Raw genomic sequence first — 57,671 nt, forward strand, 5'->3', positions numbered from 1 at the left:
CCACACATCCGTTCACGCACATCAGCCCGGGCGGCTAAAATACCTCCAGCCCAAATATCTAACAATTCCCAGCGCGAAGCCGACCATACTGTAAAGATAATACAAAAAATAGAGCGCCAGTGCCTTGACGGCAAATCGCGCACCACGCGCGCCAAGAAAAAAGCGAGATAGATCAACGTTTAATATTAAGAAGGCACCCATCAGAAAAGGAATCACGGCCAAGAACCATATGGATAAAGGTGCCAGAACGAGGCAAAAAACCACTAAAAGAGAACATGCAGCGCTTATCTTATATCTTGGCTTTAGGTTAAGGTCATCGGCCATCCTACCGTGACGCAGCATTAGCATCGTCCACGGCACTGCCCGGTCAAATAGATCCGACTTGACCAAGCTCAAAAAAGAGTAGTTCTTCAGGTGTTTGACAACTAAACTTTTGTTCAGCCGTATCCTGCATCCTATCGCCTTGAGTTTGTACCCGAGCTGTATGTCTTCCATCATTCTGCAGCGTGGGTCGAATCCCGCAACCCCTATAAAAGCGGTCTTCCGTATGGCGCCAAAGCCGCTCCAAAATGTCCCGGCGTCCTCTCGGCCGTGTTGATGGATGAAATGATGGAACAGGTTCTTGTATTGCGAGCAGAAATTGACGCATGCAGGATCATTATCGTAAGATCCGAATACTGCAGCCAGATCCGGTTCCTCGGCAAAGACCTTGACGGTCTTTTCCAGTGTATCTGCATAGATTTGAACATCCGCATCCGTAAATACCAGGATATCTCCCTCAGCAGCCTCTGCTCCCCGGTTTCTTGCAGTTGCAGCACCCTGCCGGCGGTCCAAACGTATGACTCTTACTCCTATTGATTCTGCCAGATCCGCACTGTGATCGCTTGATTCGTCATCCACAACAATGCACTCAAAATCCTTATATGAGGAAGCAAATATGCTCCGGAGGCACTGCGGGAGTGTCCGGCATCCATTTCGGACAGGGATGATAACGGAAGCTCTAATCCGGCTCATCTCATTCAATACCATTTCACCAGCCAGAGTTGCACAACCTCAACCTTGGCATAAGGCATCTAATAAGACCTTCCCAGCGCTCAAGAACAAAACCCAACATAATCCACCAGGCTCACTCATCGCTTCGATCCCGCTTCCAATATTCGGAATACAAAAACACCCGCCAAGGCACCACAAAAATGTGCCATCTCCGTTCCAACCATAACAGGAAGCGTGACCAACACCTCCAACATACTCTTTGTCCCATACAGCCGCTCATCTCTGAGAAGACCAAGGACAACAAGCGCGAAGCAAATAAGCGCCCCGTACCCGAACACCGCATTAATCGCGAGGCCCGGCAGCAACAGTAGACACAAAAGCATAAGAAAGTGTCTCTTTAACATCGGTGACATTCCCTGCCTCTTGCGATACCAGATCGAGCTGTAGCCTCTCAAATATTTCTGTCTCAGCAACCCTAACAAAATCGCACGGTGCTTGTGATGAACCTTCGCCTTGGGGTTGTACCAGATACGAAATCCACCCTTTATCAGGTCGTCGCAAAGCATTGCTTCTTCGTATCCATACTTGATTTCCTGATTGAACCGATGCAACCGAAGCACGCGCGCGTCAAAGGACATGTTGCAGCCCTGGATATACGAAACGTAGCCCTCCGATGAGGCCACATAATTGTGTCCTCGTTCAGACCGCTCCCAGATATTATTGCAGCATTCATCCCCAATATAGCCGCCGACGGCGGCTACATCCTTATCACAGTATCCCTTAACCAGCTCAGATAACCAGTCTGGATCAGCGGTGCAATCCGCATCTGTGAAAGCAATTATGTCGCCCTTTGCTAACCCAATGCCTACATTCCTGGAAGCAGCCACTCCCAGATTCGCCGCATTGGACGCCACCGTCATCAGGCCCCTCATCCGGTCCTGAAATGTCTGCAAAACACCAATGCTATCGTCTGTAGAACCATCATTTACAACGATAACCTCCTTATTGTCATAGGATTGATTCTCTAAGGATTCAAGGCATTCTCTCAATTGCTCACCCATGTTATAGCAACACACAACCACGGAAACAAACTTTCCCATTACCAAACCCTGATCCTATGAATACGGCAACTCCTGGGCCTTTAAAAAGCAGATCCCAGATTTGCTCGGCTATTCTTGTCCTCTATCGCACGGACCATTTGTGAAAATCATAATATATTTTTTCGCCAGCTCTCACCTTCAAAAAGTAGATTCTTACAAGGCCTGAAGCGGACATTCTCGACCCAAGAGGTACGGCATCGCTAACGTAAAAACCCGCAATTTCGTCTTCCCACACTACAAGCGTGTCGACATAATCGGGCAACGGTATCGGCTCCAAAATAAAATCTGTAGGCATCCAATACGTCCGCGGAGTAGTGTCGTGATGACTCGTGAAATAAACATTTTGAGCCTCAATAGGAATTATGGACCTACTGAATATCAGAGGAAACGGGCAACATATCAAATAATCAGGCAGATAGTAGCCGGCCTGGGTGTTGACCCGGCAAGCCAGAATCATTGCCTTCTGAGGTGACCTTACCTCATGCGTCAACTTGATATGTTCCGCCAATTGTTGGTCCCCACTTTTGATAGCGTCATAGGACACAGCGGTATCAGCGAAAATGAAAAGCCAAACATTAACCGCGAGAATTAAAATCACAGAAGAGGCCACCAAAATATTTTTGTTCAACAGAAACGGAAACCCCTTCAAGGACCTTGATCTCCCATTCCCCATGAGCAATCCAGCAGCACAGTCCACATCCGCAGCCAGCGCCTTTAGTGACTCTGACAGGAATACAAATAAGGGCGGCAAAATCACGATCACCTGACCCGGATTATAAAGAGTCACTCCGAGGTAAAATAACGTCGCCGGCACGACCCAAATAAGCATCAACTGCAGCCTGGCATCCGAAATAATAAATGGTAGGCGAAAAAACCGGCCACAGTAGTAGGTCATGGGAACAATCCCCACAGTCAGGCTGTAGACCATAAAGCCAGCCAAAATGGTTCCCCGAATTTTGATTTGAGACAAATAAGGCAACGGATCCACAACCACTCTGCTGAATTGCCCGTACAGGGCGCCAAGATAACCTTCTAAGCCACCGGAAAGTAGAATTATCGGAAAAAACCATGTGCAACAGCATAGCGCGAACACACAAACAGCGAGCAATACAGATTTACGCGGTGACTTTCTCAAAGCGAATATCCAAAGAGGCAATAGAACCATAATTGCGCTCTGGCGCACTCCCGTTGCCAGGCCGAGAAACACAGCCGACAAATATATCCACTTGCGGTTTTTGAGGACGATCTGATAACATGAATATGCAAACATGACGCCGAAGAATGCATCAAGGACATATGTAAAGGGCATTTCTCCATTGTACCAAACGAGGGGGGAACTCAAAAATAGGGCCGCACTCAAGATTGCATTTGAACGTCCGAACATGTTCAGCGCCAAATAATATAACCCCACCACGGTCATGACACTCGCGATTATACTCACCGCCACCAGACTCGCGCCTTCCTCATGCACGAACAAATTCACAAGCTTGGCAGCGGCGACATAAAGAATATATCCTGGGGCGTGGGGACGCATTTGGCTGACGTCATAGTGCGTCATGGCTAAAGCGAAGCGCGTTGAATCGCTGTTAAATAGCAGCCTGCTGGCAAATGGCAGCCGCGTCACTAAGCAGAGCAAGCCCAGGCAAAGTGCCAACATGAGGTCCTTGTTGACCTTGATTCCCAAATCACCTCTCACTGTGTATTTATGCGTCTGACATCAGCGTTGAAAATCCCAGCGCAAGACCTCATTGTCGCCCCATTATGCTGCTAGAGGTAGCCCAATAACAGCTTGATCTGGCCACTCAGGGATCTGAGGTCGCCCCGCAACAATCTGCTCCCAACATAAGTCGGCCTCAGATAGAATTCCAAATAGGCATGCCGGATGACTTTCTTCAACTTTATCAAATCTTCCCCCTGCAGGAATGCTTCCGGAAACATGGCTTTGCCAAAAACGTCCGAATCCTCCTGCAGCACCTGATCGTACAGGACCGTCGCCGGATAGGGCGTAGCGATATGAAAAAGGGCGTAAGTCGGGTTAAGCTTTTTGGCAAAGTTGATTGTTTCCTCCATTTCCCCGGCATCGGAGTTGGGAAAGCCCAGCATGAAAAAACACGCAGAGTCGATGTCTGCTTGGTGCACCAGATGCATCCCCTCTTCGATTTGCCTGATCGTGATCTTTTTATTGACTCTTGCCAGCAACCCGTCGCCTCCAGCCTCTACACCAAAGTGAATCAGGCGGCAGCCTGCCTGTTTCATTTTCCTCAATAAGTGCTCGTCCACAAGATCCAGTCGGGTCTGGCAAGTCCAGCAAAAGTCGTATCGTTTCCTGCTCAGGTAATCACAAAGATCCAGAACCTGGTCACGAAAAACCGTAAATTCGAGATCCATGAAATAGGCTCTTTTTATTCCGAAGCTAGCAATAGCATATTCCACTTCTTCGATAAGTTTTTCCAACTTCTTTCTGCGGACGCCGAGACCATACATTTTCAACAGGCAAAACCTGCACTTGGAAGCGCATCCTCTGGATCCCTCGAATAGTGTAAAATTGTACCCTAGGACCTCATAATGATATCTATTCATCGGCAGCAAGTGAAATGCAGGCTTGGGCAGGTTGTTTAAATCGACCGGCCGCTGCTCTTCTGTAAGAATGACCTTTCCGGCCTCGCGAAAAGCCAGTCCCTTGATTTCTGAAAGAGGCCGTCCCTCACAGAGCTCAGCCACAGTAATTTCCGGTTCGCCGCGAATGACCGCCTTTGCCCTGGTCAGTTCCAAAATCTCGGCCGGCTTTACCGTTCCATGCACCCCAATCACATAGATTTCATCAGAGACGCGATTAATTTGACAAACCGCGTTTAAGAAAGGCTCAATATCCAAACAGGGGCATTGCCACCTGTCCAGGCTGGAGGAGGATACAAAAACTTTGTCGAAGCCGCTAACGAGATCGGCCACTTTTTCAGGAGCCAGCGCCATGGCATTGGCGTCGACAATCCTTACCTCATGACCCTGCCCTTCGAGGACCGCACCAGTATTTGCCAACTCAAGTGGCGGCCACACCCGGTTGTAGATCTTGCCCTTTCGGCTCACGAGCCGTCTTTGATAGGGATTAACAAGGGCGATCTTCACGCCGGCCTCGCCTTCTCTTTACACATGCTTTCACGTGCAGCGCATCTTCCCGCCAGCCTTGCACAAGCGTGAGCCATACTCAAACACCCTTTACCTGCTCTGGGACCCAGCACCGTTGACAAACTCATTATAATCTCTGAAAATAAAAGATAGATGTTTCACGATCTCGAATATCGGAGCACGGCATTTCAACGTTATCCAGAACGCCTCCCACACCACACGTCGCGATATTTTTGATGTCCCGTGCCGCCTTTCCTTGAAAATAATCGGAATCTCTATGACCCTGAACCCGCGCTCAAAAGCTAAGTAAGTCATTTCGATCTGAAATGCATATCCATCCGATCTAATGCAGCCCAGATCAATGGCTTCAAGCACCGACCTGCGGTAGCATCGAAATCCTGCAGTGAAGTCCCAAACCGGCCTTACCATAATATAAGAGACATAAATATTCGCCAATTTGCTTAGCAGAAGTCTGCGGAACCTCCACCCCTCTATTCTGATCCCATTTTTATATCGACTTCCGATAACCAGATCAGCCTGATCCGCGCTCATAATAAAGTCCTGAAGATATGCAGGGTCGTGAGATAAATCAGCGTCCATCTCGAATATGAGATCCGCGCCGTTAGCAAGAGCATATCTGAATCCCTCTACGTACGCTGTTCCCAAACCGGCTTTTCGCGGCCTGTGAATCGTGTGGACCCGAACATCGTCCTGCGCCAGAGTATCGGCAATTTTGCCCGTACCATCCGGTGAGTTGTCATCCACAATAACGATATTGAATGAAGGCTGAAGTGCGTGTATTTGCGACACGACTAGCTTAAGATTCTGAGCTTCATTATACGTTGGAATCACGGCGAAAACCTTCACTTTGCTGCTCCAATCCGATCGAAGTTAAATCCCCTGGTCTCCAAGATAATACTTCCTGAAAAGTTTGATCCGCCTCGACACCTTTTAATTCCTTCCAACCTGCTGTCCAACAAAAACCAGTTTACCTCCGCCTCAGTTTGAGCCTCTTTGGGCAAATCACAGCTCATCAGCATTTGACCAAGCTTTATCGGGCTGCCTCCCAAATCTCCATCTGAGGGTACATTCGCCGCATCTCCGTCAACCTCGCATATCCCAATGCCGATAAATCAATTCCAAGCTTCTTTAATGAGGGAGTCCCAGGATATTGCTTCAGGCTAATGACCACAAAGCGCGGTGCGTTTTTTTCGAAACTATCCTGAAGATCCTGCTTGAATCTCGGCAGGCACGTAAACCATGGAAGAATATAGTAAAATCTCCCAGGGGGAAGGCGATCCGAATCAAAATACAATCTACCGCCCATCCACCCCCAAACCAAAATTCGATCGCGCTTGTCAGTCAATGCGGCCAAATTCTTTCCCAAAATCGGAAGGTCATGCAAATAGCGGGCATATTCCTGATCGAACCATGCCGGAGCACCGTACGAGCGCAGCGGCCAGCGCTGCGCAAAACCGGGATAGATCTTGTCTACAAGCAGAGGTACATAATAACTTCCAACATCACCCAAAACCAGGATACTCCACAGCAGTATCATCGCCACAGCCCCCCTGGCGACTTTGCGACTGCCTGACTCCTTCACAAGGCGAAGGAATCCCTCAATACACAAGACCAGACCAATTACGAGAAACGGGATCGAAGGCACGACATGCCACGATTCCCATCGCGGAAAGATGGAAAAAGCAGCACATATGCCCAGCGCAAGTACAACATAGTGTTTCCACACTAACAGATGCCGCTTCGCCTTGGATAAAACGACAACAAATAATAGAAGAATAATAGGCGCGGCAATCGTTATGAGACGCACTATCTCACCCATCGGCGGACGCTTTCCTCCGCCTTCAATATAACGAGTGGATAAATTGTACTGTATAATCCAGTAAAAGGCCTCACCCAATCTTCCCACAAACGAATACCACAGAGCAGCCGAGGCAATCGGCAAAAGCACACCAGCAGAAAATGCAAAACATTTGGCAAATCGCGATCCCAGCCCCTTCGGTTTGGTATAGATAGCAATCATGAGCGCGATTGCTACAATTCCGGCGAGTTGCTTGGTCAAAAAACCCATTCCAAGGCAGAGCCCGGCAGCAAAAAACCATTTCCATGAATCACATTTCAGGATGATCAGGAAACCAGCGAGGTAAAAAAGGGGAAGGAACGTATCAAACCAAAAGTTTGTACCGCCATAAAATGGCCAGAGTATGCCAAAGAGAACGATGGAAACCACTCCTGCCCTCTTCCCGGAAAGCAAGTACGCAGAATAGCAGGTCATGATTGCAGTAGCAGAGGAAACCGACAATAAAAGCACTTTTCTGACGAGAAGAGATGTTCCAAACAGGTAGTATATTCTAGCCAGTGATTCCGTCAAAAGCGGGGCATGATGCGTGGCGATATCCTGATAGGTTTTGAAGCCCTTTAAAATTAAGAATGGCTCCAGCACCAGCTCATCCCAATCGTGGAAATATCCGGCGGCATAGAGCCAGGCAATGTACATGATAACCGCAATGTTTCCGCAGATAAGCAAGCTCCGAGCCGAACTTCCCGGATCGTCGCCAACGCCGTTCACGCCAGAAACCGACGAAATTCTTATTTTATCCCCCGTATCGTCCATTCCACCTTCATGACCGAAAATCGTAGCCAATCGTGTCCTGACATAGCCTGCGTCGTCCGATCAACGTTAAAGAGTTGCGCGACCAAAAAGGAAATAAACTCTGCCGGCCAGCAAATCGTGACCATCAAAAATTTCTGCCCTGCGGTGTCTCGGCTGTGTTTCTGTTTCGAACTGTGTGAAATACAACTGCTGCAGGAAGAAAGAGCAAGGTAGCCAAAGAGGCGATCACGCCAATTCGATATGAGACAGGCCTGTAAACAAACCGCACCGAGTGACCTCCCGCCTCTAAAAATACCGACCGGAACAGGTAGTCGGCGCGATAGATTTTTGTCTCCTTGCCATCGACAAATGCTTCCCAGCCAGGATAGTATATCTCGCTTAGAAAGAGAACCCCGCTGCGATTCAACCTCAGGTCCAGCACGATCTCTTCCTCCAGGTAAGTCCGAAAGGACACTTTGCTATCGTCCTGGGCAGGCGAAACATTTTCCAATTTTATCTGAGGCTGTTCCTCCACAAAGACAACCTCCTCCGCATTAAAAGCCGGGTCCCTCATCGCCTGCAAAATGCTCTTTCTGTCGCTTTTGACCACCGCCCTGTGCATGACAAATGCCCTGGGCAAGGCAGAACGGTTCTCATAGAGGTTAACCTTCACCGTGTCTTTCCTGTCAGGATCCCACGTCTTTGCCGCAGGAATACGATCAGTACAAACAAGCTTAAAACCAGGTCCCTGAAGCGCCGTGGCTGTCAGGATATACTTCGTATTCAGCAGATTTACAGCTACAGAAGAACAATTTGAGAACCGCAGAATGGTGAACTCTTGAACGGGCTCCCGATTCTGAAATGCAGCAACAAAATCGGCATAATCTTTCAGAATCTCGAGTGACCCGTAACCGTTGATGCTGGAGATCCTGTTGAGCTTCAAAACCGCATCCTGTTCAGGATAGTCCAACATAGGCAGGACACGAAATGGCAGTTTCTCCTTACTGAGAAAGTCGACCGCCTTTCCCTTTCCGGTAAACGGCGTCAAATCATAGGTTTTCAGAAACCTCGCAGCATAGATCCAGAGATCGCCAAATATAAACAGCGGCATCGCAATCGCCAGTACGTAATTTCTCCATACGGTCCGCTTGCGAACACTCAGGGGCAGAATCGCAAGCACAGCCATCAGCCCGATCAAGCCAACATCATGAGTTAGTGTATCCCGGTATTTTTCGAAATATTTTACTATCGTACCGGCCGCTCCAAGGCTGTTGTCGCCAACAGCAAGATCGTACTGCGGCGAGCGGGCCTGTACTGCGATAACCGATGAGGAAGATATACCGGCCGCCATGGCAATGCCCAGGCAGCAAGTTCCGACACCTAATAATAAAAGCTTCGTCCGCTTTATGGCCCTTTCAGTCAACTTCCAAACCTGGTTCCTTACATGAAACACGCCGAAGCCCACCAGAACAGAAGCAGCAAAAGAATAAACATACAGCAGCAGAATCGGATTTCTAAAGGTGTCGAACCCGGGGAAACATCGGTAAAATAAAGCATAAATTGGAGTATATCTTCCCATCGCAAGGACCAGCGCAAACAAAGTCAAGATCCAGAAAAACAGAACGTATCTGTTTCTAATCATAAAAAATGAGATCGCCACCATGAACAATCCAAAACCGCCCACATATCCGATCGCAACGGGAAACGGAAAACTGCCGGCGCCAAAAACCGCTGAACTTCGGGGAAGTAAAAAGGTCACTAAATAGGACGGCGCCATGGACCATCGTGTGAACGCAGCATAATTCTGTTCGACGGCGCCGCGGACGGAATACCGAGCAAGCTCAGCCGCAGGAACCAGCTGCACGGCGCACAAGGCGCATCCGACGACAGCGATTGCAATAAAGGTTACAATCGCACAAAAGGCAATTTGCCGTTCTCCTCGGATCAAATAAAATATGAAAAGATAAATCGAAAACAGAAACAGCGACACAAGACCATAGTAAGGACATTGTGGGTGCCCGGCGAAGAGCTGCACACCAAAAACGAAGCCTCCGAGCAGACCGTAGACAATTTTCCTTTTACGTAAACCCCACAGGAAAAACAAAAATATCAGGGGCGTCCAGCACATGGAACTGAGCACGGTCTCGTGTCCCCACCACAGCTCATCGATAAAAAATCCGCTGAACATAAAGGCAACAGCGCACGCGGAAGCGCTGACCTTATCCATGGCCATCTCGCGAGCCAGGAGATACATGAAAAGTCCGGCCAGAAAAACGTGCAGAACAAGACTGAAATTCATGGCGAGATGTGCAGGAAGAAGAAACAGGATAAAATTGACTGGATAAAAGATGCGGCAGCGCAAGCTGGCAAGGTAGGGAAATCCAGAAAAAGTATAAGGATTCCAGAGTGGAACTGACAAAGATTGCAGATGTTCAGCATCGAAGACGCGGTACGGATATATAAGACGGAGGTGATCTTCGACATTTCCGATTGTTATAAACCCCAATGTGACCAGTTTGTGCAAAACTGTCAGCGTTAGCACCAATAGAATCAGAGGTGGAAGAAGCCAATGCCTGGCGAATCCAGCTAGAGTCGAATTTGATTTCATTATTAAGGTTGTTTTAAAAATATTTGCACGTCTAACCTGAATTTTTCATGATGCAGAAGCGCACGCCCATGAAAGCAACAAAATTGGACGCGGATAAACGCGGGCAGGAGCTTTTGCCACGCCGCAGGCGCAAGCGCTTCGCGCTGGCCCTGCACGCCGAACATGATCGAACGGTCGGCGTCGATCAGCGTTTTTCCGCGTCCAAAACTGCCTTTTGGTCGCACCTTCATGAATAATTCGGTCTGCCCTCACACTATCTTGCGCAGCTGCAATCCCCATCGTACAAGGTTCATCCAGCTAAGATTCATATTGCTCTTCATTGCCGGAGCGCTGCTCAGGTCGAAAATGAGCTTGAAGATCCTGTTCGGAGGCAATTTAACAAGCAATTTGATCAGAGGCAAAAGAAAGGGATACTTGATGGCCAGGCTCGCAAACCTGCTCACGTTCACAATTTGATTGATCTGCGCAAGATTCAAAATACTGCCCTCGTTCATCGTTTCCAAATATTCAGGGCTCCGGTCCAGAAAGCCGTGTGAGACGGCATAATCTGCAATTTCTGTTTTTGGATAAGGCTGGAACAGGTTATTGATAGTGTAATCAGGTTTTAGTTTTTGATTGAACTCTATAGTCAGAAACGATTTGTCCAGGCTTTCGTGCGGCAGCCCAAACATATTGTATGTTCCGAATCGCACTCCGTATTTCCTCAGTGAGTTTGCGGCCTCGAGCAGCTGTTTATCCGTCAAGTGTTTCTTTAGTACCTGATTCCTCAGGCGCTCGTCGCCGGTTTCAACACCAAAAAAAACATTGAGACATCCGGAAGATTTCAGCATCTGAATCACAGCTTCATCCAGCTCATTGGCTCTGGCCAAGCCCGTAAAGGGCAGATTCACTTCGCTCTTGTACCTCGCCAAGAACTCCAACAACCACTCTTTGTGAATGGTAAAGGTGTCGTCAGGAAAGCGAATCAATCGGAGATTATAGGCATCGGCCGTTGCTTTGATCTCCTTGATGAGACTATCAATGCCTCTCTTTCGCACAATTTTCCCTAAGCCGCGGTGGAGCTCGTTGAACCTGTGGTTGAAGCAAAAACTACAGCGGTAGGGGCACCCCCTGCCTGTCAGAAACTTCATCGCCGGAACAGAACGAAGCAACGTGCAGTCGTCATAAAGCGTTCTGTCGGGAAAAGGTAAGGCGTCCAGATTATCAATCAAAGGCCTCAGATCATTTTTGATGATTTCGGAATGGTCGCTCTTAACCCACAGGTTCCGGATATCGGAAATATTGTCGCCACGATCAAGTCTGTCGGCAAGCTCGAGCAAAGCAAATTCTCCTTCGCCCACACAAACCATGTCCACGCATGGTTCCTCGATAATCTCTGGAAAAAATGTAGCATGCGGTCCGCCCAGGATCACGCTTTTGTTCAGCTGGCGCTTGATCTCGCCGGCAGTCTTGAGCACCCACCGATGTGGTCCCGTCATCGTGGAAAAAGCAACAAGTCCGGGATCGTAATCTGCGATCCTTTGCAGGTAGTCGGGGCATTGGCTCACGATAATGAGTCGGCAGTCATGGCCGTGCTCTTTTAACAGAGCCGAGATATACATAGGCCCCATATATTCAAAAGGCACATTCTGCAGAAACAACACTCTAGTCATGCCCGTTTATGCCCGATCTCCGACAGCGAGCGACATTTCTTTACCCCTCCTCCAGCCAGCAGCAACAGGCGCGGAGCGACACCGGAGCGGTTGCGATTCTCTTTGCCCAAATCGCAGGAGTTTTGGCGGGGCGTACGAGGTGTCAGATGCCAAATTTGAGTCAACGCAAGGATTCAAAGGAAGAAACAATCCCATTTTTCAACAGACGAGCATTATGCCTCAGAATGAAAAACAGGAGTGAGACGACACGCTCGAAACCGTGTTGCCGGACAATGTCTAATGTCTTTCGCCACTGCTCCCATTGTGGCAGAGCAGGATCGATAAGTCTGTCGTAATACCCCAAACTGACATGTATTTCGTTAAATGTTTGGATCCTCTCATTCCCAGAATATTCGGCGGTCTCAAATATCGGATCCATGCCATTGCCACCGAACTGAAGAGCGCCCTCACAGTGTCGGAGCAGCCTTCCATGAGCTCGAACCCAGGCGTCGGCCTCGGTGTGCGGATACGGCACAAAATTAAACCAGAAGCCGTCGATGCCCTGCTCTCGAACGAAATCCATCGACTTCAGATCGCTTTCTCTGGTGCTGTACGGAAGCCCCAAAATAAAAAAGCCGCCGACTCCTATGCCCGCACTCTTAAGATTCCTGATCCCTTTCCTGATATCCTCCAACCTCTCACCTTTGTTGATGGCATTGAAAACAAAAGCATCGGCACTCTCGATCCCTATCCAAACGTAACGGCAGCCCGCGCGTTTCATTTTTCGGGCGATGCGCTCATTGATTCGGTCGGCGCGGATGCCGTTCTGACTATTCCAGGGCATACCCAGATCTTCCGAGATGATGGCGTCGCAAAGTGCCTCGACCCTGCTTAGTTTCAGTGTAAAATTGTCGTCTACAACGGTAAACCTTTTACTTCCATATTTTGTCCTGGCGTGCTTGAGTTCATCGAGCACATTCGATGCTTCACGATATCGCCAATCTCCGCCCATAATCGCCGGCATCGAGCAGTACGAGCAGTGATACGGGCATCCTCGGCTGCTCAAGAGGGGATATTCCCATATCACTCCGCCATTCGCCGTCACCGAAGTGAAGCTGTTATAGTTCGGAAAACCAACACTATCAAGGTCTATGGTGTTGGGCCCGCACGGATTGCGCTGCAAGGCACCATCCTGCCAATAAAGCAGGCCATCCATCTCACCGATCTTAGCGTCACCCTTTAAACACTCACACAACGCGGGCAGCCGATCTTCTCCCTCCCCTTGAATGCCGAAGTCAATCTTATTCTCACCAACATATTTTAAGCCGTCCAACGTAATGTGCGGGCCGCCGACAACAGTAGTAATTCGAGGGCGCCTCTCCCGGACAGATCTCAATATCCGATTCGCCACCTCGGCCGTGAAAGTCTTTACTGAAATTCCCGCCACTTCAGGTTCGAATGCATTCAAAACAGAATCGATCCTCTGCTCCACTTCGCGAAAAGAAAGATCAGCGTTGGGATCACCGCACGAACCCATAGTAAGATTATTTAAGTCAAGAACCCTTATTTCATGCTTTTCCCTCAGAACCTCGGACAAGTATCCAAGGCCAGTATTGAGTCCCTTATTTTTTCCGGGCGGATCGATCAGCAAAATTCTCATGATTGCACGGCCGACAACAGCAATAGGCTCGGGGCAGGTAATTGACGACTTTCAGGCATCTTTCGAGATCCTCACCGTCCTCGAACGCTACGCTCCAAATGTGAAAAATACATTCAGCCTGAATTATTCATGAAGCAGAACCGCACGCCCGTGATAAGCAACAGGATTGGACGCGGGTAAACGCGGGCACGAGCTTTTGCCGCGCCCCGGAACGGGCAAGCAAGACGGCAAAAGCTCCTGCACACCGACCAAGACCGGACGGTCGACGTCGGGCAGCGTTTTCGCGCGTCCAAAACTGCATTTTGATCGCACATTCAGGAATGATCCGGGTTAGCAGGATCTGCGTTCGTTGGTTTTTAGCGCGGGGCAACAGATGGGGCATGCCTAACCTATTACGACCACAGTCTCTTGATAGTGCGCGTGAGGGTGTACACATTCCCGACCCTCTTGAGAGATTTTATAGGATGCGATATTCCGATCTTGAAAAGGAGTCTCCGGTACACTTTAGAGGTGAATTCCCTGCTCATGTTTTCCACATCGGCCGGCGAGAAGGATTCTGTTCCTATCAGGCCATAACCGTCGGGGATAAAGGCTTCGGAGAGTGTTTGGGGCGTAACCGGCCTGGCAAGATAACCTTTGCTCTCGCACAAGGCGTAGAGCTCAGTACCGTATATCGGGGTGGCGATGAGGTTGATAACTTCCACTCCATAGTCGTCCATGAGATGCAGGGCAAAGTCGACGGTCTTCCGCATGTTGCCCAATGTCTCTCCCGGGAACCCGAGGATAAAAAAGGCTCTCAAGGGCAGATCCACGTTTCTGCAGCGCCTGGCAAACTCCTCCACGTCCGGCAGCCGGATCCCCTTGCGCACGATATGGTTTAGAACCTCCTGGTCACCCGACTCCACACCCATGCTCAGGGATTTGCATCCCGACCGTTTAAACTTCTTGAGAATCGCTTCAGTGATCGCCAGATTCACACGTATGCCGTTCGGCGTGTCCCACGTGACGGATCTTTCGGCCAAAACATCCACAAATTTCAGAAAGCGGTCCAGGTCAAACATCAAATTATCATCTTCAAAGTGGATGTGCCCCACTTTGTAGGCATCCGACACGTACCTAATGTGCCTGGCGACATAATCGGCTGAATGGGGACGCCATGCCTTACCCATGCTTTGAGAAACAGAACAAAAAACGCAACGATAGGGGCAGCCCCTGCTGGTAATCATGGACATGTTGCGTTTTACGTCACGATCCCTGGTATATATCCCCTTTTTATAGAGGGTCAGATAGCAATTCATGTCGATCAGGTGGTAAGCCGGAAACGGAATCCTATCAATATCCTCCAAACGCGCGTGGTCCTCTGATTCCAGAATGCCGTCGCCTTGACGAAATGCGATTCCGCCGACCTGATCCAGACGCCGTTCCCCTCTGAAATATTCAATAAGCTCACCCGTGATCTCCTCGCCTTCGGTGCGGGCAGCAATATCGATGCTGCGATTCTCCAGGAAACGGTGCGCCCGGCAGGAAACGTTTGCACCGCCGACCACTACGGAAATCGACGCATCAACATCCTTAACCAACTCGGCGGTTGCCAGAACATTTTCCTCCTGGGTGGCAAATTGGCTCGATATCCCTACAATATCCGGCTTGAATTCTTCGATCTCCCGCCGCAGCAACTGTGGAACGAGCCCATAATAAACCTTGTCATTCGAATCCCATGCCTCTGCGCGCGGAGCGGTAAGGCAGTCAAGGACTCTGACACGACATCCCTTTGCTTCCAGCGCAGCCGCCACATAAAGAATTCCCAGTGGCAAACCTATCGAGCCCTGCACCGAGGACCTGTGGGTTTTGGCCCGGAAAGAATGCGAAGGATTTATGAGTAAGATTTTTTCCATCGTGGTATTTTTAATTCCCGCATTGAACCTACGGCTTAACCTGATTTATTCATGAAGCAGAACCGCACGCTCGCAAAAAGCAAGAAAATTGGACGCGGATAAACGCGGGCAGCGTTTTTCCGCGTCCAAATTGCACTTTGGTCGCACATTCATGAATGATCCGGGTTAACAGAATTATCCTGCGAGCGGGATCCATCGTGGCGACCTGAGCAGCAATGGTTTTAAAGAGAGCTCAATGAAAAAAACTAAAGATGCTGCAGCAGTTTCATGCATCGGCGATTTGCCGCGCCCCGGATTTTGATGCAGACAGCACTGCGGAATAATATCCCAATGCCGTAGCAATCTGCGAAAGAGCTAAAAGGCAGAAAGCTAGCACTCTTTGACTGAACTGGGCGTACTCCTTCAATATCAATTGGAACAGAGCGGCATATCCCCTCGAAGACATCAGCTTTTGTTCGGGGTATCTAGCATAGATCCTATAGGCCGCTTTCCCATAATTGAAATTCTTTCTGGCAAAAGAGCGCAAGGTCAAATCCCTGTCGTGATAGACAATTACGCTTTCATCCAGAATCAAGCTCCCGCCCTGTTTCAACAATCTGATATTAAGATCCCTGTCTTCGCCGGATGCTCTCTTGAAACGGTCATCGAACCGCCCCACCCTGTCCAAACTCGTTTTTTTATACCCGGCGTTGCAGGTCGACAAAAACACACTTGCCGGATCAGCGGACCTCTGACGCAGGTACCAGTTGAAAAAATCCGCATTGACCCTGCAAAAAATGCTGTCGTTTGCGTCACTTGCCACACATCCGCCTATGCCGTCGGCATCGGGGAATTTGCCCCATGCCTTGATGGTGGCTTCGAGCCAGTTGGACACCGGCATGCTGTCATCATCCAAAAACAGGATGATATCTCCCTGTGCCTTCTCTATTCCGAAATTTCTGGCGGCAGCCGGTCCCTGGTGGTCCTGAACGTAATAACGGATCCTGATTCGGTCTCTCAGAACCGAAACGGCCCGAGGTTCCCTGCCATCCCCGCCGTCGTTGACAATAATGATCTCGATGCCCTCTTTGTCGCCATTCTGGTCCGCCAAGGCTTGAACGCATCTCTCCAACACATCGACGGTGTTGTATGTGGGTATAACAATAGAAAACCTCGGCCGGCTCTTCGCTGACATTATTTCAGGCATGCAAACCTTAAAAGTACATTTCTCGAAACCAAAAATTCAGTTTCTGATCTCAACAATTTTATTATAAATCCAGCCGATCATCGCTCCGCTGACCGTGCCGATGGCAAACCCATAGGCGAAACCAACAAGGCTGCCGAAAAACGAGACCCGATAGCCGATAAAGTACTGGCTCAAGAGCTGCAAGTGCGGACCGACACCAGGTTGGCCGGTCGCAGTCATCTGCGGCCCCTTGAGCACCAGCCAGTTGGTCGCCGCGAAAACAGACAGGCCCATCAGCAGACCAAGAATCAAGCCTATCAACTTTGCATTAAGCAAGATGATCCCGCTAAACAGTTTGTCGTCTTCTGTGGATTTGATTCGCGCCATATTCGCACCCGTAAACGTCCAACTCAATCAATATTGATCCAAGAAATCCCTGAATGAGAGCAGTTCAGTCGTCTTTTTCACACGATAAAGATATAATGCCAATAAGGCGTTGCGCAGATAGGCAAAAAGCCATCCGAACAGGAATCCCGAAGTGAAGCCGAACAGCAGCCCGTCGAATGCACCCCTCACGGTCACTGCATAACCAGGGAAATATTGCGAAATCAGCTGGAGATTTGGCCCGACGACCTGTCCGCCTTTTATCACAAGCCAAAGCGTTGCCATAAACATGAACAGCCCGGACACAGTCCCGATGGCAGTTGCAAATCCGAACTTGTCCATTCGGGAAAATGCCCGGATGATGGCGGCGTCGGAGATGCTCCTCGCAGGCTCCTCTGCAGCCTCCGCCCTCTGTTCTTCGTGATACTCCTGTTCCACGTTGATTCTCCACAGGTCGTGCCGGGCCCCAAAGACATTCTCGACTGCCAGCATCGCAGTAAGCATCGAGTGGTCCTGATTGTTGTATCTGTGCATGCCGTTGCGGCCCACAAGTTGAAGGTTGCCGATCCCGCCCAAAAAGCTGCGCACAATGTCCAACATGTCACGGTACTTTGAATCGTAGGCCGGATACGCTTTTGCCATGCGCACAACTCTGCCGTCTTCTACATCAGAACTCCTTGCCAGGCCGAGATCTTCCATTTCCCTCTTCCCGAGCTCGATCAGTTCCCGGTCGGTCATATTCCAGGTCTCATCCCCCTCAAAACAAAAGTACTCGAGGCCGAGACAAGTCTTGGCGGAATCCGGCACCATGTACGGGCTCCAATTTTTAAAGTTCTGCACTCTGCCCACTTTTACACTCGGATCGTGAATATAAATCCAGTTGTCGGGGAACAAAGCTGCCTTATTGACGACGAGCGCGACTGTGAGAAAATCCCGGTAGTTAAGGTTGCAGGCAGCCTCAAGCACGGCATCCGGGACTGCCGGCCGCAGTTTTTGAACGAGTTCCCTGACAGGCATGCTGCTGATAAAATCGGTCCCGTAAAAAAGTTCATTCTGGCCGTTTCTCCTCACCTCCAATGCCTCCACCCTGCTGCTGGTCTTGTCCCAGAGAATCGCGTCGACCTCGGACTGCAAACAGACCCGGCTGCCGTTGTTTCCGACAATGTCCGACACCGTCTGCCACATCATCCCGGGCCCGAATTTCGGGTAGTCAAAGGAGTCGATCAATGTCCGGATTACACCTCCCCGGCCAGTGTTTTGAGTGTCCTTTAAGAGGGCATTGCGAACGGCGCTCAGCAGAGAGAGCCCTTTGATCCTCTGTGCCGCCCATTCGGCTCTTATCTCATTGCAGGGTATGCCCCATACTTTTTCGGTGTAGGTTTTGAAAAAAGTGTTATAGAGACGTTTCCCGAAACGATTCGAAACCCATTCCTCAAAGGTTTCCTCATTCTTATATGGAAACAGATGAGCATGAAGATAACTGAGGATTATCAGTGTGCTGTTCCAGATCCCCAGACCGAACAGGGCATTCCAGGGGCGGAGCGGGTAAAAAAAGAACTTCTTGTTGTAATAAATCCGTGAGAGGCGCTTGCGATGGAGCATGTCTTCATTGAGCACCTCTTTCCACATATCCTCCGCTGCCTTGATTTTCGTAAAAAAGCGGTGACCGCCGATGTCGAATAAATAGCCCTTGTAATTGACGGTTCGAGAAATCCCGCCGACCAATTGGTCCTTTTCCAGCACCACGAATTCAGCGCCGCGCTTATGCAATTGGTAGGCGGCAGTCAATCCGGCCGCGCCTGCGCCAATTATGACCACTTTTTTCATGTCGTCGTGTCTGGTGATTTCACACCCTCAAGGATGACTGCATATATAATTTGAGTACCAGCAAGGCCTCGTGCCGACATCCCTGACCCGCCGCAGCTGCTTCCCGAAGCGATCTCCAGACGCTGACCCGGCTTATTCATCAATCAAGGGGAAAAACAGATCTGTGGACCGCGAAAAACGCAAACGGCTGCCGACCGTTTTGAACTTGCCGGCGTGCAGGATTTTTTGCCGCCTCGCAGGGGTCGGCGTTTCGCGCTGATCGTGCATGCAAGGAACGGGCTGCCGACCGCTTGCGCTCGTCTGTCTCGAACGGATGCCGCGCAACCACGGGAGTTCGACGGCCCGTTGCTGGCAAGCACGGCGACACAAGCTCATGTCCGCATCCATCTGCGGCCAATTCCCTGGTGTTTTTCTGCTTGCCATTAAACTTCATGAGCAGTTCAGGTTAGAATCCGGGGCAAAGCGACCGTAGAAGCGTTGGCGGTGCTTCGCCTTCTCGGTTACAGGACGATACTCCAGTAACTCATTGATTTATAACTGGTTATTACACAATGCGCGTGGAAACCGGCAAGCCGGCCGGCAATCATCGTCACTATCTTAGGAGTCAAAATCCGAGTCGAGCGAGGGCGGTCGCGTGCGCTGGCTCGAATCCGATCGTTCCTCTATTGGTGCTTACTTCTGGCGCGATGTAGCCAGCCACGCTTTATCTTGTACATTGATCCGATTCAATAGGTACTGCCGAAGCTACAAACAGATTTTGAACTGGTCTGTCCTCCCCGCCGGCACCCTTGCGGCGGATCCTGCCCACAGCATTTCTAGTTTGCTTAAAGCCTGCAATACAAGACTATGAAGCTTTTCGGCATGAGGGGGTCTGTTACATAAATACTATTTTTACGCAGTCAAATCAACCTGAATTCAACGCGGACGCTGTCCCGGCGTATGAGCGCCAACCGCCTTCTTCGGAACTAAGAAACCGACATGCCAACCTCCTGACTTGTTCACGCTGCGCCGCCCGTTGCATGAAAATGAAGCCGCGCCGACCGGGGTCGTATTTGACGGGGGATAGCCCGTCACTGTGCGGTCCGGAGTGGTCAGGACCGGCACGGAGGGCTGGATGCACGCTCAGATTTCGTTCCTCGATCGCCCTTAACTTCCTGTAGGCCTGCAAGTCTCAGCTCCTCTTGAGTCCGCTCCCCCAACCTGGCCATGCGGCCGATGGAAAGACCCTCTCTGTTCAAGAAAACCAATCCAGCAATGATCATGGGAGCCATCGAAAGAACATAACAGCCATTGCCGATTCCAGCCGCTTGCGAGTGCAGATCTTGCAGGGACAGGTAGCGCGAAAAAAAGTTCACCAATCCCAGGCTCATGAAAAACTGAAATCCTCCAACCCCAGCCGGAGTCGGGATAGAGACTCCCACGACGGTCAGCACCACAAGAAGTACAGTTCCCGCAAGGGGAAAACCGCTCAGATAGGCGCGGACCAGACACCAGAGCTGCATGGTTATGGCAAGCCATATGGCGAACGACAGAAGAACCACTCGAGGCATTGCCCCACGGCTCTGAAGAGCGCGGAAGCCGTCCAGGAAGTGCAAGACCAGGCCCCTGATTCTCAGCGGAATTCGGTCGGCCCAGTGAGTGCTTCGCATCAGCAGAGCGGCTATTGCGAATCCAATGCCAAGTGCAATCAAGCCCTTGATGGAGTAGCTGCGAACGCTGATGATGATCTCCTTTCCCCGTTCCGCATTCGGGGAGTAGCGCTGGCTGAAGAATATGAGGTAGCCTACAAAAAAGATCAGCACGGTGACCGTGTCCAGGATTCTCTCGAAAACAGAGGCCGCAATGACTGTGGCGACCGACAGTTTTTCCTTCCGGGCCAGGATCACCGAGGCTGCGACTTCGCCGGTGCGAGGCGGAATGACATTTACCGCATATTTGACCAGGGTCAGCGCCAAGAGGTTCTGGTAGGAGATGTTCGCCTTTGAGGGTGTCAGCAGTACCCCCCAGCGCGCGGCACGCAGAAGCATGTGCAGCGTCACGAAGCATAACCCGGCCAGTAGCAACAGTGGGCTGCCTTGAATCATAACGTGGAGCGCGTTTCCCCAATCGGGAACCGAGCGATAAATGAGATAGCCGATGAGAAATGTCAACCCGATGCTGATGATTATCTGTGCAAGTCTGCGCATCAAACTCCTCGTACCACTCCTGCAATCCTTTTTTGCCGCCGGTCTGGACCCATGCTGTGCGAGAATTTGAGGTATGTCAACTGGAAGTATCGCGGCTTGCTTGCAGAGGCGAGAGGATTTGACTGCAACCGTCGAGCGCTTACTGGGCCCGGGAACGTCGTGGCCATCAGCTTGCTAGAAAACAAAGCTAAGCCAATAGCGAAGGCAAGGCAGCCGGGCCGTCGAACTACACAAGGTTTAACGACTGCCGGCCGGGATTCCATTGGCTCAGCAGGAGCCGGCCCCTCAGCCCCCGCCAGGTGCAGACGCGCGCGGTGACGGCATCCCAAGCAGCCAACCCGGCACTGTCCCGGGGTGCACATGGCCGAGAACGGAAATCTTGCGACGTTTGCCTGGCATTGTCTTCTGCGCTAACCTGAACTGTTCACGAAGTTGGATGGCAAGCAGAAAAAAACAAGGGAATTGGACGCCGACAAGGTCAAGACTGTCGGAGTCCGCCTGCGTCTTCCGGCGTCCCAGGATCTGTTTTTGCCATTCACTCATGAATGATCCGGGATAACGGACTGAGTCCACACAAGATGCAGGACCTCTCGTCCGGTCACGGCGGTGCTAACCCGTACCCTTGGCGGCCGGGTGAGAGTTTTTTGATATTGCCGAAAGTCTGCTTCTTACCTACAATTGGGGCGGTTCCGGTTTTGCACCAATCAATGGACGGAGGCCTTCTCATGTTCCGAAACGGGGTTCTCGCTTTTCTCGGATTGTCTCTGGTCGGTTTGCTCGGATGGATCCTTGTGAGATTTACGCGACCAATTCTGGGCGTTTCCCATGAAGGGTTCTTGATTTTGACCTTGCTCTCTCTGGCGTTCGTCGTCGCTTTGTGCCTGGTTCAATTGGCTTTTCAGCCTCGGAAGACTGGCTGAGAACAGGGCGATAACCCTTCTGCCATAAAGTAATGTCTTTGACAGCCTGGACTGAGCAGAATATAATGAGAGTCACCCCTCACTTTTAAACATGTTCTATCTGTCTTTGGAATCGTGCCCTGGTAACGGCTTGGACCGAGTGTTCGCGCTTCGACGCGCAACCGGCATGCGCGGGGGCATTCAACGAAACATCCTCTTCGGAGAACGCAAGCATGGCTGAGGACATTCTAAAACCCTCGGAAGGCGCAGATACGGACCAGGACGGCGACAAGGCAAGAAACTCGCCGAACGATAGTGTGTCACGGTCCCGCCGCGGACTGATGAAAGCCGGTCTGATTGCTGCACCTCTCATCCTGACCCTCAAGAGTCGCCCAGCGTTAGCGGCGGGCCCTAACAATAGGGTAAGCAGGTTTTCGGTTGGCAAATCTCACCATCCTTACGGAAATTGAGGCATGGCTGAGGAGCTGCTTCGGTGGCACATAACGCAGGGCTGCCGGCTGCTGTGGCGGGGATGGGATGATGAATTCGTCGTCTACAATACGGGCTCCGCGGATACCCACGTCCTTGATCATCCCTCAGCCGCAATGCTCAAGGCCCTGGAGGGATCACCACTCACGTCCAAACAGCTGACTGAGTCGCTCCGTTTCAAACTGGATGTGGATTCCAAAGAAGACCTCTCATCTTTCGTGTCGACTCTGCTTCAGAAACTTCATGAATTGGGCCTGATCGAGTCTGCACCGCGATGAGAATTGGCGAATTGTCACCCCCAGAGCTTGCGCATCGGCTCAAACACCAGGGCATCTGCCTGCAAACAGGCCCTTTTTTGATTCACATTCAGACACCACTGCCGCTGGTAGCCCGGGTCCTTCAATTTCTGTACGCTGATTTCAGTCTCGAGGACACGCACGAACTTGTGGATTTTCATATCCGTTTGGACCGGCCGAAGGGTGTTCGTCGCTGGCTGCGTCGGCAGGCGCAATTCTATCTTGATGGGCGCGCCCCTTCCCATCCGATGCCCCTGCGCCTGGCAGTGCCGCTTCTGGAATGGGGCATGAACTGGTGCGTTGCCGAACAGGTGCATCAGTTTCTGGTCATTCATGCTGCAGTAGTCGAAAGGTGGGGCCGCGCGATGATGATCGAGGCCCCACCGGGCTGTGGCAAGAGCACGCTTTGTGCGGCACTCGTTCATCGCGGATGGAGGCTCTTTTCGGATGAGCTCGCGCTCATAGGGCTGGTTGATCCCCGCATCGCCCCTCTGGCGCGGCCGATTGGCCTCAAAGACGAATCGATCGGCATCATCCGCGACTTTGCCCCTGAAGCCGTGATCGGTCCCGAGTGGCACGAAACCCACAAGGGTACGGTCGCGCACATTCGTCCTCCCTCCGATGCTGTTCAGCGCGCTCATGAAACATCGTTGCCTGCCTGGATTGTCTTCCTGACCTACAAATCCGGAGCCGTTCCCAAGCTCGAGCCCGTGCGCAAGTCGAGGGCTTTCCTGCGGGTCGCTGACGCCGCATTCAATTACACTGTTCTTGGCGAACGGGGGTTCGAGACCGTGGCGCGCATGGTAGATGCGTGCGATTGCTACGAGTTCAGTTACGGGAATCTGGAAGAGGCGGTCCAGGAGCTTGCGCGCCTGAAACCGGATGCCGGCCTGGCACCGCGGTGAGCTATGTTTGATTCGGAAAACCTGCTGCTCAAGGCTCTGCGCGATCCGCAGATTTCATGCTCTTTTACCATAGGCGAATGGGATGTGTGTCTGCGGCAGGCGAGTCGTTCCCGCGTTTTGGCGCGGTTCTGCATCTTGCTCGACCAGGACGGACTCCTCTCCGCCCTGCCTGCCAAGGTTCGTCAACACCTGGAATCTGCACGCATGGTTGCTACCCACTACGAACGGGCCCTCCGCTGGGAAGTAAACCGTCTCGAGGTCGCCCTCGAATCTCTGGACATCCCGATGGTCCTGTTGAAGGGAGCGGCCTACGTCGTGGCCCAATTGCCGCCGGCCCGAGGCCGCCTCTTTTCCGACATCGATATCATGGTCCCGAGGGACATGATCGGGCTCGTCGAGTCAACCTTGCTCCAACGCGGCTGGGAGCCTGCCGAACTGGACGCGTACGATCAGCGCTATTACCGGACCTGGATGCATGAACTGCCGCCGCTCAGGCACCGTGAGCGCAAGGCCGTCGTCGACGTTCATCACAATATCCTGCCCGAAACCGGCCGGCTGCATCCTGATCCACGCCTGTTGCTGCAATCCGCCCAAGCTGTGGCGGGAACCCGTTTCAAGGTGCTGGCGCCCACCGACATGGTGCTTCACAGCGCCGCGCATATGTTTCAGGACGGCGAGCTGGCCGGCTCGCTGCGCGATCTTACCGACCTCGACGACCTGTTCCGGCATTTTGGCGGCCGTGCCGGCTTTTGGGACCAGCTCGCACCTCGAGCCGGAGAGCTGGATCTGAGCCGCCCGCTTTTCTACGCTCTGCGTTGCGCCCGGTATTTCTTCGCCACACCCTCGCCGCGGCAGGTCGTAGCCGCTGCCGCTCAAGCTGCGCCACCCAAACCGATCCTGCACCTGATGGATGCTCTGGTCCGACGCGCCTTGATTCCGGCAGCTCCCGATAGCACGCCGTGGAAAACCGCAGCCGCGCGCTGGCTGCTCTACGTCCGGTCGCACTGGCTTCGGATGCCACCCCTTCTTCTGGCCCGCCACTTGTGCAGGAAGAGTCTGCGCCGTTTCGATGCGCGGGCGGCCTAGTTTTTTCAGGATGTCAGCAGCCAGACTCCGGGCCGAAATCACACCGTGATCCCGGATTGATAAACCTCAAGCCCGGTAGAGGCTTGTGAGAGTGTGGTAAAGCGGAAGTCTGTGAGGAGGCGCTCGAGCTTGTGCTCCATCGTGGCAAGACCTGAATAGTGGCGCACCCGGGAACGTAGGGACGCTGAAATCCTGGGTTGCCCGGGGTCGATCTCCCAAGGGTGGAAATAGACCATTACAGGCTGGTTCTCTCTCTCATTGATGCGCCGCAGAGCCCATCGCGTTACCGCGTAGGGAACGAACCTCAGGTATCCGCCGCCCCCGACTCCAATATTGTTGTTACGGGCACGAATCGTCGATGGCGGAAACTCGAAGATGGAATTGCCCTGTGCTGTTTTTTGCCAGTGCGGAAAGCGCTCGGCATCGGGGATGCCGTAAAAATCGTGCCGGACCGGAAAGATGGAAGAGTCGAAGCAGAAGCCTTCCTCCGCTAAAACGTCGAGAGCCCATAGAGTGTCCCGGACAATGGAAAAGCTCGGCGCCCTGAAGCAGAAGACCGGCTGCTGCGCCTCGTCGGCCAGGCAGTTGCGCGCCTGGCGCAGATCCTCGCGGAACTGCGCGGGCGTCAGCCTCTGCAGATGCTGGTGCGAAAAACCGTGGCAGCCGACTTCGTGCCCGCGCGCTGCGATATCGCGCACCAGGTGCGGGAATCGCTTTGCGATCCATCCGAGCACGAAAAAGGTGGCCCCGGCACCGTGCCTCTCAAAGAGGTCCAGCACCCGACCCACGTTCCGCTCGATACGGGATTCGAAGGCGCCCCAGTTCTCATACGCCACTCGAGAGGCAAAGGCTTCGACCTGAAAGTAGTCTTCGACATCGACGCTGATGGCGTTCACGCTTGAAGTTGACATGGATTGAAGGCTCACGCTGATCACTTCCCGGGGGCAACGCCGGAACAGCGTTGTTTCTCGATACCGAGCAACACTTCCACAATCCTTGACGCAGTATGCCCGTCCCAAAAAGGCGGCAGTGAGGCGGTCGGTTTGGGAGTCGCAAGAACCTGCGCCACGGCCGGCTCGATGTCGCGGGGATCATTCCCGACCAGACGGTTGGTGCCGATGTAAATCGTCGAGGGCCGCTCCGTATTGTTTCGCAACGTGAGGCATGGCACCCCCAGAACGGTGGTCTCTTCCTGAATCCCGCCCGAATCTGTCAGCACTAGCCGCGCATTCCTCATCAGCTGCAGGAAATCGAGGTACCCGAGCGGCGGGGTGCGATAGAGCCCATGCCACTTCTCTTCACTGCCGATCTCAGCGCCCGAGTTCGCGAAAAATTTATCGAGCTTCCATTCAGCAAGGCGGGCTTCTGTGCGCGGGTGAATAGGAAAGACCACCGGAAGGTTTCTTGAGATCGCAGCGAGGGAAGACAGGATTCCCGGGAAAACTTCAAGTTTGTCTACGTTGCTGGGACGATGCAACGTCACCAGGCCGTAGCGTTCCGGCGCCAATCCGAGCCTGCTTAAGATCCCGGATCTGCCCGCCGCAGCCAGCTGTCGCTGTAAAGAGTCGATCATCACGTTGCCGACCAGGTGAATCCGGTCCTCCGCAATTCCTTCATTCAGCAGGTTTCGGCGGCCGCTCTCCTCGGTCACAAACAGCAAGTCGGCGACGTGATCGGTGAGCACGCGGTTCACTTCTTCCGGCATTTCGCGGTCGAAGCTGCGCAGGCCGGCCTCCACGTGGATCACGCCGCTCTGCAGCTTGGCTGCAGTCAAGGCGCAGGCGATGGTGGAGTTTACATCTCCAACTACCAGGACATAATCCGGTTTGAGATCCAGGAGCACGGGCTCGAAGCGCCTCATGATCTCGGCGGTCTGCTGGGCGTGGGATCCGGAACCGACGTTGAGAGAAATATCCGGACGCGGAATCTCGAGGTCCCTGAAGAAGGAGTCAGACATGGTGTCGTCGTAATGCTGGCCGGTGTGAACGAGGGTCGCAAAAAACGAATCCGGGTGTTTGCGAAGCTCGGCAATGATCGGCCCGATCTTGACGAAATTGGGTCTGGCTCCTGCGACGTTGACAATCTTGAGCATCTGTCTTTCTCTGCGGACTCTGCGCTCTCTGCGTTGGGATTTTGTCGCTTGCGGCTATGCCGCGTCGCGTTCTTCGTGGTTTCTGCCAGGCTCCGCTCGCCGGAGCTGCGGCGATCTCTGCAAAATATGCGGCGCTGGGACCTAGGACCCCCGGTTCACCAGGACTGTCTTGATGGTTTCGAAGATGATTACCGAATCCAACAGCCACGACATGTGCTTGATGTAGAACAGATCATACTGCAGTTTCTCCACGGAGTCGCGGACCGAGTTCCCATACTCATAGTTGATCTGCGCCCAGCCGGTGACACCGGGCTTGACCGCGTGACGCAGGTGATAGAACGGGATCATCTGGGCCAGTTCTTTCACAAAGTGGGGCCGCTCGGGGCGGGGTCCTACCAGGCTCATATCACCTCGGAGGACGTTATAGAGCTGCGGCAGTTCATCGAGTCGTGTCCGGCGCAGGATCCTGCCCAACCGGGTTACGCGGCTGTCGCCGGCGGTGGACCATACCGGACCTGTGTCCCGCTCAGCGTCCGCGTGCATGGAGCGGAATTTCCAGAGGGTAAAGATTTTCCCGTCCTGCCCCACGCGCTCCTGGCAATGAAAAACCGGCCCGTGCGAGTCCAGCTTGATGAGAAGCATGGCGAGCAGAATGACGGGTGAGAACAGAAGCAGCAATACCGCTGAAACGATAACGGACAGAATCCGTTTCTGAATCATCATGCTTCGGGACACTTCAAAGCCCGCATTGAAAATCATCCAGCTGGGCTTCAGGTTCTCAATCGCGATCTTGCCGGTAACGCGCTCATACATGCTGGTGGCGTCTTCAATGGCAATGCCTTGAGTCTTCAGGTTGAGCAACTCATCGATGGGAAGCCGTCCGCGCCGGTCCTGAAGCTCCACGACGATGCGATCGACTTTGGTTTCGGAGACGATTCTTGGCAGATCCCGGGACAAGCCGATTACTTGTGGATTTACGATCGAGGTGCCGACGATTGCCGGATCGTCGTCGACAAACCCGCAGATGCTGATGCCGAGTTCGGAACGGTTCAGGATTTCAGTCACCAGCTCGCGCGCCAGCCGTCCGGTTCCCAGAATGAGAATGTGCGAGTGCGGCCCGCGAATTCCAAGATAGAGGCGCAGGAGCGTGTGCCAGACCGTGAGGAAAATGGAGATCAGCACGAAACTGATGGCAAATACGCCACGACCGACCATCAGATCAGGGAAACTGTAATACAGGAACGACAGGGTCCCGGCTGCCAGAACCAGTGCCTGTGCCAGGCGCACGAAGAACTGGGCAAATGAGAGCGTCTTGCCAAAGTCGTAGACGTCACGGAGGTGGAGAAAGAGTTGGAAAACGATGGCGATGACCAGGGCCTTGGGTATGTACTGAGTGTAGCCACTGGGAGAGCGGATGCCCTCGTACAGCCGGATGTGGACGGCGTCCAGAACACAGCATACCAGCAGCACGTTCTCGATGATGACGGCGCCGAATCTGCGGAACGCCAGATAGCGCAAAAAAACGCGCCACATTGGCTACTGCCTCCTGCCCCGATCCTTGCGGTAATAGTGGTAGTAGTAGTAATGCGAGGACTTTACATGTCTCCCGCGATTCATAACGAGACCACAGATCCTGGCGCGACCGATCCGTTTGATCGCTTCCTGTACGAGCTTGGATGGAGTCTTGTCAGTGCGCACTACCAGGAGTGCTGCATCGCAAAGGGGCGCGATGAGTGTGGCATCGGCGAGGGCCAGGGCCGGCGGTGAGTCGATGACGACCCAGTCGAAGACAGCTGCCATGGTCTTGATTGCGCGCTCCAGATTAGGCGAGCTCAGAAGTTCAGCAGGATCGTCCGGAACCGGGCCGGCCGGCAGCAGGAAGAAATCCATTTTTGAGGAACCGAGCAGCACGTCATTCACCGTTTTCTCACCACGCAGTACCTGCGAGAGGCCGTCGATATTGTTGCCGCTTTTCATGCCGAGATCCTGCGCCGCTTTGGGCTTGCGCAGATCGGCGTCAATCAGGAGCACGCGCCTGCCGGGTTCTTGAGCAAAAACGCCCGCAAGGCAGCAGGCTGTGAATGTCTTCCCCTCTACCGGCACGCTGCTGGTAACCAGCAGGGTTTTCATACCGCGCTCTTTTTGCAGTATAGACAGCCTTGCCCGCAACAGACGGTACTGCTCACCGACCGCGGTCAGTGGGTCCAGAACGCTTCTTATGCGCTGGTCGGCGGCCGCCAGGTCAAATCTCGCATCGTTGCGGATATCTATCTTCGTCTGAGCAAGCTCAGACAGCACCGGCTCTGATTCAACGGCGATCGCCGCCTCCCCCTGGTCGGCAGGGTGAAGCGCGGCCGGTTCAGCAACGGATTCCGCGCGTTCCTTCCTTTTCTCGAGTTCTGCCCGCCTCAGCCAGCTGAATATTTCGCTCATGCACTTTCCTGTTCGTGACTACCGCACCATGCCCATACAGCCTTATCGAAACTTCACTACGAATAGACAAGCTTTTTCGGCCGTTGACAGGGACCGGAGGAACCTGTTCGGGGCCTCCAGGATGTCAAGCAGCGCCCAGACGCCGCCGGTTGCGTTTCTGAAGCACCAGTCCCCTTGAGCTCACTTCCGGGATGAACGCGAGAACGGGCAGGTTCAGGACAGAAGCGGCTTCCTCCTCGCTTCCCAATGTGGGATCCAGGAGCTCGCGCAGGAAGATCGCACCCAGTCCGAGAAGAATGCCGGCGCCAAATCCCATGAGAGCGATCTGCCTGCGATCGGGGAACGCCGGCGCCCCCGGCAGGCTGGGCTCGTCCACGGTCGTAAGAACCGCAGCGCTGGGGTCGCTTTGCAGGTTGGCAGCCATCTGCGCGCTGAACTTCTTGTTCTGCAAGTCGTTGTACTCCCGTCTCAATACTTCCCGATCGCGGGACAAGGCGGACATCTCGAGTTCCAGAGAGGGCGCCAGTTGGAATCGGCTCTGACAGACATTGATCTGCCGCTGGATCTCATCCTTTTGCTTTAGCCGCGTGGTGATTTCGTTGTCCGCTTTTGCAATCTCCACCTTGATCTCAGCGGCATCCAGATCGAATATCGGAACACCGGCGATGCCTGCCGCATTCACCGGTTCCGCCGGTTTTCCCGTTGCCCCCAGCGGCGTCAGACTGGTATTGGCGCCCGTCGCATCAGCGCTTGCGGCCGCCTGCTGCTCGAGCTCCGCGACCTGACGCGCGAGCAACTGAACGTCCGGGTGGTCTTTCGTGTACTTTGTCAACATCCCCTTGAGCAGTGCCTTCTTGGTCGCCAGTTCCTGATTGGGGCTTGGAGCATCTTTCTCCCTGGCGCTCGCAACTGGAGCGCTGTCGGCCGGGAGGAGGTTGCGCGACAGGGTGCTCAGCCGCTTCTGCTCCTGCAGCCGGATATCCAGCTGCTTGCGCTGCTCTCTGGCCTGATCGAGAGCGCTGTCATTCGCAGCCAGCTGCGTGGTCAGCCTGGCAAGAGCGTCCAGATTGGCCTGGCCCTGTTCCGGCAACGCTGAAAGGTGAGCGATCTTGAATTGCTCAATCTTCTTTTCCTGAGCCGCCAGCTGGGTTTCGACCACACGCAGTTGATCATCGATGAACCGGTCGGTTTCATGCGCCTTGTTCACGCGTGCAGAATCGTTCTTCTTAATCAGCACATCTCTCAGAGTCCTGGTCATGAAGAGCGCAAACTGAGGATCGGGAGAGGTAAAGGAAAGTGCAAAAATGTTGGAACTTCCGATGTCGACTTTTATGCCCCCCAGAAGGGTGCCCACGGCCTGCTCCATGACGAAGTCTTTTCGCGTCCCGAAGCCCAGGAGGTTCGATTCCTCTACGACGCCCTGGAGAAAGCTGCGGCTCTGAAATTGATCGCGAATCGCCATCATCCGCTCATAAGGAGTCATCCGTACCACAGATCGTACTAGGTCTTCAGCAACGCTCACATCCTGAACCTGAATCCTGGTCTCGGATCTGTAAAACTCCGGCAGACGCCATGCGTAGACCGTCACCCCACCCGACACGATAACGGCGGTTAAGATAAAATACCACTTCCGCCGCCAAAACATCCGCAGCCACTCTTCAATGCCGAGATTTCTGAAATCTTTCATAGGTCACTTCCCTGCGTCCTAAGCACGAGTACTGCGTGCAAATCTCATTTGTCTTGAACTAGCGGCGCCTGCCGGGGAACAGATACTGTAGCCCAACACTGCCGACGTAGCCAGCGCTGGTCTGCGGCACTGCCACCAAATTTTGTCCATGCTGATTCTGGTAAAAACAGCTTAGCGAGGCCACCAGGTTTGAGCTGAGGGCGAAACCCAGTCCCGCATGCGCAATATAGTAGCGCAGCGCTCCTGCATCAAGGAAAGCAGCACCGCGAACATACGAGGCCGACAGCTGCAGATTCATCCACTGCGTCAGCCTGCTGCCACACGCGAGAGTCGCGGTCTGGGATTGAAGAACTCTGGCCAGCCCGACTGCCGAGTTAAAACCGCGATCATATGTAACCACAAGAGTACTGGCTCGCGTATGCCACGATAACTGAGCGTTTGCGCTCCCTCCCCAGCGGTTCGTTCCGCTCGTGTTCGCGAGTTCTATTCCTCCCACAGCCGAAAGCTGCCAATTCCTTCCAAGCTTGAAATTCATCCCGCCGACCTGGAGACGATGAATTCTTGCATCCCTGAATCTGGCATCGACATTGTTCAGATAAGCTGAATAACCGCTAGACAAAGACAGCCACCTGGTGATATCGCGTTCGTATGTGGCACCAAGTTGAACTGCATGCACATTCACGTCGGTGACCGATCGGAATCGATAGAACTGGTAGTCGCTGATGATGCTGAAGTGGTTTTTCGGAGTCGCGAAGCTCAGCGTTCCGGCACATGCATTCCTCGTGAAGCGCTGCCTGCCGAGGAAGACCTCGGTGGAAAATCCTTGAGTCGGACCGCCGGGCCCCAGCACGGGCTGCAGAAATCCCCCAAAAGCGTATGGTGATGACGATATCTGGTCAGATATCTGGAGCGTGGTACGTCGACTGAGCTGCAGGCTGTATTGAACGTTGCCGTAATGGTTGCTCGAGTCGATGGTGCGTACGTTGTTGGCCTGGATCCTGTAGCCGAGGCCGTAGTTGAAATGGAACCGGGATCTTCGCCTTCCCAGATTCCCATAGACGCGCACGGAGAAAGCGGCTGCGGTGGAGGCGTTTTGCTGCGGGCCGCCGTTGAAGATCTTGCTTTCATAAAGACCATGAATGCCCAAGGAAAATCCAAACCGTTGACGTATGTTCTCCATGACATCGTCGACAAGGGATTTGGCGCCTTGCGGCGCGGATGGAGCCACCTTGGTTTGGTCTTTGACTTCCTGTGCATCCTGCGCGGGTTCCTGGGCTGCGGCAGTGCTCCCGAGCACCAGCATCGTGAGCAGCAGACAGATCGCCGCCAACAATTTCTTCCTTGGCATCGTTTGATCCTCTGTCGGTCCGATCAATTCGCCCTTGTGCGATTATCCCTAATCGCACGGGAAACGCCAAAGTTGCGAAATGCGCATCCGCCGAACCGACCTCAGCGTCTTTCCTTGGCAAGATAACCCAAGATCCTTGCTTATAATCGGAGGTGAGGGGCGAAAACATTATAAAAAGCACTCGCCGGAAGGTCAATAACCTAATGTCCTAACAATATCTCCTTGCCTGACGATGTGAACCATCGAGGTCGGAGCGTTCTCTGCGATGACTTGAGGCTCGCCGAGTAGTATAATCGTCGAGCGATCGGCAATCCTCCCCCTCGATTGCAGCTGGGGCATCATGCGGAACTCCAGTGTCGCTGTGGCCCCAAACAGGTGCTGTTTATCAAAAGCATCGCAGACCCAATAAGTTACAGTGACATCGCCTGTAACCGAAGGGGCGAAGCTATAGGATTTCGCCAAAAATCACAAGCCCAAATCTTCCCCAGGAAACGATGCTACCCTCTCTCAGCATCCCGGACCTTGCCGATCCCGGGATCGCAGGGCAATGGGATAGCTATGTACGATCGCATCCTCATGGATCTGTCTTCCATTTAACCGCCTGGCAAAGGTTGATTGAGCGCTCGTTCCGCCACAAGCCTCAGCATCTGGTGGCCCTGGATCGAGAAGGCAAAGTTCTGGGATTACTCCCTCTGTTCCTCGTGCGCAGCCGGATCTTCGGGCGGATGCTGGTCTCGACGCCGCAGGCGGCATATGGAGGCATACTGGCAGAGTCCGACACCGTTGCAAAGGCCATTCTCGAGCTGGCGCGCCGCATGGCTGCGGCCAATAAGGTCCGATTCCTGGAGTTGCGGAACTTCAAAAACGCGTTGGAAGTGCCCGGGCTCATGCCTAAGGACCTTTATGTGACATTTCGACAGGAATTGAGCCCGGAAGTCGAGTTGAACATGCGGGCGATTCCGCGCAAAACCCGCGCTGAAATTCGTGAAGGCATCCGCAACGGCCTCGAGTTCAAGGTAAATGAGATTGGAGTCAATCAGTTTTACGATGTCTACTCTCGTAGCCTTCGTAATCTCGGCACTCCCGTGTTTTCCAAGAGCCTATTTGCGAACGGTGTACGGGAATTCAGCTCCAACTGCAGGATCTTCTCGGTCCATTGGCACGGGAAGCTTGTTTCAGCAGTCTGGACGCTTTTTTACAAAGATGAAGTCTTGCCCTACTACGGCGGTTCGATGCGGGAGTATAACCGTCTTGCGGTCAACAATTTCATGTACTGGATGCTGATCAAGTATGGCTGCGAGAACGGTTACCGTATTTACGACTTCGGCAGGAGCAAAAAGGGGACAGGCTCCTTCGACTTTAAGAAACGGTGGGGCATGACTATGTCGGAGCTTCCTTATCAATACGCCCTTGTGCGTCAAAACTCGCCTCCTGACACATCGCCGCTCAATCCAAGATTCTCGATGGGAATTCGCATCTGGCGCCGCCTTCCTCTCTGGATGACTAACTCCATAGGACCACTGATTGCAAGACATCTCATCTGAACAAATGACCCTTCAATCATATCCAGCGCATTCCTTTCCCGCTGACAATAGTCCTTCTGCTATCGGACTTGATATCTGTCGCAGATGCGCGCAACCAAGCGTAGTCGTGTGGGGCGACCAGCGGAAACTCAGGAATTGGAATAAGCACTGACCTGCACCGCCTGGAATCAGGTTTTCCACGGGCGCCAGAGGTTTCTCAGTTTTGTGGCCCCTCCCCGTCGCAGACGGAGGCCAAGTCGATTCATGATTTCTGCCCTGCACAATATCCGGAATCTGATTCAGCTTGAGATCGACAGACTGCGGTACTCCAGAGCCTATTCCGGATTACATAACAATTTGGATGTTGAAATACACCTCAAGGAGGCTGCCGACTGGCTTCGCAGAGCACAGGATGCGGGAAACGACCGGGGCGTTTCGTACGGAGCGAGATTCGATGGTCAGTTTCTCCCAAGTTATCCCGAAACCACAGGATATATTATTCCAACCTTCCTCCGCCTCTCAGAGATTTATGGTGACTCTGATTTCAAGAGGCGTGCCATCGAGATGGCCGATTGGGAAATCAGCATCCAGATGCATTGTGGGGCGGTAATGGGTGGAATGGTGAACGCCAACTCGACTCCGGCAGTCTTTAATACCGGCCAAGTGCTTCTTGGGTGGGCAGAGATCTACCGGCATACGGCGGAACCGAGGTTTCTTGATGCCGGGAAACGAGCCGCGCAGTGGCTGGTAGAGGTTCAGAGTCCGGACGGCAGTTGGCAGAAGTTCAACTCGAAATATGCCGATCCAAACTCTACAGTCTACAATGTCAAGGCCGCCTGGGGCCTGTGTCTCTTTGGTATCGTCGCAGGAGAGCACACCTTTGTCGACGCGGCGGTACGTAATGCGGAGTACGCGTTATCGAAGCAAGCCAAAAACGGATGGTTTAACGACTGCTGCCTGACCAATTCGCAGCAGCCACTGCTGCATACTATTGCATACGCAATGCAAGGCCTGGCAGGGATCGGCTTCCTGACGGGTCGTGACGATCTAGTTGGTGCCTCGAGGCTGACAGCAGAGGGGCTCGCTGACATGATGATGGAAGACGGTTTTCTACCAGGCAGGATCCATCCCGATTTTACAGGTGCGGTGGAGTGGTGCTGCTTGACTGGAAGTGCTCAGACGTCAATCGTAATGTCGCACCTGTTCAAAGTGGATGGAAATGTGCGTTGGCGAAACGTAATTCGGAAGCTGAACCGTTATCTGATGGCCAGGCATGATATCTCCTCCCCAAATCCCGCGATTCGCGGCGGCATTGCCGGTTCGTGGCCGGTTTGCGGAGATTACGGCCGCTTCATGGTTCTAAACTGGGCCACAAAATTTTTTGTTGACGCCCTCATCGCAGAGACAGAGCTCGGTGTCTAATTCTTCGGTTCCGGCCGGTCTCAAGCGGCGCCTTTTTCCGAAAGGTATTCGTCGGAAGCTGAGCAACTACAGGAGCCGACTGCTGAAACGAACGAACGAAAAAACGTTTACCGAACTCATTGCTGGATTGCAAATTGAGTCGGGATCTGTTGTCTGTGTTCACAGTATGCTGAGTGCATTCGGCTATCTGCCGGGTGGCCCACAATCGGTCATTCGAGCGATCCAGCGGGCGGTTCCTCGCTGCACAATCATGATGCCGACATTCCCCTTCAGCGGTACTGCGCTCGCATATATCCAATCGGGGATCATGTATGATCCCACGACGACAGGCTCCCAAAGCGGCCTGTTGACCGACACATTCTGGAAACTTCCGGGTGTCAGGCGAAGTCTGCATCCCACTCATCCTTGTGCGGCCCTCGGTCCGTTGGCGGATGAGCTGATCGATCGTTCCGAACATTGTTCTACTCCGTTTGGTGATGACTCGACCTACGGTAGATTCTCGAAAATGTCTAATGCCGTTATCTTGTGTTTACATACAAACGGCACAAGCATGGTTCACAGGTTCCAGGAAATCGTGGGTATGCCGAACCTCTTTATGCCCGGCTCTTATCTCGCAAAGGGGTACAATGACAAGCGCGAAACAGTGAGCTACTCCGTACGCATTCATACCCCCAATCTTCCGTTGTATGCAGCACTTCCTGGGGAGAGTTCTGAGGATTACGAGTACGTGTGGCTGCCCGATTTCTCTTTTCTCTTTCCCAGTCAGCGCAAACTTAACCTTCTGGCCACGTTAAAGAGCCCGAGGGCAAAGGAGATCCTGTTGCGAAGACAGCAGGAGTTTGTAGATAAGGGGCAGATTAGAAGTGCAACCTTTCGAGCAGCCGAAATCGCAGCCGTTGTCGTTGCTCCCTGGCAAGAACGCCTATGTGCCGATCTGACGGAGAGTATCAGGGCATATCCTGGCGCTTATCAATATGATACTCTTTCAAAGGCTCATGCCGATGGGCGCCTCTATTGAACAAATCTAGCAGGCGGCGGTCCTGTAAACTCCGCTTCGTGCAATCTACACCTCATTTTATAGCGACATCACAGTGACTCTTGGCATGGACACTACGAAGGCTTCCTCGCTTGAAGTGAGCCAACCACTATCCGAAGCAAGACTCGATGGGATGCTGGTCAGCAGCCTTGCCTGGGCCGGTTCGATAAGGTGGCTATCGCAGGCGGTAAGCTGGGTTGCTACCTTAATCCTGGCGCATCTCCTGTCCCTCGAGGATTACGGCCTCGTCGGCATGGCGACCGTATACTTCGGCCTGATAGCGATGATGAATGAATTCGGCCTCGGCACCGCCGTCGTCACACTTCAACAGCTGAAGAATGAGGAAATAGCGCAAATCAACAGTGTTGCTGTCCTCCTGGGAATCGGCGGCTTTGCCATTTCGTGCCTGTTGGCGATCCCGCTGGCTTCGTTCTACCAGGCTCCTCAGCTTCGTCTGGTTGTAGTTATTATGAGTGTGACCCTAGTCGTTTCTGCTTTTAAAACCGTCCCTTACGCCGTTCTTCAAAAAGATCTCCAATTCAAGAAGGTGTCGCTCCTTGAAGGCGCGCAGGGAATGTTTCAGCCCTTTGTCACAATTTGTTTTGCAGCCTGGGGCTTCGGCTACTGGGCGCTTGTGCTTGGCGGCCTTCTGGGAGCGGCCTTTTCCTCGGTTTCGCTGGTTTGGGCACGCCCTTTCCGGTTCGCATGGCCTCGCATGGGCAAACTGAAGGAAACCCTGACGTTCAGTTGGCAGGTCCTTGTGGCCCGCCTTTCATGGTATGTTTACTCCAACGCCGATTTCGTGGTAGCAGGAAAGGTTCTTGGCCAGGCAGCTCTTGGCGCTTATACATTCGCCTGGACTCTGGCCAACGTCCCGGTCGATAAAATCAGCAGTGTCGTCATCCGAACTACTCCCGCTTTTTTTGCTGCATGCCAGGATGATATGGCAGGTTTAAGACGCTATTTGCTAAAAACCACCGAAGGTCTTGCCTTAATCACTGCTCCCATTGCATTGGGGATTGCCCTTGTAGCCAATGACTTTGTACCTGTCGTCCTTGGTGAGAAATGGAATCCCATGATTCTCCCGCTGCAAATCCTCTCACTTCACGTTTCACTCCGAGCTATCGCACCCTTGATCGCTGTGATACTCACCGTCACACACAAGTCGCGCTTCCTTATGTATACCAGTCTGGCAGGAGCTGCGGTGCTTCCACTCTTTTTCTACCTGGGAAGTCATTGGGGCACAGCGGGAATTGCAGCGGCCTGGTTAATAGGCCTTCCTCTCGTTTCTTTTCCAAACTACTGGGTGGCTTTCAAGACCATTAAACTTTCATGGTATCAATACTTGAAATCACTGTCGCCGACCCTAACCGGGTCCGCAGCCATGATCGCTATTGTGCTGGTGGTTCAGACGGCTCTCCGACACAATTCTCCCGCAGCGGCCCGTCTAACGTTGTCGGTTCTGTCCGGAGGACTGACCTATGCCGGCATGCTATGGGTCTGCCACCGTGGGCGCGTATTGTCCTTTCTCGAGCTTGCACGGTCTCTCAGGAGCTGACCACCATCTTGGGCTATGATAAGGAGTGCCGACCTGTTTCTTTTTTGCCAGCTGCATTGTTCCAACTTTTCCGGTCTCTTGATGGCAGAGGAAATGTAACGATATGAACCGCATTTGCGGTCTGGTTTCAAGCGACCTTCAAGCCTCACAAATGCACGCGTTGCTGGGTGAGATGCTCAGGAGCCTTCCTCTGCATCCAGGCAGCGGAACAAGTTTGGAGGTACAGCGCGCCGAGGCGGCCCTCGGCGCGCACCAGCAATTTGAGGCGGGAGCCACACCTCCAGCTGCAGGCAGTTGCCTCCTTGACCGAGAGGGTCTGACAATTGTATGCAGCGCTGAGATATATAGTATTAACGGGACAAGGTACCAGGAACAGCGCCCAGAAGCTGAAGTACTGGCGGAACTCTATCGCAGACATCGTAAGGACTGCGTGAGGCGCCTGCGCGGTGTGTTCGCCATCGCTATTTGGGATTGGGACAAAAAAGTTTTGTTGCTTGCAACAGATCCGTTTGCTGTACGGACGCTCCATTACTATGCGGATCGCGAAATCCTGGTTTTCGGCTCGCGCATCAACGCGATTCTCAAGGCGCCTATCGTTCCCCGAGACATCCACCCCGATGCGATCTATCAATATATTTACCATAGCTGCATTCCCACACCGAACACCGTTTATCGGGATATCAAGAAGCTGCCGCCCGGCCACCTTCTGTTATTTTCCAGGGAAGGTTCCTACCTCGAACGCTACTGGCGCATGAGTTATGAGGAGGAACGCGGAAGGGATCTCGAGTATTACGCTTCTGGAGTTCGAGATCACGTTTTACGGGCTGTTCGATCACAGGCGAAGTACGGAAACAATACCACGGGGGTTGGGTCCTTTCTGAGTGGAGGAACAGACAGCAGCACGGTCAGCGGAATGCTGGGGCAGGTACTGCAGAAACCCGCGCCTACTTTTTCAATCGGATTCAAGGAGCACGGTTTCAACGAGATAGAGTATGCCCGCATTGCAGCGCGTCACTTTGGCACAGACTACCACGACTATTTCGTCAGTCCCGAGGACACGGCCAAAATAATCCCAGAACTCGTATCAGCCTATGATGAGCCTTTCGGAAACGCCTCTGCGGTACCTGCATACTACTGCGCCAAACTCGCGCACGACGCCGGCATTGAAACTTTGCTGGCCGGCGACGGTGGGGATGAATTGTTCGGTGGTAATACCCGATATGCCACGGACAAGGTCTTCGAGGTATATCAAACCTTGCCCCACTGGCTGCGCACGCGCTGCCTTGAGCCAATTGTTCTCGGCATACCAGTGCCGGAACGTGGTGTTCTTGGAAAGGCAAGGAAATACATGCGCCGCTCCAACCTCCCTCAGCCCATGCGCTTTTTCTCCTATAACCTCCTCTATACTGTGGATCCCCACGAGATTTTTGCGGACGACTTCCTCTCAACGCTCACGGGGGATCCCGGACTTGAAGTGGCAGCCAGACATTACGAGGATGTACCTGCCACATCGATGCTCAACCGCCTGCTTCATGTCGATCTCAAGATTACAATTACCGACAATGATCTCCGGAAGGTTACCCGGATGTGCGAATTGGCCAATGTGAAGGTCCGATTTCCAATGCTTGATCTTGAGTTAGTCGAATTCAGCGGAAGGATTCCCGCAGATCTGAAAGTAAGAGGATTCGAAAAGCGCTTTATTTTCAAAGAAGCCTTCAAAAACTTCCTTCCGCAGGAGATACTCAGAAAGAAGAAACATGGATTCGGACTCCCCGTGAGCGCCTGGCTCCGTGAAGATCCGCACCTGAACCAATTGAGCCAAGATACTCTACTCAGCAAATCGTCCCTGCAGCGGGGATACTTCAGACCCGCCTTTCTGCGTAAACTCTTTGCGCTCCACGGAACCGACCATACCAATTTCTTCGGCGACAACATCTGGGTTTTTCTAATGCTCGAACTGTGGCATCAGGCACAGCATCCAGATTGAAATGAGGACAAAGAGTGTTCTCTCTGCAGTGGCTGAGTTTTCGTATCAGACGGGATTGGCGAACGTCTTTCGCTGGGTCGGCAATTTCTTGCAACTGAGGCGCGATAGTGCAGCAAGAGTTACCTTCCCATACGTCGAAAAGAGACAAGCTCGAAACTTCCAGATTTTCACCTACCACCGCTTGTCAGCGCACCCTGACCCTTTCTTTCCGGGTCTTCCGATCACTGTCTTCGAGCAGCAGATACGCTATCTAACGCGCTATCACCGCGTGGTTGAATTGGGGCAACTCCTTCGAGATATCGAGAGAGGAGAGCCGATCCCTAGAAATGCAGTGGCCCTGACCTTCGACGATGGCTATCGTGACAACTACGAGCTAGCCTTCCCCATCCTTCAAGAGTACGGCGCCCCAGCCACGATTTTCCTCACGACCGGCTTTTTGGATCGCCACGACGTTCTGTGGAATGACAAAATCTGCTTCGCGTTCAAGCATACATCGAAATCCGGCATTGCATTCGATACCGGTGGCCGCACCTATTACCCGCTGAAGACTGTTGAGGACCGGCTTCGAGCAGCTCAGGAGATATTGTGGTTTATGCGCCACATACCTCATTATGAAAAGGTCGAACGGATCGATCAGCTCCTTTCAAATCTCGGCATCAGCGATTTCCGATACCTTTGGGACACGATGTTGAGCTGGGAGCACGTCCTGAGCATGCACCGCCAGGGGATCGCATTTGGCGCCCATACTGTATCGCATCCAATTCTTTCCCGCCTTGCGCTCGCACAGGCTCAGGAAGAGATCATGGGCTCCAAGACAACCATTGAACTCCAGTTGGGTTGCCCCGTCGAACTGTTTGCCTATCCGGCGGGAGCCTCTCAGGACTATACGGAGGACCTCAAGAGGCTTCTCGTTGACGCAGGATTCAAGGCCGCGGTCACAACAAACTTCGGCACTAACACAGCACGGACAGATCGTTTCGAACTGCGCCGCAACTGGATGCTCGACGATCCCCACCTGTCTGGGTTCGCGGCCAGGATCCTCTGGTACAAGTTCTCATCATGAAATCGTCTTCTCACTCTGAATCATGCGCGACTATCTCGTAATTGCCTTCGTTCTTGCCTGCCTGCCTGTAGGTCTGTACAGCCCCTACTTCGGCCTCCTTTTCTATTCGTGGATCAGCTATTTTTATCCGCAATGGCTCGCATGGTCATTTGCCCGGACATTTCCGATCGCGTATGCGGCAGGCTTGAGTCTGCTGGCAGGCTTCATTCTCAACCGCCTGCCAGGGGAGTTAAGCCTGTTGCGCAGGCGGGAAAATGCCGTGCAGATTGCACTTCTTGCCATGTTCACTCTTTCCAGCTATTTTTCTCTGTACCCGGCAATGGCATGGGACAAGTGGGAGGGTATGGTCAAGGTCATCCTCATCGCAATGCTGACCTCTGTACTGATCACCGATCGTGCGAGGCTTCGGACCTTTCTGTTGGTCGTCGCCTTGTCCCTTGGATTCTATGGATTCAAGGGCGGGCTTTTCGGGCTCAGCAATTCGGGTCAGAACATTGTCTGGGGGCCGGGAAGTTCTATCATAGGAGCAAACAACGCTATCGGCCTCGCACTCAACATGTGCCTCCCGATGCTCTGGTATCTCTCGAAAGGCGAAAAACGGAAGTGGCTGAAGCTGGGCCTGCGCCTTACCTTTTTGCTTTCCATACCTGCCATCATGTTCACGTATTCCCGCGGGAGCACGCTGGCCCTTGGTATAATTCTCCTGCTTCTGATCCTGAAAAGCAGGAAGAGGTTCCTCGTATTGCCTCTGGCGGTTGCCCTGGGCATCGCCGCATTCCCGTATCTTCCCCAGAGATGGTTGACTCGCCAGCAATCCACGGTCAATTACGAAGACGATGAGTCGGCCGTCGCCCGTTTGATGGAATGGAAATTCTGCTGGCGCGTTGCGACCGACAGACCTCTAACCGGAGGGGGATTCAGTCTATACACCAACGCAACATACCGGAAATATTACCCCGAATTTCTGGAAGTATATGGGAAGCGCTTTTCCTCTCATAGCATCTACTTCGGCATTCTGGCGGAGCACGGGTTCATCGCGTTGGCGCTTTTTCTTATGATGATGGCTTTCTCCTTCCACAGTTTGTTAGTGATTTCGCGCCGAGTCAGGGGTCAACCACAATTGCAATGGTTGAAAAATTACAGCGACATGATCCAGCTCAGCCTGATCGCCTTTCTGATCAACGGGGCTTTTGTGGATATGCAATATTTTGACCTGGTTTATCAACTGCCGGCGGTGGTCGCGAGCATGCGCTTTCTTACGCGGAAAGCCCTGGAAGGGGAAGCTGTGGAATCGGCCGGCTTTGTTCCCGAGGTACGACCGGCCCTTGTGTCCTGAGTGTGCGGCCGCGGAGCCGGAAGGGGGAGCCCCTAGTGAGCCTCGAGATCCGCGCTGCGGACTATGATGCAGACCGTCTCGCAATTATCGACCTAGTTGTCAGGAACCTGGCCCCAAGCTACGATGAAGCAACGTTCGAGTGGCTTTACCTGAGCCATCCCGCCGGAGTAGCGCGTGCATGGCTGGCATTCGATACCGTCGCGAGACAATGCATCGGCTTGGCCGCAGCATTTCCCCGTCAGCTCCATGTGTCTGGACGGCTTCATCGCTGCTGGGTCCTGGGAGACTTCTGTATTGACGCCGGATACCGGAGCCTGGGGCCCGCAATGATGCTCCAGCGCAGGTGTCTCGAAGAAGCGCGGCAGTGCGTGGCTCTTTCGTATGACTTCCCCAGCCAGGAAATGCTTGCTGTATACAAGAGAATGAATGTCCAGGAGTCCGGCCGCTTCTGTCGCTTCGCAAAACTCCTCAGTGTGGAGGGCATAGTCGCTCGCGTGTTGCCCGCACCGGCTATTGGTCGCAGCTTAAGCGCCTTGGGCAATGCATTGCTGTCGTTGGGTGCCACTCTCAGCAGGCCTGGTCGAGGATGCGAGGTCGTGGCGTTTGAGAGCCGCTTTGGGGAGGAATTCACCATCTTGGATCACGAGATGCACGACCGGTTCAAAATCTGCGGCTCGCGCTCCGCGGCGGAACTAAACTGGCGCTACCGGGAACATCCACGAAAACACTACGAAGTCCTGGTTGCCTCAAGAGGGGCACGCGTTCTCTCCTATCTTGTATTCAGATGTGAAGGAAATCATGCGGTGCTCGAGGACATCTTTGGTGATCCTGATGAAGGTAGTCTCCGGTTGCTTCTGACCAGGCTCTCCGATGGCTTGCGACGCCGTGGCATCCAGAGCATTCATGCTTATGCCCTCGAGACAGGCACGCTCTCTTCAATCCTCGGCAAAGTCGGTTTCCGACGGCGCGAAAGCGTACCGGTGGTCATCATTGCCGGAAGCAGGAGTGGGATTTGCAGCAGCGCCCCCGATGCCCGGAACTGGTTCCTGACCCCCGGCGACCGGGATAGTTGAGTTCCTGTTTCACAGAATCGTTCTCTGTCACGCCCATGGCATCATGATCACGGGAAGGTTATGACCACAGACGATTACAGAAATGCGATCCGTTCGTTCATCCTGTCGCACTTTCCTTTGGCCCGCCAGAGATCCATACTCGATGATGATCCACTTCTCGACAGCGGTATCGTGGATTCCCTGGGGGTCCTGGAGCTAGTCGGATATCTGGAAAGCAAGTTCGGCCTTACCATTACTGACGAAGAACTCCTGCCCGGCAACTTCCAATCGATATCGTCACTGGCAAGGTTCGTCGTTCAAAAGAAGGACGGTGCTGCCACCTTGAACCTGAAGGAGTAGATGTGGATTTCCTACTGAGCCACATGTTGAAAACAAGTGCCCGGCGGTTTCCCGAAAAGGAGGCGCTGGTACACGGCGATCAGCGACTCACATATCTCGAGGCTTCGAAGAAAGTCGCGAGGCTGGCGCACGGTCTCCGCGAGATCGGAACCCGCAGGGGGGATCGGGTCGGCGTGTATCTGGAGGCGTCGGTGCCGCAAGCGCTTGCCATCTTGGGCATATGGGAGGCGGGCGGAGTCTTGGTGCCCGTCAACTCAGTCCTCTTTCCCGATCAGTTGGCTCACATCGCCAACGATTGCCGGATGAAGGGATTGATAACAACCGGCGCCAAACTCTCGGGCATCTCACGCGTGCTGGCAAGCATTCCGTCGCTTGAGTTCGCTGTCCTCGTTGATTCGTCCGGCGAATCCGGTCAGCTGCTGCCCGTTCATTCCTTCGACCGGCTGTGTTCGGCCCAGCCCCCGGAGCACGGAACTGAGGCGAGTATCGAGAAGGACCTGGCCGCCATTCTCTATACCTCGGGCTCGACCGGCAAACCCAAAGGGGTAATGCTGACGCACGCCCAGATCATGGCAGGGGCGTCCATCGTTTCTACGTATCTGGAGATCAGTGATTCAGACCGAATTCTTGCAGTCCTACCTTTCAGCTTCGACGCGGGCCTGAATCAGCTCACCACCGCGATTCAACAAGGCGCGACCCTGGTACTGATGAACTTTTTATTTGCCAAAGAGATAGTGCAGGTGCTCCTCAAGGAGCGCGTCACCGGGCTGGCAGGTGTTCCGACGCTCTGGAGCCTGATCGCCCAACCCAGCTCCGCTCTGCATAAGCATCAGTTCCCCTGTCTGCGCTATATTACGAATACCGGTGGCGCCATGCCGCAGAATGTGCTGGCGGTGCTCCGCAAGGCACTTCCTACAACGAGAATCTTCCTGATGTACGGTTTGACTGAAGCCTTCCGCTCGACCTATCTGCCGCCTGAGGAACTTGATCGGCGCCCGACGTCGATTGGCAAGGCAATACCGAATACCGAGATTCTTGTAGTGAACGAACAGGGCCAGCCGTGCAAACCTGGCGAGGTCGGCGAGCTGGTGCATCGGGGACCGACCGTATCCCTTGGTTATTGGGGTCATCCGGAGCTTACGGATCGAGTGCTGAGGACACATCCACTTCTGCCACCCGAGCTGCGCGAAGGTGAAAAAGTCTGTTATTCGGGAGACCTGGTAAAACAGGACGAGGACGGGTTCATTTACTTCGTAGGTCGGCGCGACACCATGATCAAGTCCTCCGGCTTTCGCATCAGCCCTACCGAGGTGGAGGAAGTCTTATTCCAGAGCGGTCTGGTGCGCGGAGCGGCGGTGATCGGCTTGCCGGATGAAGTCCTGGGCCAGCACATCAAGGCCTTCGTGGTTGCGAAAGAAGGATCGATGGTGGATGTGGATGCACTGCTCACTTTCTGCGCCGAGCGCATGCCCCGCCACATGATTCCTAAGGTAGTGGAATGCCTGGAGGAGCTGCCGAAGACAACCAGCGGCAAGGTCGATTATCCGGCCTTGCGAAAGCGGGAAGGGCTTCTTTAAACGCGTGAACCCTCCAGGCCTTGCGCATTTTCTTGTCCATAAATACTATGGCGGATCGAATGCTGAGCTACGCATCGGCGGAATACCCGTGCGGACGATTGCCGAAAGATACGGCACTCCCTTTTTCCTCTATGATAGGGGCATAATCGAGACCAAGTTCGAAAATTTGAGGAGATGCCTGCCCGAAGGCTTTGAGATTTATTACTCAGTCAAGGCAAATCCCAACCAGGCCGTCCTCAGCTTCTTTTTGGAGCGTGGGTGTGGGCTGGAAATTGCGTCAGCGGGAGAGTTTCATCAGGCCATAATTGCCGGCGCATCACCGAGGCGCATTTTGTACGCGGGACCAAGCAAAACCGAGGATGAACTCGAATATGTTTTGGAAGCAGGCATCGGAGAGATTCATGTTGAATCCCTGCGTGAGTTTGAACGCATCAGCAGTATATGCGTGCGGCGCGGACTGCGTGCGCGTCTGGCTCTACGCATAAACCCAGGCGCCGAAGCCCAGGGAGGAGCCATGCGCATGGGCGGCAAGCCCGCTCCCTTCGGGGTTGACGAAGAGAGTGCCGACCTGCTGGTAGATCGAATCTTCTCCGATCCGGCGGTTGATTTTCGCGGAATTCATCTATTTGCAGGAACGCAGATCCTGGATCACGAAGTCGTTCTCAACCAATATAAAAAAGCGCTGGATATCGCCGTGCGGATTGGTCGGCGTCTGATGCGCCCTCTGTCGACCATCGACTTTGGCGGCGGGTTGGGGATACCTTACTTTTCCCACGAAACGGAACTTGATCTCGATGCGCTCAGGACAGGTCTCCGGGAGTTGGTGCACGACGCACGCGGCAATCCCTGGCTGCAACAGACGAGATTTGTAGTCGAGCCGGGCCGTTTCCTTGTCGGCGATGCCGGGCTCTATGTCACGAAGGTCAACGACATCAAGGTCTCACGCGGCAAGACCTTCCTGATCGTGGATGGGGGGATGAATCATCATTTGGCCGCCTCGGGTAACCTGGGGCAGACAATCAAGCGCAACTATCCGGTCGCATTGATCAACCGGCTGACGTCACTCCCCGAAACACGGGTGGACGTGGTCGGTCCTCTCTGCACCCCGCTCGATGTCATCGCTCGCGATCTCGAACTGCCTCGCGCGGAGATCGGGGATCTGATCGGAGTTTTTCAGTCCGGTGCCTATGCTCGAACAGCCAGCCCGTTGGGATTTTTGAGTCATCCCGCCCCGCCAGAGATCTGGATCGAGAACGGCAAGGATCGGCTGGTGCGCCGCCGCGGCACTCATGCTGATCTCCTCACTGATTGCATACCTGCGCCTCCGTCGTAATCACCCCCGGGTCCCTGTAAATTCAAATCCACTACCATGCATCCGCGAGGGAGTTATCCGGACGACGACTTCCTTCATGAAAACCTGACATTTCAGCCGATCCGTCAGAATTTCGACGAACAGGACATGGCCGGGATGGCCCAGGCAGTGCAAGAGGTTTTCAGAGATTCCAATTTGTGCCACCGAGCGGCGCTGCGAACGATGGGCAAGTTGCTCATGATTGCCTATCACTTTCCGCCGCAGATCGGCACCAGTGGATTGCTGCGCTCGCTCAAGTTTGCCCGTTATCTTCCGGACGAAGGCTGGCAGCCGGTGGTGCTGACCGTCAAGAACTGGGTCTACGACCGCACGGACTCCAGCTCCAATGTCCCGGAGAATATTGCCGTTCTCCGGCCTTTCGCCTTGGACACGCGAAAGCACCTTTCGATCGGCGGCCGTTATATTCGGTGGATGGCTCTGCCGGACAGGTGGGTAACGTGGCTGCTCGGAGCGATGCCTGCCGGCCTTACGGCGATCTATCGGCATCACATCGATGTCATCTTCTCCACCTTCCCGATTGCAACCGCGATTCTAATCGGGCTTCTGCTCCATCGAATTACCGGCAAACCCTGGGTAGTTGACCTCAGAGATTCGATGACGGAGGATGAGTACCCCAAAGACCCGCTCACGAGGAAAACGTATCGCTGGATTGAGACTCACGCCGTACGTCATGCTGATCGCATCCTCTTTACAGCTCCCTCCGCCCTGGATATGTATCGCAACCGATATCCCTTTCTCAATTCGGCGAAGTGTCTCGTCATTCCCAACGGATATGATGAGGAGGACTTCGAGACTCTTGTTTCGCCTCGAAACATGCGCATTGGCAACACTCCGATCCGAATGGTACATTCCGGGCTGATTTATCCGGAAGAGCGGGATCCGCGATCATTCTTCAGGGCTTTGGCTGCACTCAAGAAAGACTCGAAGATAGGTCCAGAAAGTCTGGTTGTCGATCTCCGGGCAACTGGTAACGAAGGCTACTTCGAGCGCATGATAAAAGATCTGCAGATCGACGACATCGTACGACTTCTTCCGGCCTTACCTTACCGTGAAGCGCTCCAGGATGCGGCTGATTCGCAGGCTCTCTTATTATTGCAGGCCGCCTCCTGCAACCATCAAATACCGGGCAAGACATACGAATATCTCCGACTGGGCCTCCCAATTCTGGCGCTGACGCCGCAAGAGGGCGATACCGCTGCGGTCTTGAGGGAGGTCGGAGGCGCAGTCATTGCGGACCTGGCGGATGAGAAAGCCATTTATGAAGCGTTGCCTGCCTTTCTTTCTGAGGTGAGAGACGGCACCCACTCCTTACCTGATCAAGAAAAAGCGCAGTGCTATGAGAGGAAAAATCAAACCCGTCTGCTGGCGTGCTGCCTCGATCAGCTAGTGAGAGAGAAGGCCTCAGCGGGCAGCCGCATGCCTCCTGCAAGCCGATCATAGCCTGCTTGTCGCAAAATATCCGGTTTCGCTCATATCACAAATGGCTGGCTGCGTCCCGGCCTGCTCCATGTCGACGACAAACCGGATGCGGCCCAACTCTGGCTGGTGCAGGACCGGGTCGCTTCAATCCATAGAGTCAGCTATGATGAACGGTTCGCGAAGCTCTCCGTGGAAACCGTACTGACACTGCGGAGCTTGTAAGACACGGCATCGACCTCGACAAGGTCAGCCAAATGAACCACCTTGGCGGCGATGACAGCTGCAAACGCAATTAGATGTCGCACCGCCGGGAACGGTGGGGGGCAGATGGCAATTACCTGGCGTAGCCCCCTCGGCGTGCTTCATGCTATCAGTCATCTTAGGGGACGCGCCTTTAAGCGAAGCGTCCACCAGGTGGCAGGACGGGGCACACAAGGCCGACTCAAACAGCACAGATAGGCGCGTGTTCGTGAATCCTGAAGTCATTATGGTTTCTCACAGAGCCCTGTTGAAAACAGGCAGTGTCGAGAAGGCTGCATGAAAATCCTGTTTGTCTGTCACCGCTTGCCCTATCCGCCTGAAAGAGGGGGTAAGATCCGGCCGTTCAACATGATCCATTGGCTCCATGACCACGGTCATGAGGTGACGGTAGTGTCGATCGCGCGCTCCAAGCAGGAGCTTGAGAAAGGAAAGGGCCTTTATGCATTTTGTCATCGATATGACGCCGCGCTGATTTCACCGCTCCGAGGGTGGCTCCAGGCGGCGCTCTTCGCACTGAGCCCACTTCCCTCTTCGCTCGGCTACTTTTACGTTCCGGGGCTGCGCGAGAGGGTCCGCCGTATCCTTCAGAATGAGCGTTTTGACATGCTCTGGGTGCATTGTTCATCGGTCGCCCAATATGTGCTCGATCATGATTCCTGCTACCGGGTCATGGACTTCGGGGACATGGACTCCGAGAAATGGTTCCGATTTGCACGCCAGCGGGCCTTCCCCTTATCCCTCGGGTATCAGATGGAAGGGATCAAGCTCCGGCGCTATGAGGAGCGCCTGGCGCGCGCCTTCAACTGCTGCACCGTCGTGTCCCGGGCGGAAAAACGAACGCTGGACACGTTCGGCTTCCCCGTTTCCGTGACAGTCATCCCGAATGGAGTGGACATCGATTACTTCAACAATCCCACGGGGAACTACGATCCTCGGACTCTGATTTTCCTTGGACAGATGGATTATTACCCCAATGTGGACGCGGTGGAGTATTTCTGCAACGCCATCCTCCCGCTCATCCGGCGAGAACTGCCGGATGTCCGGCTCCAGATCGTCGGCAACAGCCCGAACCGTCGCGTGCGCAATCTCGCTCGTATTCCCGGAGTTGAAATCACGGGGCCCGTTCCCGACGTTCGTCCGTACCTGATCAAGGCCGCAGTGAGCATCGCGCCGCTGCGGATCGCATGCGGCATTCAAAACAAGGTGCTTGAATCAATGGCCATGCGCGTGCCGGTCGTGGCTTCTTCCGGCGCCTTCGACGGCATCACCGCCGTTGAGAACGAGGACCTTCTCGTGGACGATTCCCCTGAAGGTTTCGCCTCCAAAGTCGTGGCCCTGTTGAACGATCCCGCCCTGCGAGACAGGATAGCTGATGCGGGGCGGCGGAGGATCGAACGGTCCCACACCTGGCCGGCATGCCTGGCGGTCTTGTCCGAACTCCTCATTGAAAGCGCCAGGTCTCACTAGCCCGGCCAAAGCTGCATCCAACGGGCAACAACGAAAACTAGAGCGATGGACTCTGAACAGCAAGCCGCTGATCCCCGCGGTTCTTTGCGCATCCTGTTCGTGGCAACCCAGCTCCCTGCTCCTCAGGACGCCGGCGGCAAGATCCGCAGCTTCCACATCATGCGTCAGCTCGCCCGAATCCACGACCTGACCTTCGTCTGCACAGTCAGCCCCAGCACCGATGAGTCATTGTTGAACCAGGTGCGTTCGATTTGTCCGAACTTCATCGCTGTGCCCTTTCGCACCGTTTCGATCAATTCCTGGAGATATCTTTTGAAGCTGGCCGGCAACTTCTTTGGGCTCAAGCCCTTCGGGATTGCCAAGGATTATTCGCCGGAATTATCCGAACGCGTAGTCGGCTTGGCTCGATCTGGGCACTATGACCTGATTGTCTGTGACTACCTCCATGCCATGATCAATCTGCGCGATCTTGACTCAGTGCCAGTGCTGCTCTTCCAGCATAACGTCGAGGCCGAAATCCTCCAGCGGCATTACCAGCAGGCGCGCAATCCCATGCATCGCCTCTTCTGGTTCTATCAATGGAAAAAACTGGAGTCTTTCGAGCGGCGGACCGCGAGGAAGGCTGCTTCATGCGTCGCAGTATCGGAACGCGACAGGCTCATATTCAAACACCTCTATGGCTTCAAGAATGTTTTTGCCATCGATACGGGCGTAGACATCGCCTACTTTTCCGGCCTCACCGGAGTCCGAAAGCCGCACCAGATGCTGTTTACCGGATCAATGGACTGGCGCCCGAATGAGGACGCCATGGTTTTTTTCAGCCGGGAAGTCATGCCGCAGATCTCAGGAGTGATTCCCGATGTTTCGCTGAAGATAGTCGGCCGCGGCCCCGGCAAGCGGGTGCAAATGCTTGCCGAGGGAAACCCAAAGATCCAGGTCACGGGCAGGGTTGAGGATGTTCGCCCGTTCCTTGCTGAGAGCTCGCTGTTCGTTGTCCCGGTGCGGATTGCCGGCGGAACCAGGATCAAGATTTTTGAAGCCATGGCTAGCAGCATTCCTGTTGTCTCCACGCGCATAGGCGCTGAAGGGCTCTCCGTGACGGATCAGGTGCACCTACTGCTGGCAGACACTCCTGAGGATTTTGCGGCCGCTGCCGTACGGCTCATGCGGGATACTACCTTGGCTCGGAATTTGGCCGAGAAGGCCAAGGCCTTTGTTTCGGCGAACAACGATTGGGAGATCATCGGCAGACAGTTTTCGGATATTTGTTACCGCACAGTTCAATATCAGAAAGGTTCTGGACATGAGAATTAGCATTTTTGGGCTCGGCTATGTCGGCGCAGTGACTGCGGCGTGCTTGGCTCAGGACGGCCACGCCATCGTCGGCGTGGACGTAGATCCTACCAAGATCGCGATGTTCCGTGAGGGCAGGAGTCCTATAATTGAGGAAGGATTGCCCGATCTGATCCAGAGTGGGGTACGGTCAGGCAGGATCCGAGTCATGGACGACGGCATACAGGCGATCCGGGAAACCGAAACATCACTCGTCTGCGTCGGAACCCCCAACCGCCGCAACGGCAGCCTCGACAGCGGTGTCATCCAAAGGGTGATGGCTCAGATCGGGGCCGCACTGAAGAACGACCGTGAAAACCACCTGATCATTATCCGGAGCACCCTTCTCCCCGGTTCCGTCTCCGGCACATTGATTCCAATCCTTGAAGCCGAATCAGGGAAAGAGGCCGGCCGCGACTTTGACATTTGCTTCAACCCGGAATTTCTGCGCGAAGGGACTTCAGTAAAGGACTTTTACAATCCTCCGTTCACAGTCATCGGGACTCGACATCAGGCGGCAGCAGAACGGGTCGCCGCCCTGTACCGCTCGATTCAGTCGCCGCTGTTCATTACTACCATCGAAGCTGCAGAGATGATCAAGTGCACCTGCAATACGTTCCACGCGCTCAAAATCGCCTTCGCAAACGAGATCGGCACGCTGTGCAAGCTCATGAACATCGACAGCCACGAGGTAATGAAGATCTTCTGCGCCGACAGCAAACTCAATGTCTCGGCCGCATACCTGAAGCCCGGCTTCGCCTTCGGGGGATCCTGCCTTCCCAAAGACCTTCGAGCCATGGAGTATCAGGCGCGCAATTTCGGGTACGAGATGCCGCTGATCAAGTCCATACTTCCCAGCAACAACCTGCATATTGAAAGAGCGATTCAGACGGTTCTGGATACGGGCCGGCGGAACATCGGACTCCTCGGGCTGAGCTTCAAGCCCGGAACCGATGACCTGCGCGAGAGCCCCCTCGTCGTGCTCGCAGAACGCCTGCTGGGCAAAGGTCTGGAGCTGCTGATCTTCGATGAAAACGTCAACATGGCAAAGCTCGTAGGGGCCAACAAACGGTATATTGAAAAGGAGATCCCTCACTTATCACGCCTCATGGTATCTGCGCCGGAACAGCTGTTCAAACAATCGAGCCTGATCATAGTCGGGGACAAGTCGCCCGTTTTCGCTCGGGCCCTGGAGTCGTGCACCAATGACAACCATGTAATCATTGATCTGGTGCGGATCAACGAGGCCGGCTTGAAAACCGGAGCGAACTATGACGGCATCTGCTGGTAAGACGGGCCGCTTGTGAGGGAGGAGGTTTTGTCTAAGCCCGGTAGCATGCCGCCGACCTGCGGAGGGGATGCGGGCCCGGACCATCCGGGCCGCGACGGGTTTTATGAGTACTACGCACGGGCCAGCCAGAGCCCGCAAACCCTGCAGCGCTTTTATTCGGTGCGCGACGTCATCCTGCGACTGCTGGCCCACCGGCATATGCCCACAAACTGCCTGGAGGTTGCAGACATCGGCTGCGGAGCCGGCACCCAAGCGATGATCTGGGCAGGCATGGGACACAGGCTTCATGGTCTGGATACCAACGGCCCTTTGATTGAGCTGGCAATCGAAAGGGCCGCCAAATCCGGCCTGCAAATCGATTTCCGCGTCGGTTCGGCGGAAAGACTCCCCTGGGAAGATGAATCCATGGACGTCTGCCTGGTGCCCGAACTCCTCGAACATGTGCAGAACTGGCGGGCATGCATTGGCGAGTTCGCTCGCGTGCTGCGGCCGGGCGGCATCATGGTTCTATCCACGACCAACAAGCTCTGTCCCGTGCAGATGGAATTTGACCTGCCGCTTTATAGTTGGTATCCGCGCAGGCTGAAGAAACGCTGCGAGCGGCTGGCGCTGACGAAACGCCCGGAACTTGTGAACTTCGCGAAGTATCCGGCGGTGAACTGGTTCAGCTTCTACAGTCTGCGTTCCGTGCTGTCACCGCTCGGCTTTCGCTCCTTCGATCGTTTTGACGCCATGGATCTCTCGCGAAAAGGTCCACTGGCGAAATTCGTGCTCTCGGGAATCCGGGCGGTTCCGCTCCTGCGTTGGCTGGCACACGTCGCCACACCTGCCACACTCCTGTTTGCAGTCAAGAGTGATGATGCGAACTTCGAGACCTGAAACAGGGATAAATGCAGCCGCGGTCGATCACCTGCAAGAAGTGCCATCGCGTGCGGATGTGCGCCCGATGGTTGCGGGAACTGCAGGAAGGCCCGTTCGAAGACAATCGGTTAGAATCGTGCACGTTTTACATTCCTTCGGGATCGGCGGTTTGGAGAATGGTGTTGTAAACCTGATCAACTTCCTCGATCGCGAGCGCTACCAGCATGCACTCCTTTGTGTGACACGCGCGGGATGCCTGGTGAAGAGGCTGCGCCGGCAGGATGTGGAGGTCATTGAACTGGGAAAAGACGAGGGGCAGGATTGGCGCCTGCCGCTGAAGATGGCACGCGAGTTGAGGCGCCTGAAGCCGCTGATTGTCCACACCCGCAACTGGGGAACGATCGACGGCATTATCGCAGGCCGCCTGGCCGGGGTGCCGGTCGTCGTGCACGGCGAACATGGCCGGACCATGCTCGAAATCGGCGAAGGCAGCCGCAAGCGGAAATGGGTCAGGAAGCTGCTGGGACCCATGATTGATGCCTATGTGACTGTTTCGGAGGAGCTGCGCGTTATCGCCAGAGACGACATCGGAATTCCGGATCGAAAGATCGCCACGATATGCAACGGCGTGGATCCGGCCAGGTTTTCGTTCGAGGTCGATCGGCGCTCCGTGCGGGTCGAGCACGGAATTCCCGTCGACGCATTCGTAATCGGCGGCGTCGGCAGGCTTGACCCGATCAAGAACTATGAAAGCCTTATCCGGATTCTGCCCCTCCTTCTGCAGGACTTTCCCGGCCTGCGACTCCTGATCGTGGGGGATGGACCCCAATACTCCGTTCTGGACGGATTGAGACGGGAACTGGGAGTGGCAGATCAGGTGATACTTGCAGGCCCTCGTGACGACGTCCCTAAGATGCTGAAAGTGATGGATGTGTTCGTCCTGCCTTCCTTCTCGGAGGGCATCTCCAATACGATCCTGGAAGCCATGGCAAGCAGCCTGCCCGTGATTGCGACGCGGGTCGGCGGCAATATCGAACTGGTCCTGCACCGCGAAACCGGGTTTCTGGTCGATCCCGGGAATCCATCAGAGACGTACGAAGCGATCCGAGCCTATTTGACGACTTCCCGCCTTGCGCAGGAGCATGGCTCGGCGGGAAGGAACCGGGTGGAGAGTCATTTCTCGCTTGGCAGGATGGTGGCCGCTTACGACACGTTGTATCGCGATTTATTGAGAAGGAAACACGTCCTGCCTTCTGGTTTTCAGAACGGCTCGTTCGTTGATGCCCAATAAGGGAGTGCCATGCCTCATTTGGTAGGCATCTGGAGTCCGGAGAGCAGCGAGCAAGCCATTAGCGCCTGCTTGGCAAAGCAATTGGAGCGGATACGGATCCCCAAGGCCCCCGGCGTCGATTATCTTGCGGTGTACCCCGGTTTCGGCATGGCCATCCAGGATCCGGGTATTCTGGAGAACGGCCCCCAGCCGGCGAAGTCGGAGGACGGAAGGTTTGCCCTGCTCCTCGACGGTGAGATATGGAACTCAGAAGAGCTGTCCCGGCAATTCCGCCGCGTCTTGCCCCCCGGCAGGATTCTGGGGCCGGAACTCTGTTTGCGTCTTTTTATGCAGCAGGGTACCGAAGCTCTCCACTTGTTCAACGGCGTTTTCTGTATCGTTCTCTATGACTGCAAAGACAGACGCCTCACGATCTGCACCGACCGCTACGGATTTCGCTCGGTATTTTATGTCCGGCGGGCAAACACGCTTCTGTTCGCGACCGAGTTGAAGGCACTCGCTGCCGTAGATCCCGGCAAGCGGGTGCTTGATGATGTCGGCATATTGGAAAGTTATTGCTACGGCACACACTTCATGGAGCGCACCTGGCTCGAAGGCTATTGGCGGCTCCCCCCGGCATCGATTTTGTCCCTGTCTGCAGGCGAGTTCAATACTCGCACCTACTGGATCTATAGATACGATGAAGCGTCCAAGCCCTTGGATCAGCCTACCTGCTTTACTGTTTACGGCAAATTGCTTGACCGTGCCGTCGAACGCTGCATGAGGGGATCGAGGAGGATCGGCATTTTTTTGAGCGGAGGATACGACAGCAGGGCGGTCGCGGCATGCATCCGCAGCCACCATCTTCCCCTGCCCGCCTTCACCTTCGGGCACCCGTCCTGCCGTGATGTGCGATTCGCGGGCATGCTTGCCGAGAAGCTGGGGCTTGAACATCACGCGCTCACGGATCAGGGACCTTATTTGTTTGCCAATTGTCCTTCAATCGTGTGGCGCACCGAAGGGCTGACCTCATTTGCGGTCACAACCTCCATCCGCTACCATGCGATCCTGAAAGAACACATGGACATTTTCCTCACCGGATTCCTCGGTGAATTCGGCGGATCGCACACTTGGCCGCAGCTCCTTATGGCCCGCACAAGAGGTGCCGCAATGGCAGCGATCTTCAATAGGTACGTCGCGCCTCGTTTGACAGCTGCGCGCCGCATCTTTGATGGGGGCTTTCTCAAGACGACGGAGGAGGCACTTCGAAGCCGTTTCTCGCTGAGCTTCGAGAAGGTTTCCAATGACCGCCCGCTCAACATCGCCGACGCCTGGAACCTCATCAATCTCCAGCCTTTCTCGACCTGGCACACCACCTCCATCGATCGCTATCTGCTCGAGGTCCGTCCGCCCCATCTGGATTTCGACCTGGTAGAGTTTCTCTTGACCATCCCGCCCCGTGCCCGGCTGGAACAGCGCATCTACAAGAAAATGATAGCCTACAGCTTTCCGGCCATCCGACACGTACCATGCACCAACGACGGTCTTCCCATCAATCCAAACTTTCCTTCCGCATACGCTGGTATGACTTTGAGGTTTATCGAAAGAAAAGTCCTGGCGCATGTGTCTCCAATCTTTTCCACGCAGCCGTCCCTGGGTCGTGAATCCCAAAGCCTTGCCGACGACCTTCGTTCCGAGCCCGACCTGATCACCAAGTTGCTGAACCCTCTGCTGAAACAGGGAGTTTTTCCGTCGACGATATTTGACCATAAGGGGATCAAGAAGATCGTCTCCGAGCACTATGAGCGCGGAAAAAACCACGAGGCTATTCTGGCCAGGCTCATTTCATGGGCGCTCGCCGCCAGGTACTTCTATTACGACGACCTTGCCGTTCCACCAGCTTTGCTCGAAACACCATGATGCTGCTTTTGATCTATTGCCGGCGATCAGCCGGCTGGATCAGCATAGAGCTATGACGAAATCTGACGGCCGACGTAACTCCTTCAACCTTTCACCTTGGGCAAAAAAATGAGGCCAACGCGAGCATCAATACAGAGACTTCTTCCAGTGGCGTTTATGATTCTGTCGGTAACCAATGCAGGCGCCTTGGGTCAGGTAAACCGGATCTCGATATTCAACGACGCCGAAAGCATTATGACTCCTATGACCAATATCGATGGTGGACCGGATGTGGGCAATATCCTGAACTTCCACTTCTTTCCCGGATTACGTGACTATCTCAAGGGTAACAATCGTTCCGCCATGAGTCAGTTGACCTACTTCCTGGATCGTCCTCAATATTCCAGTATGAATCCCAAACAGAATCAATATTTCAGCATTGGCCACTATGTCCGGGGAATGATTTACTTCTACCACGCGCAGGGGGTCGGAAGGCTTGAGCTGGCACGAATGGAGTTCGACAGCGCCATTCTGAGGAATCCGAATAACCACTTTGCTTACCTGGAGTTAGCCCGCGTCTATTCTCTGCTCGGTTTCAAGCAACAGGCCGTCCTGACGCTCCAAAAGGTTCTCAAACTAAATCCCGAGGGATCTCTAGCCCAGGAAGTGCGCCGGGAACTTGCGCTCGTCCAACAGCAAAAATAGAATTGATACATCGCCCTGTCGCCAAACGGTGGTTATGGTACAGTAATGCCACTTCGACTACGTTCGGTAGATCTGGAAACTGACCGGGAGGAATTGATCAGCCTCCTCGGAAGAAATCTGCCCGAGATTTCACATGCTCATAGGTACGAATGGCTCTATCTGGCAAATCCCCATGGAGTGGCGAGATCGTGGTTTGTGGTTGATAGTCCGTCAGGCAATGCCGTCGGTTGTGCTTCGCTCTTCCCCAAGATTCTCTGTCTCGACGGCCGACCGCGATTGTGCGGCCAAGTAGGAGATTTCGCAATTGATCGAGCTTTCCGAAGTCTTGGCCCCGCATTAATGCTTCAGCGTTGTACCCTTGAAGCCGTCAGGAGAGGTGAATTCGAGATTTGCTATGACTGCCCACCGCATTCTCTGGGAATGTCCACGTTCCAGCGTCTGGGCATGGCCGAGAGCTGCCAG

45 protein-coding genes (1 of these 45 running past the window's edge) are annotated in these 57,671 nt (G+C 53.9%); 24 read left to right on the forward strand and 21 right to left on the reverse strand.

Translation table 11 applies throughout. The features are described from left to right. Window positions 1-21: 21 nt before the first annotated feature. The 15 genes from LAP85_06140 to LAP85_06210 form a co-directional block, all read right to left on the reverse strand. Complete coding sequence (locus LAP85_06140; protein MBZ5495965.1) at window positions 22-1,029, reverse strand: glycosyltransferase; 1,008 nt, start codon at window positions 1,027-1,029, stop codon at window positions 22-24. Window positions 1,030-1,130: 101 nt separating this feature from the next. Beyond that, window positions 1,131-2,093, reverse strand: a complete 963-nt coding sequence (locus LAP85_06145) for a glycosyltransferase (GenBank protein MBZ5495966.1) — start codon at window positions 2,091-2,093, stop codon at window positions 1,131-1,133. 82 nt (window positions 2,094-2,175) lie between these two features. Then, window positions 2,176-3,777, reverse strand: coding sequence for a glycosyltransferase family 39 protein (locus LAP85_06150; GenBank protein ID MBZ5495967.1), 1,602 nt, complete (start codon window positions 3,775-3,777; stop codon window positions 2,176-2,178). An 83-nt stretch (window positions 3,778-3,860) separates the two neighbouring features. Continuing rightward, window positions 3,861-5,216 (reverse strand): B12-binding domain-containing radical SAM protein, encoded by a 1,356-nt coding sequence (locus LAP85_06155; GenBank protein MBZ5495968.1) that lies wholly within the window; start codon window positions 5,214-5,216, stop codon window positions 3,861-3,863. A 90-nt stretch (window positions 5,217-5,306) separates the two neighbouring features. Next, complete coding sequence (locus LAP85_06160; protein ID MBZ5495969.1) at window positions 5,307-6,083, reverse strand: polyprenol monophosphomannose synthase; 777 nt, start codon at window positions 6,081-6,083, stop codon at window positions 5,307-5,309. Window positions 6,084-6,267: 184 nt separating this feature from the next. Continuing rightward, window positions 6,268-7,848, reverse strand: coding sequence for a hypothetical protein (locus LAP85_06165; protein ID MBZ5495970.1), 1,581 nt, complete (start codon window positions 7,846-7,848; stop codon window positions 6,268-6,270). A gap of 124 nt (window positions 7,849-7,972) precedes the next feature. After that, window positions 7,973-10,369: a YfhO family protein gene (locus LAP85_06170; protein ID MBZ5495971.1), complete on the reverse strand. Its 2,397-nt coding sequence runs from the start codon at window positions 10,367-10,369 to the stop codon at window positions 7,973-7,975. Between the two features lie 68 nt (window positions 10,370-10,437). Next, window positions 10,438-10,665 carry a hypothetical protein gene (locus LAP85_06175; GenBank protein MBZ5495972.1) on the reverse strand — a complete coding sequence of 76 codons (228 nt, stop codon included), beginning with the start codon at window positions 10,663-10,665 and terminating at the stop codon, window positions 10,438-10,440. Between the two features lie 18 nt (window positions 10,666-10,683). After that, window positions 10,684-12,087, reverse strand: a complete 1,404-nt coding sequence (locus LAP85_06180; GenBank protein ID MBZ5495973.1) for a B12-binding domain-containing radical SAM protein — start codon at window positions 12,085-12,087, stop codon at window positions 10,684-10,686. A 160-nt stretch (window positions 12,088-12,247) separates the two neighbouring features. Beyond that, window positions 12,248-13,726 (reverse strand): B12-binding domain-containing radical SAM protein, encoded by a 1,479-nt coding sequence (locus LAP85_06185; protein MBZ5495974.1) that lies wholly within the window; start codon window positions 13,724-13,726, stop codon window positions 12,248-12,250. Between the two features lie 392 nt (window positions 13,727-14,118). Further along, a complete protein-coding gene (locus tag LAP85_06190) occupies window positions 14,119-15,519 on the reverse strand; it encodes a B12-binding domain-containing radical SAM protein (protein MBZ5495975.1) in 1,401 nt (466 codons plus the stop codon). Between the two features lie 367 nt (window positions 15,520-15,886). Further along, window positions 15,887-16,807, reverse strand: a complete 921-nt coding sequence (locus LAP85_06195) for a glycosyltransferase (GenBank protein ID MBZ5495976.1) — start codon at window positions 16,805-16,807, stop codon at window positions 15,887-15,889. 36 nt (window positions 16,808-16,843) lie between these two features. Further along, complete coding sequence (locus tag LAP85_06200) at window positions 16,844-17,173, reverse strand: hypothetical protein (GenBank protein MBZ5495977.1); 330 nt, start codon at window positions 17,171-17,173, stop codon at window positions 16,844-16,846. A gap of 27 nt (window positions 17,174-17,200) precedes the next feature. After that, on the reverse strand, window positions 17,201-18,997 hold the full coding sequence (locus LAP85_06205; protein ID MBZ5495978.1) for an FAD-dependent oxidoreductase: 1,797 nt from the start codon (window positions 18,995-18,997) through the stop codon (window positions 17,201-17,203). Window positions 18,998-20,088: 1,091 nt separating this feature from the next. Beyond that, complete coding sequence (locus LAP85_06210) at window positions 20,089-21,183, reverse strand: flippase-like domain-containing protein (protein MBZ5495979.1); 1,095 nt, start codon at window positions 21,181-21,183, stop codon at window positions 20,089-20,091. Between the two features lie 1,372 nt (window positions 21,184-22,555). Between LAP85_06210 and LAP85_06215 the strand changes: the two genes are divergently transcribed. Genes LAP85_06215 through LAP85_06225 form a run of 3 tightly spaced genes read left to right on the forward strand, consistent with a single transcriptional unit; the run spans window position 22,556 to window position 24,858 of the window. Beyond that, complete coding sequence (locus tag LAP85_06215; GenBank protein MBZ5495980.1) at window positions 22,556-22,849, forward strand: HPr-rel-A system PqqD family peptide chaperone; 294 nt, start codon at window positions 22,556-22,558, stop codon at window positions 22,847-22,849. Beyond that, window positions 22,846-23,772, forward strand: a complete 927-nt coding sequence (locus LAP85_06220) for an HprK-related kinase A (protein ID MBZ5495981.1) — start codon at window positions 22,846-22,848, stop codon at window positions 23,770-23,772. The genes LAP85_06215 and LAP85_06220 overlap by 4 nt, the downstream gene beginning before the upstream one ends. Before the next feature lie 3 nt (window positions 23,773-23,775). Next, window positions 23,776-24,858, forward strand: coding sequence for a nucleotidyltransferase family protein (locus LAP85_06225; protein ID MBZ5495982.1), 1,083 nt, complete (start codon window positions 23,776-23,778; stop codon window positions 24,856-24,858). A gap of 38 nt (window positions 24,859-24,896) precedes the next feature. On the opposite strand, the gene LAP85_06230 is transcribed toward LAP85_06225, so the two are convergent. The 6 genes from LAP85_06230 to LAP85_06255 all read right to left on the reverse strand — a co-directional run bounded on the left by LAP85_06230 (window position 24,897) and on the right by LAP85_06255 (window position 32,418). Then, entirely contained in the window at window positions 24,897-25,769 is an 873-nt protein-coding gene (locus LAP85_06230; GenBank protein ID MBZ5495983.1) for a DUF3473 domain-containing protein, read from the reverse strand. Window positions 25,770-25,789: 20 nt separating this feature from the next. Then, entirely contained in the window at window positions 25,790-26,950 is a 1,161-nt protein-coding gene (wecB, locus tag LAP85_06235; GenBank protein MBZ5495984.1) for a UDP-N-acetylglucosamine 2-epimerase (non-hydrolyzing), read from the reverse strand. Window positions 26,951-27,091: 141 nt separating this feature from the next. After that, on the reverse strand, window positions 27,092-28,483 hold the full coding sequence (locus LAP85_06240; protein MBZ5495985.1) for a TIGR03013 family PEP-CTERM/XrtA system glycosyltransferase: 1,392 nt from the start codon (window positions 28,481-28,483) through the stop codon (window positions 27,092-27,094). A 3-nt stretch (window positions 28,484-28,486) separates the two neighbouring features. Continuing rightward, the gene (locus LAP85_06245; GenBank protein MBZ5495986.1) at window positions 28,487-29,383 is read right to left on the reverse strand and encodes a CpsD/CapB family tyrosine-protein kinase; all 897 of its coding nucleotides are present in this window, start codon (window positions 29,381-29,383) and stop codon (window positions 28,487-28,489) included. Window positions 29,384-29,507: 124 nt separating this feature from the next. Continuing rightward, complete coding sequence (locus tag LAP85_06250) at window positions 29,508-31,070, reverse strand: hypothetical protein (GenBank protein ID MBZ5495987.1); 1,563 nt, start codon at window positions 31,068-31,070, stop codon at window positions 29,508-29,510. A 58-nt stretch (window positions 31,071-31,128) separates the two neighbouring features. Then, window positions 31,129-32,418 (reverse strand): hypothetical protein, encoded by a 1,290-nt coding sequence (locus tag LAP85_06255; GenBank protein ID MBZ5495988.1) that lies wholly within the window; start codon window positions 32,416-32,418, stop codon window positions 31,129-31,131. Window positions 32,419-32,912: 494 nt separating this feature from the next. On the opposite strand from LAP85_06255, the gene LAP85_06260 reads away from it, so the two are divergent. From LAP85_06260 to LAP85_06360, 21 genes are all read left to right on the forward strand, one after another. Next, window positions 32,913-33,962 (forward strand): FemAB family PEP-CTERM system-associated protein, encoded by a 1,050-nt coding sequence (locus tag LAP85_06260; GenBank protein ID MBZ5495989.1) that lies wholly within the window; start codon window positions 32,913-32,915, stop codon window positions 33,960-33,962. Window positions 33,963-34,205: 243 nt separating this feature from the next. Beyond that, complete coding sequence (locus LAP85_06265) at window positions 34,206-35,363, forward strand: hypothetical protein (protein MBZ5495990.1); 1,158 nt, start codon at window positions 34,206-34,208, stop codon at window positions 35,361-35,363. Then, window positions 35,356-36,381, forward strand: a complete 1,026-nt coding sequence (locus tag LAP85_06270; GenBank protein ID MBZ5495991.1) for an AAC(3) family N-acetyltransferase — start codon at window positions 35,356-35,358, stop codon at window positions 36,379-36,381. The genes LAP85_06265 and LAP85_06270 overlap by 8 nt, the downstream gene beginning before the upstream one ends. An 85-nt stretch (window positions 36,382-36,466) precedes the next feature. Further along, window positions 36,467-37,957, forward strand: coding sequence for a lipopolysaccharide biosynthesis protein (locus LAP85_06275; GenBank protein ID MBZ5495992.1), 1,491 nt, complete (start codon window positions 36,467-36,469; stop codon window positions 37,955-37,957). Window positions 37,958-38,060: 103 nt separating this feature from the next. Further along, entirely contained in the window at window positions 38,061-39,944 is a 1,884-nt protein-coding gene (gene asnB, locus LAP85_06280; protein ID MBZ5495993.1) for an asparagine synthase (glutamine-hydrolyzing), read from the forward strand. Window position 39,945: 1 nt separating this feature from the next. After that, the gene (locus LAP85_06285; GenBank protein MBZ5495994.1) at window positions 39,946-41,007 is read left to right on the forward strand and encodes a polysaccharide deacetylase family protein; all 1,062 of its coding nucleotides are present in this window, start codon (window positions 39,946-39,948) and stop codon (window positions 41,005-41,007) included. A gap of 22 nt (window positions 41,008-41,029) precedes the next feature. Beyond that, the gene (locus LAP85_06290; GenBank protein MBZ5495995.1) at window positions 41,030-42,343 is read left to right on the forward strand and encodes a putative O-glycosylation ligase, exosortase A system-associated; all 1,314 of its coding nucleotides are present in this window, start codon (window positions 41,030-41,032) and stop codon (window positions 42,341-42,343) included. A 35-nt stretch (window positions 42,344-42,378) separates the two neighbouring features. Continuing rightward, the gene (locus LAP85_06295) at window positions 42,379-43,416 is read left to right on the forward strand and encodes a GNAT family N-acetyltransferase (protein ID MBZ5495996.1); all 1,038 of its coding nucleotides are present in this window, start codon (window positions 42,379-42,381) and stop codon (window positions 43,414-43,416) included. Window positions 43,417-43,476: 60 nt separating this feature from the next. Beyond that, entirely contained in the window at window positions 43,477-43,755 is a 279-nt protein-coding gene (locus LAP85_06300) for an acyl carrier protein (protein ID MBZ5495997.1), read from the forward strand. Between the two features lie 23 nt (window positions 43,756-43,778). Beyond that, entirely contained in the window at window positions 43,779-45,332 is a 1,554-nt protein-coding gene (locus tag LAP85_06305; protein MBZ5495998.1) for an acyl-CoA ligase (AMP-forming), exosortase A system-associated, read from the forward strand. 4 nt (window positions 45,333-45,336) lie between these two features. Continuing rightward, window positions 45,337-46,665: a type III PLP-dependent enzyme gene (locus LAP85_06310; protein ID MBZ5495999.1), complete on the forward strand. Its 1,329-nt coding sequence runs from the start codon at window positions 45,337-45,339 to the stop codon at window positions 46,663-46,665. 36 nt (window positions 46,666-46,701) lie between these two features. Continuing rightward, complete coding sequence (locus tag LAP85_06315) at window positions 46,702-48,144, forward strand: glycosyltransferase (GenBank protein ID MBZ5496000.1); 1,443 nt, start codon at window positions 46,702-46,704, stop codon at window positions 48,142-48,144. A gap of 15 nt (window positions 48,145-48,159) precedes the next feature. Beyond that, a complete protein-coding gene (locus LAP85_06320) occupies window positions 48,160-48,345 on the forward strand; it encodes a GNAT family N-acetyltransferase (GenBank protein MBZ5496001.1) in 186 nt (61 codons plus the stop codon). A gap of 315 nt (window positions 48,346-48,660) precedes the next feature. Then, the gene (locus LAP85_06325) at window positions 48,661-49,851 is read left to right on the forward strand and encodes a TIGR03087 family PEP-CTERM/XrtA system glycosyltransferase (GenBank protein MBZ5496002.1); all 1,191 of its coding nucleotides are present in this window, start codon (window positions 48,661-48,663) and stop codon (window positions 49,849-49,851) included. A 45-nt stretch (window positions 49,852-49,896) separates the two neighbouring features. Continuing rightward, window positions 49,897-51,165, forward strand: a complete 1,269-nt coding sequence (locus LAP85_06330) for a glycosyltransferase family 4 protein (GenBank protein MBZ5496003.1) — start codon at window positions 49,897-49,899, stop codon at window positions 51,163-51,165. Then, on the forward strand, window positions 51,155-52,474 hold the full coding sequence (locus LAP85_06335) for a nucleotide sugar dehydrogenase (protein ID MBZ5496004.1): 1,320 nt from the start codon (window positions 51,155-51,157) through the stop codon (window positions 52,472-52,474). The genes LAP85_06330 and LAP85_06335 overlap by 11 nt, the downstream gene beginning before the upstream one ends. A 27-nt stretch (window positions 52,475-52,501) precedes the next feature. Then, the gene (locus tag LAP85_06340; GenBank protein ID MBZ5496005.1) at window positions 52,502-53,353 is read left to right on the forward strand and encodes a class I SAM-dependent methyltransferase; all 852 of its coding nucleotides are present in this window, start codon (window positions 52,502-52,504) and stop codon (window positions 53,351-53,353) included. A 151-nt stretch (window positions 53,354-53,504) separates the two neighbouring features. Next, window positions 53,505-54,626 carry a glycosyltransferase gene (locus LAP85_06345; GenBank protein MBZ5496006.1) on the forward strand — a complete coding sequence of 374 codons (1,122 nt, stop codon included), beginning with the start codon at window positions 53,505-53,507 and terminating at the stop codon, window positions 54,624-54,626. A 9-nt stretch (window positions 54,627-54,635) separates the two neighbouring features. Beyond that, a complete protein-coding gene (locus LAP85_06350; protein ID MBZ5496007.1) occupies window positions 54,636-56,525 on the forward strand; it encodes a hypothetical protein in 1,890 nt (629 codons plus the stop codon). 147 nt (window positions 56,526-56,672) lie between these two features. Further along, on the forward strand, window positions 56,673-57,209 hold the full coding sequence (locus LAP85_06355; protein ID MBZ5496008.1) for a hypothetical protein: 537 nt from the start codon (window positions 56,673-56,675) through the stop codon (window positions 57,207-57,209). A gap of 420 nt (window positions 57,210-57,629) precedes the next feature. Next, a protein-coding gene (locus tag LAP85_06360; protein MBZ5496009.1) for a hypothetical protein crosses the window boundary here: on the forward strand, window positions 57,630-57,671 show its beginning. It continues 627 nt past the right edge of the window; 42 of the gene's 669 nt are visible here — the first part of the coding sequence; its start codon is at window positions 57,630-57,632; its stop codon lies off the right edge, out of view.

It is taken from the genome of Terriglobia bacterium, from assembly GCA_020072565.1.
GTDB lineage: Bacteria > Acidobacteriota > UBA6911 > UBA6911 > UBA6911 > JAFNAG01.

Bases quoted from the DNA above. Each gene is read 5' to 3' on its own strand.
- LAP85_06175 (MBZ5495972.1), bottom strand. From the start codon at position 10,665: ATGAAGGTGCGACCAAAAGGCAGTTTTGGACGCGGAAAAACGCTGATC.
- LAP85_06185 (MBZ5495974.1), bottom strand. From the start codon at position 13,726: ATGAGAATTTTGCTGATCGATCCGCCCGGAAAAAATAAGGGACTCAAT.
- LAP85_06260 (MBZ5495989.1), top strand. From the start codon at position 32,913: ATGCTACCCTCTCTCAGCATCCCGGACCTTGCCGATCCCGGGATCGCA.
- LAP85_06210 (MBZ5495979.1), bottom strand. From the start codon at position 21,183: ATGCGCAGACTTGCACAGATAATCATCAGCATCGGGTTGACATTTCTC.
- LAP85_06325 (MBZ5496002.1), top strand. From the start codon at position 48,661: ATGAAAATCCTGTTTGTCTGTCACCGCTTGCCCTATCCGCCTGAAAGA.
- LAP85_06275 (MBZ5495992.1), top strand. From the start codon at position 36,467: ATGGACACTACGAAGGCTTCCTCGCTTGAAGTGAGCCAACCACTATCC.
- LAP85_06305 (MBZ5495998.1), top strand. From the start codon at position 43,779: ATGTTGAAAACAAGTGCCCGGCGGTTTCCCGAAAAGGAGGCGCTGGTA.
- LAP85_06205 (MBZ5495978.1), bottom strand. From the start codon at position 18,997: ATGAAAAAAGTGGTCATAATTGGCGCAGGCGCGGCCGGATTGACTGCC.
- LAP85_06215 (MBZ5495980.1), top strand. From the start codon at position 22,556: ATGGCTGAGGAGCTGCTTCGGTGGCACATAACGCAGGGCTGCCGGCTG.
- LAP85_06335 (MBZ5496004.1), top strand. From the start codon at position 51,155: ATGAGAATTAGCATTTTTGGGCTCGGCTATGTCGGCGCAGTGACTGCG.
- LAP85_06220 (MBZ5495981.1), top strand. From the start codon at position 22,846: ATGAGAATTGGCGAATTGTCACCCCCAGAGCTTGCGCATCGGCTCAAA.
- LAP85_06145 (MBZ5495966.1), bottom strand. From the start codon at position 2,093: ATGGGAAAGTTTGTTTCCGTGGTTGTGTGTTGCTATAACATGGGTGAG.
- LAP85_06250 (MBZ5495987.1), bottom strand. From the start codon at position 31,070: ATGAAAGATTTCAGAAATCTCGGCATTGAAGAGTGGCTGCGGATGTTT.
- LAP85_06240 (MBZ5495985.1), bottom strand. From the start codon at position 28,483: ATGTGGCGCGTTTTTTTGCGCTATCTGGCGTTCCGCAGATTCGGCGCC.
- LAP85_06350 (MBZ5496007.1), top strand. From the start codon at position 54,636: ATGCCTCATTTGGTAGGCATCTGGAGTCCGGAGAGCAGCGAGCAAGCC.
- LAP85_06180 (MBZ5495973.1), bottom strand. From the start codon at position 12,087: ATGACTAGAGTGTTGTTTCTGCAGAATGTGCCTTTTGAATATATGGGG.
- LAP85_06265 (MBZ5495990.1), top strand. From the start codon at position 34,206: ATGATTTCTGCCCTGCACAATATCCGGAATCTGATTCAGCTTGAGATC.
- LAP85_06230 (MBZ5495983.1), bottom strand. From the start codon at position 25,769: ATGTCAACTTCAAGCGTGAACGCCATCAGCGTCGATGTCGAAGACTAC.
- LAP85_06245 (MBZ5495986.1), bottom strand. From the start codon at position 29,383: ATGAGCGAAATATTCAGCTGGCTGAGGCGGGCAGAACTCGAGAAAAGG.
- LAP85_06300 (MBZ5495997.1), top strand. From the start codon at position 43,477: ATGACCACAGACGATTACAGAAATGCGATCCGTTCGTTCATCCTGTCG.
- LAP85_06225 (MBZ5495982.1), top strand. From the start codon at position 23,776: ATGTTTGATTCGGAAAACCTGCTGCTCAAGGCTCTGCGCGATCCGCAG.
- wecB (MBZ5495984.1), bottom strand. From the start codon at position 26,950: ATGCTCAAGATTGTCAACGTCGCAGGAGCCAGACCCAATTTCGTCAAG.
- LAP85_06165 (MBZ5495970.1), bottom strand. From the start codon at position 7,848: ATGGACGATACGGGGGATAAAATAAGAATTTCGTCGGTTTCTGGCGTG.
- LAP85_06140 (MBZ5495965.1), bottom strand. From the start codon at position 1,029: ATGGTATTGAATGAGATGAGCCGGATTAGAGCTTCCGTTATCATCCCT.
- LAP85_06330 (MBZ5496003.1), top strand. From the start codon at position 49,897: ATGGACTCTGAACAGCAAGCCGCTGATCCCCGCGGTTCTTTGCGCATC.
- asnB (MBZ5495993.1), top strand. From the start codon at position 38,061: ATGAACCGCATTTGCGGTCTGGTTTCAAGCGACCTTCAAGCCTCACAA.
- LAP85_06200 (MBZ5495977.1), bottom strand. From the start codon at position 17,173: ATGGCGCGAATCAAATCCACAGAAGACGACAAACTGTTTAGCGGGATC.
- LAP85_06290 (MBZ5495995.1), top strand. From the start codon at position 41,030: ATGCGCGACTATCTCGTAATTGCCTTCGTTCTTGCCTGCCTGCCTGTA.
- LAP85_06255 (MBZ5495988.1), bottom strand. From the start codon at position 32,418: ATGCCAAGGAAGAAATTGTTGGCGGCGATCTGTCTGCTGCTCACGATG.
- LAP85_06195 (MBZ5495976.1), bottom strand. From the start codon at position 16,807: ATGCCTGAAATAATGTCAGCGAAGAGCCGGCCGAGGTTTTCTATTGTT.
- LAP85_06285 (MBZ5495994.1), top strand. From the start codon at position 39,946: ATGAGGACAAAGAGTGTTCTCTCTGCAGTGGCTGAGTTTTCGTATCAG.
- LAP85_06315 (MBZ5496000.1), top strand. From the start codon at position 46,702: ATGCATCCGCGAGGGAGTTATCCGGACGACGACTTCCTTCATGAAAAC.